Raw genomic sequence first — 55,374 nt, 5'->3', positions numbered from 1 at the left:
GACCCTGCTGTCTGCGTCCCTACGCTGCGCTTCGGGCAACCTGCGGTGCTCGGTTCAGGCGGGGTCTCGCTCGAACTCGCCTTCGGCTCAGACAATCGCGATCCCTGATCCGCCTGAACCTGCGCTCCTCGGCGCAGACAGAAGGGGCAATCGGGAGCGGGGACCGAAGACAAAGACAAATACCAACTCCAATACCAACAAGGGCACGCCAAGGCGTGTCCTTGTTTCTTCAGGTGTCCGGGTTCTGGTATTCGGTTGTTGGTTGTTCGGTATTCCTCTCCCACCCCCTTGTGTATGCGCCGAGGAGCGCAGGGCCAGACGGATCAGGGCAAAAACTTGTTTGAGCGAAGCGAGTTGTTTTTGACCCCGGCTGGACCGAGCACCGCAGGTTGCCCGAAGCGAAGCGGAGGGACGCAGGAACCAGGGTCGCCTTTTCTTTGCTTACTTTCTTTTGGCGAAGCAAAAGAAAGTGAGTTGCATGCCGGGCAACCCCCGGCCAGCTACCCTCAGCAGAGCGCGCCTAACCCTGAGCAAGAACGGCCAAGACAAGGCTCTGCCCCGATAGGCAAAGACCTATCCCTTAACCACCTTCACAGGCCTCTTCCAGTTAGGCAAACTGACCTGCTTGCCCCGCGCCACACTCAACGAATTCGGTGGCGTACTTTTCGTGATGGTTGAACCTCCGCCCACCGTGCCGCCCGCGCCTATGGTGACGGGTGCCACCAGCACGCAGTTGCTGCCGATGTGCACGTCGGCTTCAATGACCGTGCGGTGCTTGTTGGCGCCGTCGTAGTTGGCGGTGATGCTGCCAGCGCCGTAGTTCACGCGCTCGCCCACCGTCGCGTCACCCAGGTAAGCCAGGTGGTTGGCCTTGGCGCCCTTGGCCAGGGTGGCATTTTTGACTTCCACAAAATTGCCGATGTGCACCTCGGCGCCCAGCTGCGCGCCGGGCCGCAGGCGGGCAAAAGGCCCGATCAACGCGCCCTCGCCGATCTGCACACCCAGCTTCTCGCCGTCGATATGCGTAAAGGGATGGATCACGGCGCCGGCGGCAATGGTGCAGTTGGCAATCACGCAGTTGGCGCCTATGCGTACTCCGTCGCCCAGCGTGACCTGGCCTTCGAACACGCAGTTCACGTCGACTTCCACATCCTGGCCGCAGCGAAGCGTGCCGCGCACATCGAGCCGTGCGGGATCGGCCAGCCGCACGCCTTGCTCCATCAGCGCCGTGGCCAGGCGGCTTTGGTACACACGTTCCAGTTCGGCCAGTTGCACCGGGCTGTTCACGCCGGCCACCTGGGCTGCGTCGGTGATCTGCTGCGCCACCACGGCCACGCCATCAGCCACCGCAAACTTGACGATGTCGGTGAGGTAATACTCGCCTTGGGCATTTTGATTGTCCAGCCGGGAAAGCCAGGCACGCAGCAGGCGCGTGGGGACAGCCATGATGCCGCTGTAAATTTCACGTATCTCGCGCTGGGCAGGTGTCGCATCTTTATGCTCAACGATGGCGCGTACCTGGGCCGAGGCTTCGGTGCCGGCCCGCAAGGGCTCGGAGGCGTGCGCTTGCGCGCGCACGATACGGCCATAACCCGTGGGGTCGGCCATGCTGAGCGTGAGCAGCGCCAGGCGCTGGCCGTCGCATTGCGCCAGCAGGGCCTGCAGGGTCCCGGCCTGGGTCAGCGGCACATCACCCGACAGCACCAGGGTGACGCCATCGTCGGCCAGCAGGGGAATTGCCTGCTGCACCGCATGGCCCGTACCGAGTTGTGGCTCCTGACGCGCAAATTGCAGGCTGACCTTCGAATCCGCGCCTGATTCCTGCTGCGCAAAGCCCTGGCAGGCGGCCTCAACAGCCTCAGCGCCGTGGCCGGTAATGACGACCGCCTTGCGCGCTGACAAAGACGCAGCGCATTCGATGACATGCTGCAGCAAAGCCTTCCCGCCCAATCGGTGCAAAACCTTGGGTAAGCTGCTTTTCATCCGCGTGCCTTTGCCTGCGGCCATGATGACGACATCAACTGGGGTTGCCATGAAGTTTCCTCTGGATTTTCGAAGGACAGGATTTGAAAAGCGTGCCACCCCCGCCGGGGCAGGGCTGGTACGCAGCTTACGGATTATCGGTGTGCTTGCCGCCGTGCTGCTGGGTGCCGTGCTGCCCGGCTGCAACGTGATGATGAAACTGGCCTACAACCAGGCGCCTGAGCTGGTGTATTGGCATCTGGATGGTCATTTTGACTTCACCGATGCGCAAAGCGTGCAGGTCAGGGCTGACCTGGACAAGCTGCATGCCTGGCACCGGCAAACCCAGCTTCCGGGCTATATCGACACGCTGCAAAAACTGCAGCACCAGATGCCGCAGGACATGGATACGGCAAAGGCTTGTGCGGTCTATACCGACCTCCGCCGAAAGCTGCTGGTGGTGTCGAACGAGGCGGAACCCCTCATGACGAAGCTGGCGGGCACGCTCCACGTCAGCCAGATGAAGAAGCTGCAGCAGCGTTTTGAAAAAGGCAATGCCGACTACCGCGAGGACTTTCTGGAGTCATCCAAAACGAGCCGCAAAAAACGCTACAAAGAGGCGGTGAATCGGGCCGAAATGCTTTACGGGCGGCTGGAAGAAAAACAGCTGGACATCATTGGCCGTCGGATCGATGCGTCCCACTTTGACGCCGCCGTGTCCTACCGGGAAAGGCTGCGGCGCCAGCAGGATGCCCTGCAAACCCTGCGCCCGCTGGCTGACGGCCACAGCACACCCGAGAAAACGCAGGCCGCCGTGAACGGACTGTTTGAACGCACGCTGAACTCACCAGACATCGCTTATCGGGACTACCTCGAACGCCTGACCCAGGACATTTGCCAGGGCTTTGCAGAACTGCACAACAGCACGACGCCCGCCCAGCGCTTAAAAGCAGTGGAAAACCTTCACCGCTATGAGCGGGATTTCAAAGCCCTGCACAGCCAAAAGTCCTGACACCGGAACCTGCCCCGCGCAACCCGGCTTATTTGCCGGGCGCTTTGGAATGGGACAAACCTTCCTGTTCAGCTTTCTTCAGTTCTGCCGCCTGCTGGGGTGAATCGGGTTTCGCCGCCTTCGCATCGGCAGCGACATCTGCATCCTTGAGATAGGACTTGATGTTCTTCTGGTAGTCGCGGGTGGCTTCATAGCTCCCTTCGCCCATCTGACCGGCCGGGGCATCGCCCGGCCTGGACTGCCGCGGCTGGAACTCGCGTGATCCGCTGCTTTGCTGTTGCTGGCGGTCCGAAACACGGCGCGGTTGCTGCTGCAGGCGTGCGCCGGGTGCTTGTGCGTGGTTCATGAACGTCTCCTGGGTGGTTGTCGGTGCGCCGTCGTCACGGCCTTCCCTTCGCTGGAAAAAGGGGGGCAAATCGCGGGCAAGGGGAGTCACCTTAAAGCCGGATGCGGGCCGCATTTGTCATCCGCCCCACGGCCTTGTTGTCAGCGACCGCCTACACGCCTGAACCAAGCTGGAATCAGATGAAATCAGAGCAATGGAACCTGCGCAGGCGGCGTGTCGTAATAGTCGGCAATGCGCTCCAGCGCGCGGGTATTGAGCAACCGGAGCTGCCCATTTTCAATCTCATGCAGGCCCAGCTGGCGCAAACGCCTGAGCGTCTTGTTGGTGTGCACCAGCGACAGTCCCAGCGCGTCGGCAATATGCTGCTGGTTGATGGGAAACCCTATCCAGCCTTTTTCAGCCATGCCCACGCGTTCCAGCCTGCGGTACAGGTGCATCAACAGCATCGCCACGCGTTCGGTGGCATTGCGCCGGCCGGCCGTCAGCAGATGGTCATCGACCATACCTTCCTCTCGCGCGCCCATCCACGTGATGTCGTAGCCCAGGCTGGGGTGGTTGCGAAACAGTTCCCACAGACCGTCCCGCGGAAACACACAGAGGCTTACATCCGTCACTGCCTCGATGCCGTGCATGGCGCCGTCCGCGAACTTTTGCTGCAGGCCGATGAAGTCGCCGGGCAACAGGAAATTGAGGATTTGCCGGCGGCCGTCGCTCAGGGTTTTGTAGCGGAAGGCCCATCCCGAATACAGCGTGAAGAGCTTGCCGTTGGGCTTTTGTTCATACAGGATGGTGCCGCCCGCCCGCACTGCAGAGGTGCCGGTGCGAAAGGCTTCGATGAACGCCAGTTCCCCATCGCTGACAGGCATGAAGGCCCCGGTCCTGCGCAGCCCGCAGGCATTGCAGTGAGGTGGACAAATCGATGACGTTGGCGCTGGAATGTTCATAAAAGGAGCATCTTAGGCGCATTTGGCTGTGTCTTTTGACATTGTGAAAAGGCAGGCTGCCCGCTACATTCAGCCGCCATGACGCCAACAAGCCCCACGCCGTATGAAGTTCTTTATGTCAGTACCCTGGCGCCCGAAGCGCCGCTCAGTGTCGTGGCGAACATTGCCGTCAAGGCCCGTCAGGCCAACGCCGAGCGGGACATCACCGGGCTGCTGATTTTTGACGGCATGCGCTTTTGCCAGCAACTGGAGGGCGACCAGAAGCAGGTGCTGACGTTGCTGGAACGCATCCGCCAGGACACCCGCCACATCAACATGCAGGTTCTGCACCATGGCGAACTGGCCGCCCGGCGATTCCGGCGCTTCAGCCTGGGCTACTGCCTGGTCGAGGATGAGGACGTGCTGGAGCGCATGGAAACCCTGGACGACCAGGCCGCGCTCGATGCCTTTGTGGGATTGCTTTCCAGGCTGGACCTGGATTCCTGAACGCGCCGGGCTTCAGCCCTGCAGCGCCTGCCACATTTCCTGGTCGCGTTGGGCTGTCCAGATACGCGGGTTCTTGATGCCGCTGGCCTCGTCAAACGCCCGGCTCACGTCAAACGGCAGGCAGTGCTCGTAAATGAACACATGGCCGAAGATCGGGTCCATGCTTTTGCGGGTGTGGTTCATGGCGGCTTTGAGGTCCATGCCGGCGGCGGCGGCTTCTTTGCCCGCCTGGTACAGGGTTTCGACCCAGCGCTTCGTATAGTCCAACGCCTTGTTGACGTTGGCCGCGCCCTTCATGGCCTCGCCGCGGCCGGGCACGATGGCTTCGGCTTTCAGTGCGCGCAGGGCTTCCAGTGTGGCGGGCCATTCCTCCAGCTGGGCGTCGCCGGTGTAGACGCCGGCCTCGTACTCGACCAGGTCGCCTGAGAACAGCACTTTTTCTTCTTCGACCCATGCAATCGTGTCGCCGCGCGTGTGGCCGGGGCCCGGGTGCCACACCTGGACTTTCACCCCGCCCAGGTCCAGCACCAGCTTGCCGGGCACCTCGCCTTTCACCGGATTGCCGCCGTCGATGACCAAAGTCGGCCAGGTCAGGCCGGGCACGCTTTCGGCGTTGCGAAAGAGACGCGGAAAGCGTTCCATCTCGCTTTGCATGTCCTGCGCGCCGCGCTCGACGATGAGCTCGTACGTGCCCCGGCTGGCGATGACTTCCGTGGCGCCTTCCGCAAGGTAGGCGCTGGCGCCCAGCACCCGGACCGCGTGATAGTGAGTCAGCAGCACATATTTGATGGGCTTGTCGCTCACGGTGCGGATGCGGGCGATCAGGTCCTGTGCCATGGCCGGGGTGGCGGTGGCGTCGCTCACCATGATGAATTTGTCGCCAATGATCACGCCGGAATTGGGGTCACCCTCGGCGGTATAAGCCCAGCAATGTGCGCTGAGCTGCTCAAAGGTGATGACCTTGTCGGTGAGATCGGACTGCGAGGCGAAGGCTTTGGACATGCGGTTCCTGTGTTTGGGACGCTGTGCCGGCGGTTCAATGAACCCGCGGCAGTTTTGGGTCATTTTACTTAAACGTAATGCGTTACGGATAGTTGAACCAATACACCTGCCCGGTGAAAACGATTTCCAAGGCCGCTATTGATTTGATAGCTGCTTGCGCTCATCCTGATTGGGCTGCAAGGCAATTTGATGTCAAAAAACGGGCCCTGCAGGTGAGGCCGGCGGCAGGGCGCTACCCGCGGATTGCCAGCCAGGCAACCGCGCTGTCGGCCAGGGCTTCCAGGGAGGCATTCCCGGCCAGGGTCAACACGCCCGGCTCGGCCGAAGGATCCTGCAGCGCCTCGAACTGGCTGGCGACCAGGCTGGGTGGGTAAAAGTGGCCCGGGCGCGCGGAGACGCGCCGCAGGGATTCGGCCTGGCTGATGGCCAGGTGCACAAACTGCAGCCCGGGCACGGCAGCTCGCAGGCTGTCGCGGTAAGCGGCCTTGAGGGCCGAGCAGGTCAGCACGACACCGGCGGGGTGGCGTGCCAGTTCCACGCCCAGCTGGCGCAGCCAGTCAACGCGGTCTTCGTCCGTGAGGGGAATGCCTTGCTGCATCTTCTGGATGTTGCCGGGGGGATGGAAATCATCCCCTTCGATCAGCGGCAACACGAGCTGGTCGGCCATCAGACGCCCGACCGCCGACTTGCCGCAGCCGGCCACCCCCATGACCACCACATGGACCGGCGGACCGGCGTGGCGCACACCGGGCGCGGAAAAGGAGTGGGTCTGGGAAGCTGGAGCCATGCCCAAATTATCGCGGCCCGCCGCGTCTTTGCGCGTCGCGCCTGCGATATCTGCCAGGCACCGGTTTTTTGAACAAAGCGACAGCCACGGCGCGCTGCGCCCGCCGCAACACAATTGCGCCGGGTTTGGTATGGTTGCGCGATGGCCTCTTCCAGGAATGATTTTGCGACCTACTGCTGCGAGCTTTTGTCAGGCGTCGGGCCCTGCACGGCCAGGCGCATGTTTGGCGGGTTTGGCATCAGCACCTCGGGACTGACGCTGGCCCTGGTGGCCGACCTGGGCGGCGGCGAGAAGCTGTGGCTCAAGGCGGATGCGGAGACCCGCAGCCTGTATGAAGCCCATGGCTGTGAGCGGTTCACCTATGAAATGACACGCAATGGCGTCAGTGCGCCGCACAGTCTCAACTACTACGCGGCACCCGAAGAGGCGATGGAGTCGCCCGCCGTGATGCTGGAGTGGGCGCGTGTAGCGCTGGAGTGTGCGTTGAAGGCGCGTGCGGCCAAGGCGACCAAAGCGCCCAAGACAGCGAAGGCGAGGAAAACGCCAAAGGCGCCGGCAACCAGGACCGCCAAAACGGCCAAGCCCCGAACCAGGCGCCCATAAAAAAACCCGCAGCCTTGCGACTGCGGGTTAAACGGTTTTCCCGGAGTAAAACTGTTGGCTATCTGCGCTTAGACCAGGTTGGACATGGCCAGCACGTTGTAGTTGCGCGGCTGGAGCTGATTGTCCCTGTAGGCGTCAAAGTCGTGGCCGGTGACGTGAGGCCGGGCGCGGGCAGTGACGAACACCAGGGCAACGGGGGTCAGCACCGCTTCAACAGCGGCGACAGCACCCATCGCCAGCCCGCGGACCAGGCGGCCGAGGGCGCTAGTGGCCAGGCCGAAGGCGGCACGCAAGTCACCCAAAGGCTGCATCACGCCGGCGCGCCAGCCGGAAGTCTCTTTCATCTCGGGCACTTTGGCGCAGGCCGTTGCCGGCTCCCAGCTGAAATAAGCGGAAGCAGCGTGACCAGCGCTGAAGGACTCCATCACCAGCGACTCACCCGCCCGCAGCGAAAGGCTTTCGCCCCGGCTGAGGAAATGGTCGCCGGCGCGGACCTGGATGTCCTGGCTGGCGGAGTCGAAGGTGGCCCAGACCCGGCCATGCGCAATTCGCAACACCCCGGCCTGCGAGGCACGCAGCGTCAGCGCTCGGCCCGCGCCCAGTTTCCAGAAGCCCGCCAGGCCGGCCACATGGCCGTTGGTGGCATCGGAAGCCTGTTGCAAGAAACGATCTCCTGAGAGGTGAGCTGCGTGGTCCATGGTGTTCTCCTAAAAAGGCACAAAGTGAGTGATGAGGGTTGAATCATCTCGCCACGGGCTTGCACAGTCCAATGAAATCGCGGTAAGCTATTGATTCCATAATCGCATCAATCAATTAGGCCCGAATTGCCCTATTTGGCCTTTTTCACCCCCACACTGTCATGCTCCATTCACAAACACACTTGCGCTCCCGGCCGATTTCCGCCGGCCAGTTAAGGGCTTTTGAGGCCGTCGCCCGCCACCTCAACTTCCGCGCTGCCTCGGAAGAGCTGGCCCTCACCCAGTCGGCCGTGAGCCGCCAGATCCAGGGCCTGGAAGAAGACGTGGGCGTGAGCCTTTTTCACCGCCACACGCGCGCCGTGGAGCTCACCACCGCCGGCGGCATCTTGCTGCGGGCCGTCACGCCGTCGCTGGAGCGCATTGACAACGCCGTGCGGCAGATACGCCAGACCGCCGGGCGCAAGAGCGTGTCGCTCACCACCTTTGCCTCGTTTGCCTCGATGTGGCTGATCCCCCGGCTGGAGGGCTTTCAGCGCGACAACCCCGACATCGACATCCGGATTGATGCGTCGGACGTGGCTGTTGACCTGGACATTTCAGACCTGGACCTGGCCCTGCGTTACGCCCCGGCCAGCCACATGCCGCCAGGCGCCATACGCCTTTTCGGCGAGCAGATCACGCCGGTGATCAGCCCCTGGTTGCTTAAAAGCGGGCCGCGCCTGAAGAAACCCGACGACCTGGCGCAGTTCACCTTGATTGAGGCGGGCGACGCCCATCAGACGCACCTGGAATGGCTGACCTGGCGCCGCTGGCTGGAAGAGCACGCCAGCCCCAAGCTGGAAGCCAAGCGCTGGCTGTACTTCAACTACGCCTACCAGATGGTCCAGGCGACGCTGACGGGCCAGGGCGTGGTGCTGGCGCGGCTGCCACTGATTGCCGAAAGCCTGGCCTCGGGCGATCTGGTGGAGCCGCTGCCGCAAATGCGCATGGAGTCTCCGATGAGTTATTGGCTGATCATCGGCCCGCGCAATGTGGCCCGGCCCGAAGTGCTGGCGTTTTGCGACTGGCTCAAAAGCCAGGCCGCGCTGACGCGCGAGGCGATCGGCGATGTGCCCGACCCCGACACCGTGGATTCCCTGGACTAGAAACAGGGCCCCCACGCTCCCCCACTTCGTGTGGGTCGCTGCCCCCCGAGGGGGTCGCCCGCCTGTGGCCCGGCAAAGCCGGTTCCACGGCTCATGCTGGGCTTAAGAGTTCATTGAGTACAACGAGCGGGGACCCATGCAAGCAGGGGCCGCGGGTCCGGCTCGGCCGGCCCCAGGCGCCGCCCCCTTGAGGGGGGAACGGACTACACGAAGTGAGCCCGGACAGGGGTGAATTTACACATGCCGTTTTAACAAGCGCCCGGCGCGCGCCTGCACCCTGACGCTGGCCGCATCAGCAGCGCCGGCAACGTAGGCCAGTTCGCCGTTCACAAAGACTTTTTCAATGCCTTCCGACAGCGCGATGGGGTTTTCGTACGTTGCCACGTCGCGCACTCGGGCTGGGTCCAGCACCACGACATCGGCGTACCAGCCCGGCTGCAACTGGCCGCGCTGGTGCAGGCGGAAGTTGCGCGCCGACAGGCCGGTCATCTTGTAGATCGCGGTCTCCAGCGAAAGCAGCTGCTGCTCGCGCCAATAGCGCGCCAGCACCCGCGGGAAGGCACCCCACAGGCGCGGGTGCGGATGCTTGTCATGCGGCAGGCCGTCGGATCCGATCATGGAAAGCGGATGCGCAATGACGCGCCGCACATCATCCTCGTGCATCTGGAAATAGCAGGCCCCGCCCGGCTGCAGGCGGCGGCAAACTGTTTTCTGGTCGACGCCCCACTCAGCGGCAATCGACGCCAGGGTGCGACCCATCATTTCCGGGTGCGGGGCCGACCAGCTCACCAGCACGTCAATAATGCCGTCGACCAGGTCTTCGCGCAGCACGGTCGAGCCGGCCACATAGGGATAGACATCCATTGCGATGTCCTGGCGCTGCGCCAGCGTGTCGATCAGCGGCAGTGTCTCCTGCGTGCGGCCCCAGTTGGCCGGGCCGGCGCATTTGTGATGCGAGATCACCAGCGGCACACCTGCCTCGAAGGCGCAGCCGGCGGCCTCGTGCATGGCCTCCAGGATGTCGGCCATCTCCGAGCGCATGTGGGTGGCGTAAATGCCGCCGTACCGCGCGACGACGCGCGCCAGCGCTGTCACCTCGGCGGCCGGTGCCGGCATGGCTTCGGCGTAAAAGAGGCCCGACGACAGTCCGATCGCGCCCTGGGCCATGCATTGCTCCAGCAGGGTGCACATGGCGGCCACTTCGTCGGCGGTGGCTGGCCGGTTGAGGTCGTCCACGCAGGCATAGCGCAGCGTGGTGTGGCCGATCAGCGGCGCTACATTGACGGCCGGCTGCGCTTCGGCTACGGCCTGTGCGTAGGCCTCCACCGAAGGGTATTTAAACGAATTTCCGAGCAGGGTGAGGGCGCCCTGCGGCTCCTTCACCACGAAGGGCGCGACCGACAGGCCGCAGTTGCCGGTGACCACCGTGGTGATGCCCTGCGACAGCTTGGGAAACATGCCGGGCGCGTTCAGCACGATAGCGTCGTCGTGGGTGTGCACGTCGACGAAGCCGGGCGCAATCACCAGGCCGCTGCAGTCGTACACCTGGACATCGGACAGAGACAGGCCATCCGGCAGGCCGCGGCGCAAGTCCGGGCCCATGGCCACAATCCGGTCGCCCGCCAGCAGAAGGTCACCTGGTCGTCCAGCCGCGCTGGTGCCGTCCACCAGCAAGCCGTTTTCCAGCAAGGTGGCGCGCGTCATCGTACTTTTCCCATGGTGAGCTTGGCGCCTTCGTCCCAGTCCAGCCGGGGATGGTGGTGCATGTCCACGCCGCGGGTTTCCAGCGTGCGCTGGATGTTGGCCAGCCGGTTCACGGCCTTGTCGCCCAGGCGCTGTGCCACCAGCACGGTGAGGATCTCGATCACCGTCAGGTGCGCCAGGTAAGCCTCGGGGCCCACCGGCATCACCGGGTCGGGCGCCACTTCCACGCCCAGCACGATGTCGGCCAGCGCCGCCAGCTGCGAGCCGGGCTGCGTCAGCGCGATGATGGTGGCGCCCTGCGAGCGTGCCACGTCCACCGCCTCCAGCAGCGAGGGCATGCCGCCGACATGTGTGATGGCCATCACCACGCCGCGCGGGCCGATGGTGGCGGCCGAGATCAGCTGCAGGTGCGGGTCCAGGTAGCTGTTGGAGGCCACGCCCATGCGGTACAGCCGCGCCTGCAAGTCGGAAGCCATGAAGTTGGAGGTGACGCCGACGCCGTAGCAGTCCACCCGGGCGCCGTCGACGATGGCGTCGGCCGCCGCCTGCACTGCCTCGACATTGAGCTGAGCCTGCACGCTGTTGATCACCGTGGTGGCGCCGCGCGTCACCTTGGCGATGACCTGCCGGGTGTCGTCATCGATGCGCACGCGCCGGTTCAGTGGCGAGCCGCCCACCGCCAGCTCTTGCGCCAGCGCCAGCTTGAACTCGCGCAGTCCAGGGTAGCCCAGGTCGCGGCAGGTGCGCATGATGGTGGGGACCGAGCTGTTGGCGCGCTGGGCCAGGGTCTCGAAGGTTTCGTCCAGCACGCGCTGCGGGTCTTCCAGGATCAGGGCCAGCACGGTGCGCCGCGCGGCGGGCGCGCGGTCCATGATCTCGGCAATTTTTTCAAGAACGCGTGGGGTCATTTAAAAGCAGGTGACGATGGCGTCACACACGTTGTTTTGTTCGTCCACCACCGGCATCCAGCGCCATTTATCAAAGGTGGTACAGGGGTGGGAGATGCCCAGCGCGACCAGGTCGCCCACGCGCAGGGCCTGGTGTTCCGGGCCGCTGCCGGCCGGGGTCGCGTGGCGGAGGTAGGCGTGCTGGTCGTTCAGGCCGGCGATTTTCCAGTCGGCCGGCGCCGGCGTCATGGTGGCCTCGCCTGCCCGGCACACGCCCAAGGGCACGGGAAGCTCCAGGTCGTAGGAGATGTCGCGCTTGCCCACCGCGAGAATGGCCAGGCCCGGCTCGGGGCAGGATTGCACCGCCGCCCACACCTGCATCGCCGCGTGCAAGCCATGGCCGCAGCCCATGCGCGCGGCTACCGTATTCATGAAGCGGTGGTAGGTCCCATGGTCGTGCGTCACATAGCAGCCCGAACGCAGCAGGCCCTGCACGGGCCGCGACAGTTTCATCTTCAGGTGTTCGGCTACCAGATCGAAGATGGCGGAGCCGCCGGCCGTGAGGAGGATTTCATCCGTCTCGAACAACTGCTGTTCATCGCAGGCTTGCGCAATGTCGCGTACGCGCTGCATCAGCGCATTGGCGTAGGCCTTGTCGGCGTCCGACTGGCCGGTGGCACCCAGGCCCTCGTAGCATTCGATGCCGACCAGCCGGGTGGCCTTGCCGCTGCGCAGGCGCTTCGCCAACGCGAGCGCCTGCTCGTGGCTGCGGCAGCCAGTGCGGCCGCCGTCCACGCCGATCTCCAGCAGCACGTCGAAAGGCTCAGCGTGTGCATTCACCGCATGCCAGGCTTCAATGAGCTCTGCCTGAGCCAGGGAATCCACCAGAAAAGCCACGCTCAGCCCGGCATGGGCACGCTTGAGGTCGGCTATGCCCTGCAGATCCACCGCCTGGAACACCTGGTTGGCGATCAGGCATCGTTTCGCACCGGCCGTCACGCCTGCGCGCAGCTGCGTCACAGTGGCGAAGGTCAGGCCCCAGGCGCCGGCATCGAGCTGGCGCCGGAACAGCTGCGGCGACATGGTGGTCTTGCCGTGCGGCGCCAGGCCCACGCCGCGGCTGCCGGCGAAACCCTGCATCCATTGCAGGTTGCCGGCCAGGGCGTCCCGTCGGATCACGGCCAGCGGCAACGGCAGGTCGCCGCGCAGCACGTTCCAGCCCTGGGTGCCGACGGCCGAGCGGCGCAGCGGCGGGCTGTGGTGTGGAAAGCCCTTCCAGGAGGCGTCGAGCAGGGGGTCGAGAATGTCTTGCAGTGTCATGGTGTCGTCAATGATTCAATGTCGTCGCGGATGCAGGCTTTCAGGCGGCCTCCGCCCATGTCGCGCGGCTCCGGCCGCGTCTCGGCACAGGCGTCGATCGCATGCGGGCAGCGTGTGCGAAACACGCACCCCGAAGGCGGGTTGACCGGGCTGGGCATGTCGCCTTTCAAGGGCACGTGCACCATCTTCAGCGTCGGGTCAGGCTTGGGCGAAGCGGCCAGCAGGGCCTGGGTATAGGGATGCAGCGGCCGCGCGAACAGCGCCGCTGTCGGCGCTACCTCCATCACCCGGCCCAGGTACAGCACGACCACCCGGTCGCACAGGTATTCCACCACATCCAGGTCATGCGAGATGAAGAGCATGGTCAGCTTCAGGCTATCGCGCAAGTCACACAGCAGGTTGACCACCTGCGCCTGGATGGACACGTCCAGTGCAGAGAGCGGCTCGTCGGCCACGATGAATTCGGGCTGCACCGAGAGGGCCCGCGCCACGCCGATACGCTGGCGCTGGCCGCCGGAAAACTCGTGCGGGTAACGCGCCGCGTGCTCGGGCGGTAGCCCCACCAGCTGCAACAGCTCGGCGATACGCTGCGCAGTCGCCTCCTTGCCTTTGGCCAGGCCGTGCACCTGCAACGCCTCGCCCAGGATGTCGCGTACCCGCATCTTGGGGTTCAGGCTGGCGTACGGGTCCTGGAAGATCATCTGCAGCTTGCTGCGCAGCGCGCGCATGCGGCCGCTCGATGCTGCGCCCAGGTCCTCGCCGCGGTAGCTCACTGTGCCGCCGGTGCTGTCGACCAGGCGCAGCAGGGCGCGGCCAATGGTGCTCTTGCCCGAGCCCGATTCGCCCACCAGGCCCAGTGTCTCGCCGGGATGGATCACGAAGGACACATCGTCCACCGCGCGTACCGGCCGCACGGAGGAACCGAAGAATTTCTGCAGGTTGCGCACCTCGATCAGAGGTGTGACGGCGGGCATCTGTGTGCTCATGCGGCCTCCGGCACCAGGATGCAGCGGGCGCTGCCGCCGGCTTCGTCGTTGCGCAACGCCGGCATGGCGTCGCGGCAGGCCGCGATGGCCTTGTCACAGCGCGGCTCGAAGGCGCAGCCCGGTGGCGGCGCCAGCGGGCTGGAGACCTGGCCGCGGATGGCGTAGAGCCGGCGCTTGCCTCCCGCCGCATGCGGGCCCTCGCCGTCCCCTGCCGGCGCCCGCCCGCGCTGCTGCGCCGGCAGGCAGGCCAACAGGCCCTGCGTGTAAGGATGCTGTGGCCGTGCGAACAGGTCGTTGACGGGCGCGGCCTCCACGATGCGGCCCGCGTACATCACAGCCACGTCGTCGGCATGGTGGGCCACCACGCCCAGGTTGTGGGTGATGAACAGGATGCTCATGCCGGTCTCAGCCTGCAGCCTGCGCATCAGCGCCAGAATCTGAGCCTGGATGGTCACGTCCAACGCGGTGGTGGGCTCGTCGGCGATCAGCAGCGTCGGGTCGCAGGCCATGGCCAGCGCGATCATCACCCGCTGGCGCATGCCGCCGGAGAGTTGGTGCGGGTATTCATGCAGGCGCTGGGCAGCCGCCGGGATCTCCACCAGTTCCAGCATGCGCAGGGCCTGGGCCAGGGCGGCCGCATGGCCCAGGCCCTTGTGCAGGCGGAGCGTCTCGGCCACCTGCTCGCCCACGGTGAAAACCGGGTTCAGGCTGGTCATCGGCTCCTGGAAGATCATCGCCACCTCGTTGCCGCGGATGGCGCGCATGCGCGGCTCGGGCAGCGTCAACAAGTCCAGTGTCTCGCCGGCGCGGTTGACGAACAGGGCCTGGCCGCTGACCTGTGTCGAAGCGGTTCGCGGTAGCAGGCGCATCAGCGTCAGGCTGGTGACCGATTTGCCCGAGCCCGATTCGCCGACGAGGGCCGTGGTCTTGCCGGCACGGATGTTGAAGCTCACGTCGGCGACGGAGCGGATCAGGCCTTCGTCGGTGTCGAAGAAGGTGGAAAGGTGGCGTACTTCAAGACGGTTCACATCGATTTCCGCAGGCGCGGATCCAGCAGGTCGCGGATGCCGTCGCCCAGCAATTGGAGCGACAGCGCGGTAAGGATGATGGCCAGGCCCGGGAACAACACGATCCACAGCGCCTGGTGGGCGTATTGCTGGCTGCCGGCGACCATGGTGCCCCAGGTCGGGATTTCGGGCGGCACACCCACCCCCAGGAAAGACAGCGCGGCTTCCGCCAGGATGGCATAGGCGAAGATGAAGGAAGCCTGCACCAGGATCGGCGACATCAGGTTGGGCAGCACATGGCGCCAGAGGATGCGCACGGTGGAGACCCCGACGGCGCGCGCCGCTTCCACAAAGAGCAGCTCGCGCACCACCAGCGTCGAGGCGCGCACCACCCGCGCCACGCGAGGCGTGTAGACCAGCACCAGGGCCAGCACCACGTTCAGCATCGAGGGGCCGAGAATGCCGACCAGGGCGATTGCCAGCAGGATGTCGGGGAAGGACATCATGGCGTCGACCACCCGCATGACGGGCGCGTCGAGCCGGCGAAAGAAACCTGCAACCAGGCCAAACAAGGTGCCGGCCACCACCGAACCCAGCGCCGTCAGCAGCGCGATGGTCAGCGAATAGCGACCGCCGAAGGCGATGCGGGCAAACAGGTCGCGGCCCAGTTCGTCGGTGCCGAACAGGTGGCTGGAAGAGGGTTGCGCGAGGCGCTGGCTCACGGCGGTCTCGTTCGGGTCCAGCCCGCTCAGGGGGCCGGCGAAGAGTGACACCAGCACCACCACGACCAGCGCGATGGCCGCCGCCAGCACGATGCGGCGGCGAAACAGCTTGCGCAGAATAAGAGGAAACTGCATGTCAATACTTCACACGAGGGTCAACGACCGTGTAGAGCAGGTCGATGGCGAAATTGATCACCACGTAGATCACAGCCACCACCAGCAGCGCACCCTGGATCACCGGGTAGTCGCGCCGGATCACCGCGCTCACCACCAGGTTGCCCACGCCGGGTAAGCCGAACACCGTCTCGGTGACCACCGCGCCGCCTATCATCAGCGCCACTGTCAGGCCGAGCACGGTAACGATAGGCACCAGCGCATTGCGCAGCGCATGCTTGAGCACCACCACGTTTTCCGAAAGTCCTTTGGCCCGGGCAGTGCGCACGTAGTCCTCGCCCAGCACATCCAGCATGGAGGCGCGGGTGAAGCGGATGATCAGCGCCGAATTGAGCACGCCCAGCACCGTGGCCGGCAGCACCAGGCAGTGGATGCGGGCCGCCAGCGAGGCGCCCGGCTCGCCATAGCCCGAGACCGGAAACCAGCCCAGCGAGACTGCGAAGATCTGCATCAGCACCAGGCCGAACCAGAAGCTGGGGATGCTGGCGCCCAGCATGGCAAAACCGGTGAAGGCCTGGTCGACGGCCCTGCCGCGATACACGGCCGAGACGATGCCGCAGGGCACGCCGATCAGCGCGGCAATGGCAATCGCCATCAGCGAGAGCAGGGTCGTGGGCTCGGCCCGCTCCCACAGCGCCTGGGTTACCGGCCGTTGCAGGAAGATCGATTCACCCAGGTTGCCGCGCGCCAGCTCGCGGACCCACAGGCCGAACTGCACCGGCAGGGGCTTGTCCAGGCCATAGACCTTCTGCACGCGCGCGATGTCCTCGGCCGTGGCCTGGTCGCCCAGCAGCACGGCGATCGGGTCACCCGGGGCGGCGCGCGTGAGAATAAAAACCAGCACTGCCACGATGGCCATGACCACCAGCATGCCGCCCAGCCGGGACAGGAGGTACCGTGTCATGACATTGCTCTATTCATAAAGGGGGAAATCTCTTTATCCATCCAAGGGCGTCCTGTCAGCAGCACTAAACCCGATCCGAGACGAAACGAAACAAGCCAGTCAAGTCGCGGAACCGGCTTTGCCGGACCGCAGGCGGGCGGCCCCCATACGTGAGGAAAGGGGCAGCGGCCCACACGCAGTGGGGGAGCGTGGGGGCTCAACTCTTCAGGCTGGTATTCCAGAAGAACGGGTAGGTGTAGGGGGTGTAGCCCTGCAGCGCAGGGGCACGCGCCGACAGGCTGGCGAACTTGCCCACCTGGATGTAAGGCACCTCGTCATAGACCACCTGCTGCACCTTGCCCCACAGCGCGCCGCGCTTGGCAGGGTTCGACTCCTGGTTCAGCGCGGTCAACGCCTCGGCCTTGGCGGGCGAGCTCCACCAGCCCGGCGCGCCGTCGCCCAGTTGCGGCGGCGAAAGCATGGGTTCGGGAAACAGGCCCGAATGGGTGATGTAGATGTCCCACAGCTTGGGGTCGGCGCGGCGCTGCAGCAGCGTTGCCCACTCGACCACGTTGAGCTCGGCCTTGAAGCCGGCACGCTTGAGCTGCTCGGCCATGATCAATGCCATGTTGTAGTGAAAGTCATACTGCCGGCTGGTCAGGATGCGCACCGGCTCGCCCTTGTAGCCGGCCTGCTCGGCCTGGCTCTTGGCCTTCTTGGCATCGCGTTCGTTATAGGCTGCGGTGCCGGCGGTGGAATAAAAAGGCGTGCCTTTGGGGAAGTGGTTGCCTTCGGCGATGAAAAAGCGCGTGTCGCCAAAGCCCGCTGCCAGCATCTCGCCTTCCCCCAGCGCGGTCTGCACCGCCTTGCGTACAGGCTGCCGTGCCAGCGAGCCTTCCTTGGTATTGAACACCAGGTAAGGAAAGCCGAACGAGGGCGTCATGATGGGCACGACCTTGCCACCGGCTTTTTCCAGCCGCGGCAGCGCCTCAATCGGCAGCAGATCGGCGTAGTGGAACTGGCCGGCCAGCGCACCCTCCACCCGCGTGTTGGCATTGGGCACCGGTACGAAGCGCAGTTCCTCCACCACGGCCACCCGCTTGCCGCCGTAGCCGCTGGCAGCTTCATTGCGCGCGGTGTAGCCATCGAAGCGGGTGAGCAGCACATACTGGTCGGGCTTGCGCTCCTTGAACTTGTAGGGCCCCGTGCCCACGTATTCGCGCAGCGGTTGGGCCAGCGATTCCTTGGCCATGATGGCCGCCATGCCCGAGGCCATCGCCAGCTGCGAGAGCAGCGGCGCATAGGCGTTCTTCAGGCTGATCTCCACACCGTGCGGGCCCTTGGCCGACAGGTCGGCCACCTGCACCGCCACCGACTTGCCACGCGGCGAGACTTCCATCCAGCGTTTCAGGCTGGCCACCACATCGTCGGCATGAAGCTCGCGCCCGCTGTGCAGCATCACGCCCTTGCGCAGTGCGATGCTGTAGAGCTTGCCGTCCGCCGATATCTTGGGCATCGCCTCGGCCAGCATCGGCACCAGGGCCGCCTTGGCGTCGAAGGTGAACAACGGCTCGTAGACGTGCTGCATGATGATGCAGACCAGGTCGGCCGGGGTCGACTGGATGTCCAGCGTCGGCGGCTCAGCCACCATGGCCAGGTTCAGGGCTGACTTCCCCGTCTGCGCGGCGGCCGGACCGAAGCCGGCGCCGGCCGCACCCAGGGCCAACAGGGAAGACAAGGCAGTGCGGCGGTGCATGCGAATTCCACGGATCATGACAACTCCTGATTGAAGTTAAATTTCAAAAGTGAAGATTAATTGATCTGAAGATGATCATTTTCAGGATAAACCCGAGTATTTGCGCATAATCATGAAAATATATTTCAGAATTTGCCACAAAAGAGACTAGAAAAAGGAGTTCTTCATGCCTCTCGAACATTTCGGAAATCCTCCGCTGGCCTCCGACCGCCAGCCCCGCCCGTTCTCACCCGCTGTGCGCGCCGGTGACTTCATCTATGTCTCCGGCCAGGTGCCGGCCAATGAAAACGGCGAGATCGTGACCGGCGGGATAGAGGTGCAGACCCACCAGGTGATGAAGAACCTGCAGGCGGTGCTGGCCCTGGCCGGTTGCACGCTGGACGACGTCTGCAAGAGCACTGTTTGGCTGCAGGACGCGCGCGACTTCGGCAGTTTCAACCGCATCTACATGGGCTATTTCGGTGATAAGAAGCCAGCCCGTTCGACGACCGAGGCGCGGTTGATGGTGGATGCGCGGGTGGAGATTGATGTTGTGGCTTACAAGCCCAAGGGCTAGGCCCGGTTTGCTCCGGCGGGGCGCCCTCCTCTGAATCATGCTGGCCGGGGGTTGCCCGGCATGCAACTCACTTTCTTTTGCTTCGCCAAAAGAAAGTAAGCAAAGAAAAGGCGACCCTGGTTCCTGCGTCCCTTCGCTGCGCTTCGGGCAACCTGCGGTGCTCGGTCCAGCCGGGGTCAAAAACAACTCGCTTCGCTCAAACAAGTTTTTGCCCTGATCCGTCTGGCCCTCCGCTCCTCGGCGCATCCACAAGGGGGTGGGAGAGGAATACCGAACAGCCAACAACCGAATACCAGAACCCGAATACCTGAAGAAACAAGGACACGCCATGGCGTGTCCTTGTTGGTATTGGAGTTGGCATTTGTCTTCAGTCCCCGCTCCCGATTGCCCCTTCTGTCTGCGCCGAGGAGCGCAGGTTCAGGCGGATCAGGGATCGCGATTGTCTGAGCGAAGCGAGTTCGAGCGAGACCCCGCCTGGACCGAGCACCGCAGGTTGCCCCGCAGCGAAGCGCAGGGGTCGCAGACAGCAGGGTCGCCTTTTGGTATTCGCATAACTTCGCTTTGCGAAGTGAGCGAATCCCCACTACGTGACCTTTGGTGACTTTCTTTTGGCGACGCAAAAGAAAGTTACTTGCCGCCGGGCAACCCCCGGCCAGCAACTCTTAGACGAGCGCGCAAAGGCCGGAGCAAGAACCGGCCGATAAAAGCCTACCCCGCCAGCTGCTTCCGCATCACCTCATGCCGGTGCCGGTAAGTCCCCAGCACCTCTTTGAACTGCTCCCGCTGCGCACTGATGCCGGGCAGTTTTACCTTGGTTGTCTTGGCACCCAACAGGCCTTTTTCAGTCAAGGTAACCGTGAGGACATCGCCGCCAAAACCGTTTTCATAGCCAAGGTTCTGGATGTCATCCCACGAGAGTTCATCGGGCTTGCCGGGCAGCTGCAGTCCGCTGTATGTCACACCGACAGAGAGAGTGCCCTTGAGCTGAAACAGCACAGGAGGAAAGTAGCGCAGCACCAGCGCCTGCTCCATGTCATTGTCCGGCCCATAGCGGTAAGCGAGGGTACGTTCATGGTCAGCGGCAAAACCCTGCTCGTAGGCCGACCACAGTCGTTGCTCAATCTGCGGCGCGGTCTGTATGTCGTCAGCCCAGTTGCGCGATGGTGGATCAGTCACGATGGCGCCGAAGGCGTCGGGCTTGACCAGGTGACGCACGTTTTTCATGCGATCCAGCATGGCCGGATGCGAATCAAACGGATGAGGCACGCTGGCTGTTCCCATGGCCTTCACGAATTTGGTAGAGGCGGCGTAGGGTGCCAGGCCCGAGGCCACAAACTGCGCAATGCCGAGTTGCTGGCCGTGCTGCCGGTCGTGCTCGAACAGTTCACGCTCGATTTCCGACCGGTAGCTCGCGTAGGCGGTAATCTTGATCAGCGATTCCACAATGGCCTGCGGCGAAACCAGCTTCGCGGCGGCGCGGTCGGCCTTGAATTCGCGCTCGCGGCTGTCACGCATCAGCGCGAACTCAAAGATCACCCGGTACAGGTACATCAGGTGATAGACCGCCACCGTCAGGCCGCCGCCACGCATCAGGCCGAGGTAGTGGTCGTACTGCACAAGCTTGGGCCCAAGCCGGGCGCTGCTGGCGGCATCGCCACCGCGAAAATGCGCGAGCTCATGGCCCAGCACGGCATCGGCCTGGGCGCGATCCAGCAGCCGCAGCAGCGGAAGGCTGACAAACAGCGTGCGGCCGGTGAGCGCCTGGCCGGCCACGGTGAGCGGCGCTTCGGTGACAAAAAAATTGGTGTCGATGCCCGCCACGATCTGTTTGGGCGGTGCGGTCTTCAGGCGTGCGGCCAGGGCGCGGGTGTTGGCCCACAGGCCCGGCGCGTCGCCATCGCTGACCAGTTCCCCGTCAATGGTGTTTGCCATGGCGGGGCGCCGCAGCAGTCCGGCAATGGCAAAGAACACCGCGACAGCCACCACAAAGCCGATCAGCGCGATCAGCTTGATGTAATACACGTGAAAGAAGAATGCCGTCACCCAAAAGGACAGCCAGACAAGCATGGTGCCCTGCACCAGCATTTGCGCCGCGCTGGCCAGGCTCAGCAGGCGCCAGCCGGTCACAAAACTCAGGTATTGGGCCTTCCGGTTCCAGAAAGCCACGGCGCCCAGCAGTAGTTCCACCAGCAAGATGGCCACACCGCCGGCAATCGTCCATTTGGCGATGACATGCGCTGCGTAAAACTGCCAGACTTCGGAGAACGGCTCGCAGAACATGTCCCTGTCCTGCACGAGGTCGGCGTTGGCGTCGGCGCATATACGGGAGACCGGGTTGTCACGGTAAAACTTCTTGGTTTGCGCCTTGCTTTCGGCGGACATGCTCGAGTCCTGGTCGACCTGCCGCTCTATCGACTGGATGATGGTGCGGTCGAGTTGCTGCTGTGCATGCCTGGCAAACAACAGGGTTGAACCCGGAACCAGAAACAGCGTCACCAGCGCGAGGGCCAGAACTTTCAGCAGGTCCTTCCTGATCCTGCTGCTGACCGTATTGCTGTCTTCTCCACTGCCTGCCATGCTCCGCTCCCTGTTTTTTTAGTCATTAACCGCTTTGCTCGAGTGGCTAATATACCGGCCCTTCTCACCCGCGAAGCCGGGAGGCTGTCGGGCGCCTGACGGTCACACCGGCCAGACCACGCCCTTGTCGTTCAGGATGGCATCGAGCGGAATGTCGTGCGGCTCGGGCTCCATGTCGGGCAGCCAGCCCTGGGTATAGCCCAGGCCCACTGTGAAGGGCCGTGGCTGCAGCGTGGCCAGCGTGCGGTCGTAAAAGCCCCCGCCATAGCCCAGCCGATAGCCCCCGGGCCCGTAACCTACGCAGGGCACGAACAGCAGGGTGGGAATAATCACCTCTGTATCTTTTGGTTTCGGAATGCCGTAGGCGTCTTCTTCCATGGGGCAGCCCGGGTACCAGGCATGGAAAGTCAATGTCTTGTGCAGCTTGTTGACCACCGGCAGACCGATCTTGCGCGGCGATCGCGCTGCTATGCTTTCAGTAGCTAGTTGCGCACGTTCCACTTGGTCCAGCGCCGGATTTGATGACGAATCCTGGCTCAAAATGGCATCTTCCTGCCAGCGGTACAGCGCAGGCAGCGGATCGAACTCGCCCTTGATGGGCCAATACGCACCAATCACCTCGTGCGTGGAACCTACCAGCCAGATGCGCATCACACGCTGCAGCAGGTCAGCCCGCACCAGGCGGTCAGGCATGTTCAGTCGCGCTTCCACCAGCGCCTTGCGTGTGCTTAATTTGTCCATAATGTCCCGATGCTATACAAATTTCTTAACGGCCCGGTACGTGCGGCCGCCCTGCCTGCCATTTTTTCCGCAATTGCCTCCCTGACGCTGCTCGTCCCTGCAACCGCCCAAACCACCCTTCCCGCAAGCGCCAGTGCAGCTGACAACGTGATTGTGGAGATGAACAAGGCTTTCAAACGCGGCGACAAGGGCCGGCTGGCACAACTGCTGCCCCAGGCCCGGGGCCATGCGCTCGAACCCTGGGCCGCCTACTGGGAGCTCAAAGCCCGCCTGGGCGAAGCCAGCGCACAAGAGATGCAGGACTTTTTCGGACGCTACGCCGGCACCTACCAGGAAGACCGCCTGCGCAATGACTGGCTGCTGCTGCTGGGCCAGCGCCGCGACTGGGCCGGCTTTGCCGCTGAATACCCTAACTACCGTATGAACGACGACAAGGAGGTGCGTTGCTACGCGCTGCTGGTCGAACACCTCAAAAATCCGGCGGCTGATGCGCGCCTGGCCGACGAGGTGAAGAAGAACTGGTACGCGCAACGCGAGGCAGACGACGGTTGCAACTCGGCCGCCGAGCGGCTGGTCGGTACCAAAAACCTCACACCGCAGGACGCGTGGATCAAGGCCCGCCTGGCCACTGAAGCCAACCGGCCCCGGGCAGCGACAGGCGCCGTGCAGATCGTTGCCCCCGATGCCGTTGGCATGGTCAATGAACTGAACGCCAGCCCCATCAGGTTCCTGGCGGGCAAACACCTCGCGCTCAGCAAGGCGCGGCGCGAAATCGTCACGCTGGCGCTGATCAAGATGGCGATCAGCGACACGGACGGAGCGGCATCCCAGATGGAAAACAAATGGGGCATGCAGCTGAACACGGAAGAGCGCAACTGGGTCTGGGGCGTGATCGGCAGGCAGGCCGCCACACGCCTGGGCGCCACACCGGCCGGTGACGCACTGCAATACTTTGCCAAGGTCACCAAGGACACCGACCTCACCGACGACATGCTGGGCTGGAAAGTCCGGGCCGCATTGCGCGCGGGCACACAGCCCAACTGGACGCTGGTGCTGGCAGCGGTCAACGCCATGAGCGACGACGCGCGCAAGGACCCCACCTGGAGCTACTGGAAAGCGCGTGCGCTGCTGGCCACCGCGCCGCCCGACGTGGCGCCCAAAGGCCCGATCGTCGTCGCGACCACACCCGGCGTGACGCAAACCATCAGCACCGGCATCACCATTGCGCCGCAGCGGGCCGAGGCCCTGGCCTTGCTGCAGTCCTTTGCATCGGCCCGTGGTTTTTACGAGCAGCTCGCGCTGGAAGAGCTGGACCAGAAGATCACGGTGCCGGCCAGGCCAGCGCCGCTGACGGCCGAGGAAAAAGAAACTGCACGGCTGAACCCGGGCTTGAACCGCGCCGCTTATGCCATCGCCATCGGCCTGCGCCCCGAAGGCACGCGCGAATGGAACTACAGCACCAACCTGCACAAGCGCGGCGGCATGGCTGACCGCGACCTGCTGGCAGCCGCCCAGTTCGCCTGCGACCGGCAGATCTGGGACCGCTGCATCAACACCAGTGAGCGCACCAAAGGCGAGATCGATTTCGAGCAACGCTTCCCGATGCCGTTTCGCGAAACGGTGACCAAACGCAGCCAGTCCATCAACCTGGACCCGGCCTATGTGTATGGCCTGATCCGCCAGGAAAGCCGCTTCATCATGGACGCCCGCTCCGGCGTGGGCGCTTCCGGCCTGATGCAGGTCATGCCGGCGACGGCACGCTGGACCGCCAAAAAAATCGGCCTGGAAGGTTTCACGCAAGAGCAGCTCAATGACCGCGACACCAACATCGCGATCGGCACGGCCTACCTCAAGTTCGCACTGGACGACTTCAACGGCTCCATGCCCATGGCCGCAGCCGCCTACAACGCCGGCCCCGGCCGTCCGCGCACCTGGCGCAACGGCCCGGTGCTGGACGCGGCGATCTGGGCCGAAAGCATTCCTTTCAGCGAGACGCGCGACTACGTGAAAAAAGTGCTGTCCAACACCACCAACTACGCGGCCATCCTGACGGGGCGGCCGCAGTCGCTGAAAGCCCGGCTTAGCACCGTGGGGCCGAGGGATGCGGCGCAGCCGGAACCTTATAAAGATTTGCCTTGAAGTCCTTTAGGGATGGGCGCGAACAGCTATTGAATTGATAGCGGTTTTTAGGATCGTCATTGATTTGACGGCGCGCTCTTTGCTGAGGGTAGTTGGCCGGGGGTAGCCCGGCAGCTACTCACTTTTCTTTTGCTTCGCCAAAAGAAAAGTAAGCAAAAGAAAAGGCGACCCTGCTGTCTGCGACCCTCCGCTTCGCTACGGGCAACCTGCGGTGCTCGGTCCAGGCGGGGTCTCGCTCGAACTCGCCTTCGGCTCAGACAATCGCGATCCCTGATCCGCCTGAACCTGCGCTCCTCGGCGCAGACAGAAGGGCCAATCGGGAGCGGGGACCGAATACCGAAATACCAGGAAACCAATACCAACAAGGACACGCCATGGCGTGTCCTTGTTTCTTCTGGTATTCGGGGTTCTGCCTTTGGCTGTTGGGAGTTCGGCTGTTCGGTATTCCTCTCCCACCCCCTTGTGGATGCGCCGAGGAGCGCAGGGCCAGACGGATCAGGGCAAAAACTTGTTTGAGCGAAGCGAGTTGTTTTTGACCCCGGCTGGACCGAGCACCGCAGGTTGCCCGCAGCGAAGCGTAGGGACGCAGGAACCAGGGTCGCCTTTTCTTTGCTTACTTTCTTTTGGCGAAGCAAAAGAAAGTGAGTTGCATGCCGGGCAACCCCCGGCCAGCTACCCTCAGCAAAAAGCGCAACGGCAGAACAAGACCGACCACTATCCTGCCCAACCTAAGCAGGATAGACCGCCCCCAGCACCCGCAACCCCTTTGCCCCCGTCACGCTCGGCAAGTTACCAGGCCTGCGCAACACCGCCTGCTGTGCCAGCCATGCAAAGGCCGCCGCCTCCACCTGCAAAGGCGGCAAGCCATGCTGGCCGGAAGTCTCAACCTTGAGCTGCGGCAACCCGGCCTGCAGGCGCCCAAGAAGATGGGTATTGAACGCGCCGCCGCCGCAGACGATCAGCAGGCTGCTGGATTTTCCATGGCTGTTGACGTCCGCCGCGCAGGCGCTGGCCGTGAATTCAGCGAGGGTGTTCTGGACATCTTGCGGCCGCGCCGCAGAAAAGGGCGCGAGTTTGCCGGCCAGCCAGGTCATGCTGAAAAGATCGCGGCCGGTGCTTTTGGGAATCGGTTGCGCAAAGTATGGTTCGTCCAGCAGGCTGGCCAGCAGGTCCGGCAACAGCTTGCCCGTGGCCGCCCAGGCGCCGCCGGCGTCATAAGACTGACCGGTGTGTTGCAGGCACCATGCATCCATCAGGGCGTTGCCCGGTCCGCAGTCAAAACCCAGCACGGGTGACGACGCGCCAGGCGGCAGCACGCTGAGGTTGGAAATGCCACCCAAATTCAGCACCGACACCGTGGCGTCGGCATGGCCGAAAACGCCCTGATGAAATGCCGGCACCAGAGGTGCGCCCTGGCCACCGGCCGCCACATCGCGGCTGCGAAGATCAGCCACCACATCGATGCCCGTGAGCTCTGCCAGCAAAGCCGGATTGTTGAGCTGGAGCGTGTAGCCTGCGCCCGCCGGGTCGGGGGATGTTCTGTGCGGCTGGTGCCGCACGGTTTGGCCATGCGCGCCAATGGCGCGAACCTGCGAGGCGACGATCCCCTGTGCAGCAGCCTGGACAAGCAGCGCAGCGACGACTTTGGCATACGCCGCCGCGATGTGATTGGCAGCAACGGCGGCCCGGTGCAGTTCGTTGTCCGTGGGCGAATTCAGCGCCAGCAGCTCCGCGCGAAACACACCATCAAAGGATTCCGTCGCCGCGGCAAGGACGCGCAGCTTTCCACCGGAAAGATCGACCAGCACACCATCGGCACCGTCGAGCGAAGTGCCTGACATCAGGCCAATGTAGTAATCGGACATTTGCCTATTCTGCCGCAAGGCTCCCATCTAGCGGAGCTGCAGACACGGCAACCTTCAAGAGGCAGGAGCTACACGCAGTGGGCAAAGGATTCCGGTTTTTGCCAGCCGGGGCCGCGGGACTGGCTTTGCCAGACCGCAGGCGCAGCGCCCCTCGGGGGGCAGAGAGCTACACGCAGTGAGCGAACGTGGGGGCTCTAGCTACTCAGCGCGGGTCTGGGTGATGGTCGAGGCTGCCAGAAGCTGAGTCTTCACGCCCGCTGAGAGCTCCCTGAATGCCGGCATGGCAGCCGTAGACACGGGAATGGTCTCGCTCTGCTTGGCGATCGTCATCGGGTCCTGCTGGGTACCGTTGACGCGGAACTCGAAATGCAGGTGTGGGCCGGTGGCCCAGCCGGTGGAGCCGACGAGACCGATGGTCTGGCCCTGGCTGACGTTCTGGCCGCGCTGCACCATGATTTTGCTCAGGTGGGCATAAACAGTTTCATGGCCGTTGCGGTGGCGAACGAACACCACGTTGCCATACCCGTTTTGGACACCCGAGAACTCCACCACGCCATCGCCGACGGTACGTGCAGGTGTTCCCGTAGCCGCTGCGAAGTCGGTGCCCAGGTGGGCGCGCCATTTTTGCAGGATGGGGTGAAAGCGCATTGAAAAGCCGCTGCTGATGCGCGAGAACTCGACGGGCGAGCTCAGGTAGGCGCGGCGCAGGCTCCGGCCGTCGAGCGTGTAATAGCCGCCCCTGTTGGCAGCGCCCGTGGCGTCCACGCCCGGAGGCTGGAACCACATGGCCTGGTAGGCCTTGCCGGCGTTGACAAACTCGGCCGACAGCACGCGACCGGTGCGCAGCGGCTCGCCGTCGGCTTCCAGGCTTTCATAGACCACGTTGAAGCGGTCGCCCTTGCGCAGTGCGCGGCGAAAATCAATGTCACTGGAGAAAATTTCGGCGATCTGCACCGCCACGCCGTCGGGGATGCGGGCGTCGTCGGTGGCGGCGAACAGCGAGGTCTGGATGCTGCCGCTGGACAGGCGCGCAGTAGCCACGTACGGGGCGGTTTCAATGCGCGAGCTGAAACCGGCGGCGCCGCGCTCGACCACCAGGCGCTTGAACATCGTTTCGTCGTCAGTGGGCCAACGCATGCTGAGCTTGAGCAGTTGCTGGCTGTCGCTGGCTTCGGCGGTTACGTTCTTTCCGGCACGGCCCGACAGCAGCAGGCGCGCATTGGCGTCGCTGCGCAAAAAGGCGGCTGCGGCGCTGTCGTCGATGTTCAGGCGCTTGAGCAGGGTGTCGGCGGTATCGCTGCTGCGGGTGCTTTCCGTGCGGAACAGCTTGAAACGGAAATCGGTGAGGGAATCGGTCTGTATCTGCGTGGGCAAAGGCTCGACCGCTTCGAGTATCTGGCGGACCGGCAGGTTGGCCGCATCGGGTGCCAGGGGCGCAACGCCGAATGCGGTGACACCTGTGCCCAGCAGCAGCGCTGCAAGGCTGGCGGTGACCCGTTTGGGATGGCGACGGAGGCTGTCGGCGATCGGCAGCAGTATCTGGGAGGGAGATGGCAGTGGCAAAGCAGTATTCCCAACAAAAGTGCATCGGGCGCTGCGCGAGCACCGGACTGCTGTATAAAAGGTGGAGAGCTTTGGCGGCCAGCCCTGGATGCAGGGGTGGGGCCGGAGCCATCCGGTTATGAGTTTCCTGATCAGCAAATTGCAGGCCAACTAAAATGGCTCCGCCGCTGCAGGAGAGCCGCCAGTATATCTGTCGGACAATTCCCCGACATGTGAAAAACCCTTATGAATCAAGAGCTTGTTACAAAATTCCCCGTCACCGACCGCGTCAGGGAGGCCCTGGCTGTGTCCCTGCGCGGCTGCGATGAGCTGATCCCGGAAAACGATTGGATACAAAAACTGGCCAAATCGGAGGCCACGGGCGTCCCGCTGCGCATCAAACTGGGGCTGGACCCGACGGCGCCTGACATTCATGTCGGACATACCGTGGTGCTGAACAAAATGCGTCAGCTCCAGGATCTGGGCCATACAGTCATTTTTCTTATAGGCGACTTCACCAGCCTGATCGGCGACCCGTCCGGGCGCAACACCACACGACCCCCGCTCACGCCCGAGCAGATCAAGGTCAACGCCGAAACCTACCGCGCCCAGGCCGACAAGATCCTGGACCCCGCCAAAACCGAGCTGCGCTACAACAGCGAATGGAGCGAACCGCTGGGCGCCACCGGCATGATCAAGCTGGCTTCGCATTACACCGTGGCCCGCATGATGGAGCGCAACGACTTCAACGACCGCTTCAAGGCCGGCACCCCTATTAGCGTGCACGAGTTTTTGTACCCGCTGATGCAGGGCTACGACTCGGTCGCGCTCAGGAGCGACCTGGAACTCGGCGGCACCGACCAGAAGTTCAACCTGCTGATGGGCCGGCACCTGCAGCAGGAATACGGCCAGGAGCCGCAGTGCATTTTGACCATGCCGCTGCTCGAAGGCCTGGACGGCATCGAGAAGATGTCCAAGAGCAAGAACAACTACATCGGCATCAGCGAAGACGCCAACACCATGTTCGCCAAGGTGCTGTCGATCTCCGATGTGCTGATGTGGAAGTGGTACACGCTGCTGTCGTTCAAAAGTGAAGCCGACATCGCCGCACTGAAGGCCGAAGTGGACGGCGGACGCAACCCCAAGGACGCCAAGGTCGCGCTGGCCAAGGAAATCACGGCACGCTTTCACTCGGCTGCAGCAGCCGACACCGCCGAGCAGGACTTCATCAACCGCAGCAAGGGCGGCGTGCCGGACGAGATTCCCGAGGTGTCGCTGTCCGGTTCGCCGATGGGGATAGGCGCGCTTCTCAAGGCGGCTGGCCTCGCGCCCTCGGGCAGCGAAGCCACGCGCCTGATTGAAGGCGGCGGCGTGCGGATTGACTCCAGCGTGGTGAGCGACAAGGCGCTCAAGCTGAACAGCGGAACGTATGTGGTGCAGGTGGGCAAACGCAAGTTTGCCCGGGTCACGCTGGCCTGAACTGCGGCACGGGGCGCTTTCCGCAGACTCGGGGCGGCGACCGAGCGCTACAGTTTTAATAGCTGCTTGCGCTTACCCCTATTGGTCTACAGGCATTTAGCCTGAACACCAGTCATCTTGTTACCGAACCTCGATGGCCACGCGCCGGTTGCGCGGTTCTTCCACCTCATCGGCGGTAAGCACGGCCAGGTCGCGTTCACCCCGGCCCGCCGCTTCGATGCGCTCCGCCGGAAACTGGCGGTCGATCAATATCTGGCGCACCTGCTGCGCCCGCTGGGCCGACAGCACGTCGTTGCTGGCTCCGGCGCCCACAGTGTCGGTATGGCCGGTGATCACGATGTCGCCGCCACTTCGGGCCAGCGCATCGACGAGCACGTCTTCCATGATTTTCTGCGACTCGGCCGTCAGCACCGTGCCGCCCGCATCAAAGTACACGGTGTAACGCTTGCCCCTGGGCGGCGCCATGTCATACAGCGCAGCGTTATCGGCGCGAACCTTGGCCGGATCAGCCTGGTCCACCCTGGGGGCACCCGTTGAACCCCGCGCTGCCGTGGCACGCTGGAAAGGCACGGACAGCACAGCTTCGCCGCCAGCGCCTTCCCTGGCGCGCACCACCACGGCAGACGGCGTTCCGTCTTCCTGCGGCAGCAGCACAACACGGGTGCCGGTGGAACAAGCCGCCAGCAGCGTGCTCAGGAGAATGGCGGAGAGAAGGGGGAAATGGATTCTCATGGCTGTGGGTCCGCCTGCACGATGAAGTCGGTGCCGCGAATGCCGATGAAAGCGGTCTTGGTCTCGATGCGCACAGTCTCGGGGTGGGCCTTGCCCACCAGGCCACTCATCATGCGCAGCGAACCCTGCAGCAGGGAGAGCAGCAGGCCGCCCTCTTGTGTGGTGGCATCAAAGCTGAAACCCTTGATGTCCAGCTGCGAAGCCGGACCCACCACCACCGTGGTGCCGTCGCGCAGGACCAGGCTGGCGGCGGAGTCAGCGCCTGTGACGATGCGGCCGGCGGGCAATACAGGGTCTCCGGCCTTTGCCGGCCGCGCTGCGCCGCCGGCCTCCAGCAGCTTGACGTCACCGCGCAGGGTTTTCAGAAAGCCGGCCTGCCCGGGGGCGAGTGGAGGTGGGGGCAAGGGTACAGAAGCGGTTGGGGCCGATGCCTCGGCTGGCGCGGCTGCCGGCGTGGCCGGAACGGCCGCGGCAGGCTCCGGCTGGGTTTGTGCGGCGGCTTGCACGGCTGCAAGCATCAGTCCGGCCAAGGCTGTCAGGTAGCGATGTTTCATGAAGACCTCTTTGGGCGGATTATCCATTACCTTTGGTTACGATTCGCCAGGCAAGTCTTGCCACCCCGCCGCCCTTCTCCGGTTTGTTACCCGGCATGCCCCCATACCTCACAATGCACAGATGAATTTTCCCGCCTGGCAGTCCCTGACGCCGCAGCGGCTGCTGCGCGCTTCCATCGCAGTGGCCGCAGTCACCATCGTCCTCAAGACAGCGGCCTGGTACATCACGGATTCGGTGGGCCTGTTGTCTGACGCCATGGAGTCTTTCGTCAACCTGGCCAGCGCCCTCTTTGGCCTGGCCATGGTCACGATTGCGCAGCGCCCTGCCGACGACGACCACCCTTATGGCCACCACAAGGCCGAGTATTTTTCGTCCGGCTTCGAGGGCGCACTGATCGTCGGTGCGGCTGTGGCCATCATCTGGGCTGCCGCGCACCGCGTGCTGGACCCGCGGCCGCTGCAGCAGCTTGGCTGGGGCCTGGCGTTGTCGGTGGGCAGCTCGGCGCTCAACGGCTTGCTGGCTTGGGCGATGTTCCGTGCGGCCCGGCTGCACCGGTCCATCGCGCTTGAGGCCGACGCCAGACACCTGGTGACCGACGTCTGGACCTCTGTCGGTGTGGTTGTCGGCATAGGCGCTGTCATGTTGACCGGCTGGCTTTGGCTGGACGCCGTGGTGGCGATCGGCGTGGCCCTGAATATCCTGTGGGAGGGCGGCCGGCTGGTCTGGCGCTCGTCACAGGGCCTGATGGACGAGGCGGTGGAGCCCGAAGTGCTGGCCGAGATCCAGAAAACGCTCGCAGGCTTCAGCCACCCCACCATCCGCTTTGACCACCTGAGCACGCGCCGCGCCGGCCAGCGGCGCTTTGTCGACCTGCACATGCACATGCCGGCCAGCTGGTCACTGGGCCGCGCGGCGGCCGTGCGCACCAGCGTTGAGCAGGCCCTGATGAGCGCCGTGCCCGGCCTGCGCGCCAGCATCCAGCTGCTGCCCAGCGATGTGGAAGCCCATTTCGACGACGAGGCCGACCTGATCTGACGGCCTGCCGCCCTCTTCCGGCCACCGATAATTTCCCCGACCTTCCGACCTTCTATCCATGAGTCCAGGAGCCTTGATGAAACGAACCCCTCTTACGTTTGCCGCCCGCGTCCTTGCCTGCGCACTGCTCAGCGCCGCCGCGCAGGCGGCGGAGCTCCAGGTGCTGAGCGCCGGTGCCATCGAGCCCGGCCTCAAGGCGGCCGCGGCCGCTTTTGAAAAGCAGACCGGCCACACCGCCAAAATCACCTTCAACACCGCACCCGAGCTGAAAAAGCGCATGGACAGCAATCCGGCGTTTGACGTGGTGATCGCGCCGCCCGCCGTCATTGGCGAATTTGCCGCGGCTAGCAAGCTGGCGGAAACGCGCGCCAACGTCGGCCGTGTCGGCATGGGTGTGGCGGTGCGCGAAGGCGCGCCTGTGCCCGACATCGCCAATGCCGAGGCACTCAAACGCTCGGTGCTGGCCGCCGACTCGCTGGTGTTCAACCGCGCATCCACCGGCTTGTACCTGGAAGGCCTGCTCAAGAAGATGGATGTGTATGCGCAGGTGGAAAGCAAAACCACGCGTTACCCCGACGGCGCCTCGGTGATGGAGCACGTGCTCAAGGGCAAGGGGCGCGAGATCGGCTTCGGTGCGATGACCGAGATTCTTCTGTACAAGGACAAGGGCCTGAAGTTCGTCGGGCCGGTGCCGGCCGAAGTGCAGAACTACACGTCGTACACCGCCGCGCCGCTGGCTTCCGGCAAACAGCAGGATGTGGCCCAGCAGTTCGTCAGTTTCCTTTCCGGCCCCGTCGGCAAGCCGCTGTTTGTGGCTGCTGGTGTGACTGACTGATGAAGGCCGTGCTGCAGCGCGTGGCCGAGGCCAGCGTGGTGATTGCCGGCGAGACCGTCGGCCAGATTGGCGGCGGGCTGCTGGTGCTGGTGTGCGCTGAGCGCGGTGACGCTGAAGCGCAGGCCGACAAGCTGCTGGCCAAGATTCTCAAGCTGCGGATTTTTTCGGACAGCGCGGGGAAGATGAATTTGAGCGTGCAGGACGTCAAAGGCGGGCTGCTCATCGTCAGCCAGTTCACCCTGGCCGCCGATGCCTCAGGCGGCAACCGGCCCAGCTTCACCGGTGCGGCCCCGCCTGACGAAGGGCGCCGGCTCTACGACTACTTTGCGGCCCAGGCCCGCAGCCTGCATCCGCAGGTCGAAACCGGGCAATTCGCAGCCGACATGCAGGTGCATCTGGTCAATGACGGGCCGGTGACGATTCCCCTGCAGGTCGTACCGGGCACATGAATTTGCTATCAATTCAATAGCTGCTTGCGCTCGTCCCTATTGGGTTACAGCCAAATAATCCTTGAACCTCAGCGGTAAGGATTTTGGATACCCAGGCCGGCCAGGATCTCGATTTCACGCGCTTCCATGGCTTCGGCATCGGCTTCGCCGGTCTCGTGGTCCCAACCCTGCGCGTGCAGCGTGCCGTGCACCAGCAGATGGGCGTAGTGGGCCTGCAGCGTTTTTTTGTTCTCTTTCGCCTCTTTGGCCACCACCGGTGCGCACAGCACCAGGTCGGCGGTCACCACGGGCTCTTGCGTGTAATCAAAGGTCAGCACGTTGGTGGCGTAGTCGCGCTGGCGGTAGTCGCGGTTCAACGCCCGGCCTTCTTCGGCGTCGACGATGCGCACGGTGATCTCACCGTCGTGCGTCAGCGCGTGGCGAATCCATCGGGCCACGCTGTGGCGCGGAAGGGCGGCGCGGTGGCGGGCGGCGTCCTTCAGGTCGCCAAACTGCAGCGACAGGCTGAGCTGCTTAAGAGCCATTGCGGCTCCGGGCGCTGGCGCGGCGGGCTGGGGCGGCAACGGGTTCCGCGTCGGCTTCGCCGGCGGGCCCGGCGGCGCCCGGCGATTTGTCATACGCATCCACAATGCGCGCAACCAACGGGTGGCGCACCACGTCGGCACTCGTCAGGCGGGTGATCGCAATGCCTTTGACGCGCTTGAGCACGCGCTCCGCGTCTACCAGGCCGCTGAGCTGCGTGCGCGGCAAGTCCACCTGGCTGATATCGCCCGTCACCACAGCCTTGCTGCCAAAGCCGATGCGGGTCAAAAACATCTTCATCTGCTCGGGCGTGGTGTTTTGCGCTTCGTCGAGGATGACGAAGGCGTGGTTCAGCGTGCGGCCGCGCATGAAGGCCAGCGGCGCGATCTCGATCTGCTGGCGCTCAAAGGCCTTTTGCACGCGCTCAAAGCCCATCAGCTCATGCAGCGCGTCATACAGCGGGCGCAGGTAAGGGTCCACCTTCTGGCTCAAGTCACCCGGCAGGAAACCCAGGCGCTCGCCGGCCTCGACCGCCGGGCGGGTCAGCACGATGCGCTGCACCGTGCTGCGCTCCAGCGCATCCACGGCGCAGGCCACGGCCAGATAGGTTTTGCCGGTGCCGGCCGGGCCGATACCGAAAGTGATGTCGTGGGTGGCGATGTTTTCCAGGTAGGTGCCCTGGTTGGTGGTGCGGGCGCGCAGGTCGGCGCGGCGGGTCGACAGCGCCATGGCGCCGTCGGGTGCGATGCTGAGCGCGGTGTCGCCGGCCAGCATCAGCTGCACGGTTTCGGGCTCTATGGGGCGCTGGGCGATTTCGTACAGGGCCTGGAGCACTTCCAGCGCCTGGTTGGCCTTCACCTTGGTGCCGTCGATCTTGAACTGCTCGAAGCGGTGGGCAATCGTGACATCCAGCGCCACTTCGATGGTGCGGATGTGGCTGTCCATGGGTCCGCACAGGTGGCCCATGCGGGTGTTGTTCGGCGGCGTAAAGGTGTGGCGAAGAATCAAGGCGATGGTTTTCCTGAAAAGGAGGCTGATAACGGCCTAAAACACAATTGTCCGCCCAAACAGCCGCCTGCGTCTGACTGATAAGATTTGCCCATGATTGGAAGACTCTCTGGCCAGCTGGCCGAAAAAAATCCCCCGGAAATCCTGGTGGACTGCAACGGCGTCGGCTATGAAGTGCTGGTACCCATGAGCACCTTCTACAACCTGCCCGGCCTGGGCGAAAAAGTCAGCCTGCTGACGCACTTTGTGGTGCGCGAAGACGCACAAATCCTCTACGGTTTCGGCAGCGCCACCGAACGCGCGGCCTTTCGCCAGCTCATCAAGATCTCCGGCGTGGGCCCGCGCACCGCGCTCAGCGTGCTCAGCGGCATGAGTGTTGAAGAGCTTGCCCAAGCCGTCACCCAGCAGGAAGCCGGCCGCATCATCAAGGTGCCCGGCATCGGCAAAAAGACCGCCGAACGCCTGTTACTGGAACTCAAGGGCAAACTGGGCGCCGACATCGGTATCCAGGTCAGCGTCGCCAACGATGCCCAGTCAGACATCCTGCAGGCCTTGGTGGCGCTGGGCTACAGCGACCGCGATGCGGCGCTGGCACTGAAGGCACTGCCCAAGGACATTGGCGTGAGCGACGGCATCAAGCTGGCATTGAAGGCCTTGGCTAAATAGCCGAAGTAGTCCAGCATGACCATTCAGACTGACGACTTCTCTCCGGGTGATTTTCCGCCCACCAAGCGCGTGATGTCGGCCGCGCCGGCCTCACCCGGTGAGGAGGCGATCGAGCGCGCCTTGCGCCCCAAGCTGTTTGACGAGTACGTCGGCCAGACCAAGGTGCGCGACCAGCTGGAAATTTTCATTGGCGCGGCCAAAAAGCGCAGCGAGGCGCTGGACCACGTGCTGCTGTTCGGCCCGCCCGGCCTGGGCAAGACCACGCTGTCCCACATCATTGCGCACGAACTCGGCGTGAACCTGCGGCAAACATCGGGCCCGGTGCTGGAAAAGCCCAAGGACCTGGCCGCACTGCTGACCAACCTTGAAAAGAACGACGTTCTCTTCATCGACGAAATCCACCGCCTGAGCCCGGTGGTCGAAGAAATCCTCTACCCCGCGCTGGAGGACTACCAGATCGACATCATGATCGGCGAAGGCCCGGCGGCACGCAGCATCAAGCTCGATCTGCAGCCCTTCACGCTGGTGGGCGCCACCACGCGCGCCGGCATGCTGACCAACCCGCTGCGCGACCGCTTCGGCATCGTCGCGAGGCTGGAGTTTTATACGCCCGACGAACTCGCGCGCATCGTGCGGCGCAGCGCCAAGCTGCTCAATGCGCCCATGGATGAAGAAGGCGGTTTTGAAATTGCCCGCCGGTCACGCGGCACACCGCGCATCGCCAACCGCCTGCTGCGCCGTGTGCGCGACTATGCCGACGTGAAGGGCACCGGCCACATCTCGCTGGACATCGCCAACAAGGCGCTTGCCATGCTCGACGTGGACCCGCAGGGCTTTGACGTGATGGACAGAAAGCTGCTGGAGGCTGTCATCCACCGCTTCGACGGCGGCCCGGTGGGGCTGGACAACATCGCCGCCAGCATCGGCGAGGAGCGCGACACGATCGAAGACGTGATCGAACCCTATTTGATCCAGCAGGGCTATCTGCAGCGCACGCCGCGCGGGCGCATCGCCACGCTGGCCGCCTACCGCCACCTGGGCGTGGCGCCGCCGCAGCAGGGACAGGACTTTTTCGGCGCGTAACACCTTTGAAAAACAGGCCCGCTCACCGGGGTGGCAAGGGCAGGAGGGGGAATAATGGAATTTCCGGATACCGTTCCGTCGGCAGAGCTGAATGGCGATGTAGCTGCCGGCGCCACTCTCGATGCTTATGTGCGTGAGTTTTCCCCATCGTGGCGCAGCACGACGGGTACCTTGACGATCCTCTTTTTGTTCCTCGCGGCCATTCCGGCCTTGATGCTCGTGTTTGTCCCGTTCACCGGCTTTCCGGGGTGGCGGGTGTTCTCCCTGGGTGGCCTGCTGTGGCTTGCCTGGCTTCTCGGGCGGCAGCTTGTCAGCAAGCGTCCCGCGCTTCGCGTGGGTCCGGAAGGCATCAGCGCCGCCGTATTGAAAAACAGGTGCATCGCGTGGTCCGAGGTTTCCGACATTGAGTCGCAGACTGTGCAAGGCAACACGTCGATCATCGTGTCGCTCGCGCCGCACGTGAACGAAAAATGGTGGTGGGGCAGCCGTAAAAAGCGCCTCGGTGTTCCATTGAGCAGCATCAAGACCAAAGACCACACCCAGGCGATAGCGGCTGTGACGCAGGCCTTTGCCGCTTACGGCGGGCGCGGCTTCATGCAGGCCATGGCACAACGAACGGCAGAACTCAAGGCGGCCGAGGACTTTGAGGCCCGGCTCAAACAGCTCACGCCCGTGACGTGGGCGCTTTACCTGGTCGTGTGCCTGAATGTTGCCGTTTGGCTGGCCAATCTGGGTTCCGGATTGAACGCATTGAAGCCCTTGCCGTCGGAGCTTCTGGCCTGGGGCGCCAATTCGGCGGCCTCGGTAGTGGAAGACCGGCAATACTGGCGCCTGCTGACGGCCGCTTTCCTGCATGGCGGTTTTTTGCATCTCGCGCTGAACATGCTGGGCCTGTGGGAGGCCGGCAGGCAACTCAACCGGCTTCACGGCAATTTCCAGTTCCTGCTGATTTATCTGGCCAGCGCACTCACCGGTAGTGCGCTCAGCCTGCACTTTTCCGCACAGCAATCGGTTTCAGTGGGCGCTTCCGGCGCGGTGTTCGGTGTCCTGGGGGCCTTGCTGGTCGCGATGCACCAGCACCGCGGGCAGATACCCGGTCTCACCACCAAGAAGGTGATGACCAGCCAGGGGGTTTTTCTGGCCTATGCCCTTGTCCAGGGTTTCAGCCAGCAGGGCATCGACAACGCCGCTCACGTGGGTGGCCTCGTTGCGGGATGTGTACTGGCCTGGCTGCTGACAGAGAAGATCGCTGATGCGGTCACGCCGGCGCGGCGGCTTTCAACGGCAACCATCGGTGCGCTGGTGTCGGCCATGGCGGTGGCCGCACTGGTAGTCACAACACCCACCCCTTCCGTGCACCATCGGCAGCTGTTTGAATTCCAGGCCGGGTTGACCCGCATTTTGCCCGCGATGCAAGCCGCGGAGAAAGCCTTTCAGGCCGACGTCAAAGCTTTTCGGGAAGGCAAGATGCCGGAGCCTGAATTTGTCCAGGCGATAGAAGCACGGCACCTGCCGGGTTACCAGGCCGTCCAGCGCGCCCTGGCCCCGCTGGACATTCCCGCCAATGACAAAATCGGCGCCGGCATGCGCGACGTCAAGCGCGCCAACAATCTGATGGTGGAACTGATGCAAATCCAGCTGGCCACTGCACGTGCCGTGCAGGGCGATGTCACCGCCGCAGCCGGCCAGGCCCGCGTACGGGTGATCAGCGCGGAGCTCAAGGCCATTGATGCGCGGATTTCCGAGCGTGTGAGTGCCGCCAAGCCCAAATCCAAATCCAAATCCAACCCCTGAGAAAAATAGCCATGTCTCGCCGTTCCCTGATTTCGCCGGGCCTGATGTTTTGTTGGGCAATGGCGGTCGGGGGCTGCGCGGTCCCGGCACCGGGACCGCGCACGCCCAATCCAGCCGTGCCTCTCGCTTCCACGTCCAGCCTGCCGGAATTCCCCGAGCTGTTCCGGCAGATGGGAAAACTCTACGCTGATCATCCGCAGGCGCCACAGATGCAGGACGGCGACGGTATGGGGCAAAAAATTTCCATCGCGCGCGTGCGCAAGCCCGGCGCGCTCGACGCCTTGCAGGCTTACCGTGCGCAGGGCATCCATGGCCGCGTCGTCGTGATCACACTGCTGGACGCCGAGGGCAAGCTGCTCGATGCGCGGGTGCTGTCGTCCACACATGCCGAGCTCAATGGGGTCGTGCTGCAGTCGGCACGCGAAGCGGAGTACCGGGGCGGGCGCATCAATGGCGCGCCCTCGCCGATGTATGCAGTCTACGGCGTGAACTTCTAGGCGCGCTGTTTTACGCGCAGGGGAGTCAGGTCAGCGCGCCGCGGGCGTCGACCTGGTAAATGCGCTGCACCGTACCGTGGCGCAGGCCACCGGCCACGCCGATCATGGCGTCGTGCAAATTCACGGTAGGGTCGCAGTGGCCGGGAATCAGCCACAGCATGCTACCCAGGCCCGGCAGGCGCTTGCTGTCGCCCGCGGGCCGCAAGATACCGTGCTCGTCGCCGCCATTGAAATAGGCCAGCTCGCTTTCGCTGTCAAAGGCATGCACCAGCGGCAGGCCGGAATCAATGGCGTGGCTTTTGTGGCCGGCGTCGCACACCGCATGGCTGCCGTGCGTGCTGATCACCTGGGTTTTGACGAACAGTGCGTGTTCGAACTGCGGCTGCGACGGGTCCCGTTCGTTTTGGGCGTAGTCGGCGTCCATGAACATGAAAGAGCCGGCCTGCAGTTCGCCGTAGACGCCGCTGGCGGCCTCCAGCATCAGGCTACCGGTGCCCGCACCCGTAACCAGGTCTACCGTGATGCCCTGGGCTTCTACCAGTTTGCGCGTCAGGAGCACGGCCTCCACCGCCCTGGCAATGGCGTCGCGCCTTTCCTGGGCGCTGCGCATGTGCTGGGCCTTGCCGTGGTAGGCCTGCAAGCCGGCAAAACGCAGCGCAGGGTGTTTGCGGATTTCCAGCACCAGCGTGACGGCGGCGGCGCCGGGCTCGACACCGCAGCGCCCCTGGCCGACGTCGATTTCCACAAACACGTCGATCACGGTGGCACCCGCATTCTTGTTGTTGATGCGGGCCTCCGTCATGGCCTGCGCCAGACGGATCACACCCTCGGTGCTGTCCACCGCAATAGCAAGGTGGCCGCCTTGGGCCGCGACTTTTTGGGTGAGCGCCGCCACACGGGCCAGCTTGGCCGGGGCGATGACCTCATTGCTGATGTAGACGTTGTACACACCGCCAGCCACCATAATTTCGGCTTCGGACGTTTTTTGCACGCACACGCCAATGGCGCCGGCCCGCATCTGCGCCTTGGCCAGCGCGACGCTTTTGTGCAGCTTGGCATGGGGACGCCAGCGGACATTGTGCTTCTTGGCAAATTCAGCCATGCGCGCAAGGTTGCGCTTCATTGCGTCCAGGTCGATGACCAGGGCGGGCGTGTCGATGTCGTTGACCGGTTTCCCGATCAGTTCGGCCAGGCGGGGCGGCTGTGTGCTCATGAGTGCGTTGATGTTTATTCTGCGCTTATTGTGCGCTGAGACGGGCGCCGGCATCGCCGCCGGAAAATCCGTTGTCGTCCAGTGCGTCGTTTTCCAGGTGCTGCGTGTCGGCCCAGCCCACCAGGGAAAAGCCCTGGGGCGTCCAGAGCAGGCGGTTGATGGCCGTGTTGCCCAGCGCCCAGGTGCGCGGGGCCTGGATGTCCAGCCGCGTGGCGGCGCGGTAAAGCACATCCATCACCCCTCCGTGGCCGACCATGGCGATCAGCTCGCCCGGGTGCGCGGCCGCCAGACGCTCGGCGGTGGCCACCACCCGGCTGCGCAAATCCAGCAGCGACTCGCCGCCGGCAGGCGCAAACTCCGGATCCCGCTTGCGCCATCGCATCGACTGCTCGGGCAGCAGGGCCTCGATCTCCGAAAAGGTTTTCCCTTCAAAGTCGCCGAAGCCGCGCTCCCGCAGGCCTTCCTCACGCGTCACCTCGATGCCCAGCACACGGCCCAGGTACTCCGCGGTTTCCCAGGCGCGTGTCAGGTCGCTGGCGTAGATGGCAGTGATCGGTTCGTCGGCCAGCGCGAGCGCCATGCGTTCGGCCTGCCGGCGGCCGGTGTCGTTGAGGGGGATGTCCAGGTGGCCCTGAATGCGGGTATCCACATTCCAGGTGGTTTCACCGTGACGTATGGCAATGACGCGCGTTGATTCCATTGTTATCGGGGAATCTCGACATTGATGCGGCGCGTACCCGGCGGCGGCTGCGGGAAGCCGCGCAGAGCCGAGTCCAGCATGGCGGGCAGCACAGCCGGGGTATCCGACCAGACGCCGTCGTGCAGCGCCCGTGTTTCATAGGCGACCTGGTTGGTGCGAAGGTCGCGCATCACGATGCTCAGCTCGCGCTTGAAATAGGTCGGCTCCGAGATTCCGCCGCCGATTGGGAACGACAGGCCGACCCCGACGCCGCGGCTGCCGCCGCCCATGAACACACCGCTGCCAAATCCAAAACCGCCGTAGGGGCTGTAGCCATAGGGGCCGCGGTCGATGATCTGGGTGGTGGCCACAATCTGCACGCTGTAGCGTGCGACGGGCGGGTTGAGCTCCATTCCCACCTTGGCCAGGGCGCTGCGTGCCATGCCTTCAACGGCATCCTGCGGCGAGCCGGCGGCCTGCTGGGAAGGCAGGCGCTCAAAGCGATACGGTGTGCCAGGCGCAGGCGGCGGGCCGTTCCAGTTGTAGAAGGCAGTGACATCACTGTCGACCAGGCGCACGGTGGAACAACCCGCCATGACAAGGGCCATGGCTGCCATGAAGAAAATCGCCAGTGCACGTCTCATGGGGCCTCCAGGGTAATGCGTTGAAAACGAAGAACGTTGAAAAAGTCAATCAGCCCGAATGCACGCCGATCACGGACAATCCCGGAGGCACCGGCTCCCGGAACTCTTCTGCGTCAAAAGCCTTGTCGCCTTCCGGGTCGGCAATGCCGGTTGTCTTGATGCCCCTGAAATCGTGGCGCTTGTTGTCCATCAGGTGCGACGGCACGATGTTTTGCAGCGAGGCGAACATGTTCTCCAGCCGTCCGGGGAATTTTTTCTCCCATTCGCGCAGCATGTTGCCGACCTGCTTGCGCTGCAGGTTTTCCTGGCTGCCGCACAGCGTGCACGGGATGATGGGAAATTCGCGCACCTGCGCCCAGCGCGTCAGGTCTTTCTCGGTCACGTAGGCCATGGGGCGGATAACGATGTTCTTGCCGTCGTCGCTCACCAGCTTGGGCGGCATGCCCTTGAGCTTGGCCGCAAAAAACATGTTGAGGAAAAACGTCTGCAGCATGTCGTCGCGGTGATGGCCCAGCGCAACCTTGGTACAGCCCAATTCGCCCGCCACGCGGTACAAAATGCCGCGGCGCAGGCGCGAGCACAGCGAGCACAGTGTTTTGCCTTCAGGGATCACGCGCTTGACGATGCTGTAGGTGTCCTGGTTTTCGATGTGAAAGGGTACGCCCAGCTTGCCGAGATAGTCCGGCAGGATGTGCTCCGGGAAACCGGGCTGTTTCTGGTCGAGATTGACGGCCACCAGTTCGAAGTTGATGGGCGCTCGCTTTTGCAGCTTCAGCAAAATGTCGAGCATGGCGTAGCTGTCTTTGCCGCCCGAGACGCACACCATGACCTTGTCGCCTTCTTCAATCATGTTGAAGTCGACAATGGCGCGGCCGACTTCGCGGCACAGGCGTTTTTCAAGCTTGTGGTCTTCGCGCTCGATCTTCATGCTGTTTTGCACGCGCGCGGAGCTTTCCTGCTGCTCGTGTTCCGCGACAGCATCTTCCCAAACAGCACTCATATCATTCACTCCCATATCGTTCACCACTGTCCCGTCTCGATGCGAATGGCTACTTCGCAGTCGTCAAAAATTTCAAGTTTGGCGATCTTCACCCGCACGCCCAGCACGCCGGGCAACTTCATCAGCCGGTGCGCCAGCTTGCCGATCAGGCTTTCCAGCAAGTTGACGTGTTCCGAGGTGCATTCGGTGATGATGATCTGCCGCACCTTGCGGTAATCCAGCACATGGTGGATGTCGTCGTCATGGGGCAGCAGCGGCTGTGTGCCCAGGTTCAGTTCGGCATCGACCTGGATCGGTTGCGGCGCGGTTTTTTCGTGATCCAGAATGCCCAGGTTGGCGTCAAAGCGCAAACCGGTGAGGTTCAGGATCTGGGTGCCCCGGGAATTGAACATGGTGCCAGTCTGTAGTGGGTCAGTTGTGGTGATGTGTAAGCCGTTGCCGATGGCTTACATCAGCGAAAAATCGCGCTCGAACTTCATCAGGTGCTGGCCGCCATCCACCAGCAGCGTGGTGCCGGTGATGGAGCTGTTCTCCAGTGCAAACTTCACCGCGGCCGCCACGTCGGCGGGGGTGGACGACCGGCCCAGCGGCGACAGTTTGTGACGGGCCTCGAATTGTTCGTCGGTGAGCAGGTGGCTGGTCAGCGTCAGCCCCGGCGCAACGCCGACCACACGAACCTGCGGCGCCAGCGCCAGCGCCAGCATGGTGCCGGCCGCTTCCAGCGCGGCCTTGGAAAGCGTGTAGCTGAAAAAGTCGGGGTTCTGGTTCCAGAGCTTCTGGTCCAGCAGGTTGACGACGGCCCCCCTGGCACCGCGCGAGGCCACATGCGCATGCAGGGCCTGGGCCAGCACGATGGCGGCGCCGGTGTTGCTGTGCAGATGCCGGTCCATGGCGGCGAAACCGAAGCTGGCGGCACTGTCTTGCTCAAAGGTCGAGGCGTTGTTCACCACGGCATCGACCTGGCCCATGCGCTCCACCACGGCCGGCAACAGGCCGCGCACCGCCGTTTCGTCGTTTAAATCTGCATGAAAAGCGGCTGCAGCGCCCGACAGTTGTGCGCAAGCAGCTACTGTTTTAATAGCATCTTCTTCGGAGCTGCGGTAATGCACCGCCACCTGCCAGCCGCCGGCCGCGAGCGCCAGCGCGATGTCGCGGCCCAGCCGCCTGGCGGCGCCGGTCACGAGGACAACGGGTCGGGATGATGGCGGGGTTGGGGTCATGGGTGGTGAGGGTTGGCAAAAAGGTCAGGGACGTATCGCCGACAATTGCAGGCGGTGACAAACATGACCCAGACGACCAATCCCCCCATTTTACCGACCAGCCTTGCCGACCACATCGCCAAGGCCATTGACGCTGCCGGCGGCTGGATCGGGTTTGACCGTTTCATGGACATGGCGCTTTACACGCCCGGCTGGGGTTATTACGCCAATACCTCGCGCAAATTCGGCCTGATGCCGCAGTCGGGCAGCGATTTTGCGACGGCCCCAGAGATGTCCGCCCACTTTGGCCGCGCGCTGTCCCGGCAGGTGAAAGAAGCCCTGGCGGCAACCGGCACCACGGAAATCTGGGAATTCGGCGCCGGCTCGGGCGCCCTGGCGCACCAGTTGCTGGATGCGCTGGGCGACTCGGTCACGCAGTACCGCATCGTCGATTTGTCGGGCAGCCTGCGCGAGCGCCAGCAGGAACGGTTGCAGGCTTTTGCCGGCAAGGTGGACTGGGTAGCGGAGCTCCCGGCGCAGATGCGGGGCGTGGTGGTGGGCAACGAAGTGCTGGACGCCATGCCGGTGAAGCTGCTCGCGCGGCTCAACAACATCTGGCACGAGCGCGGCGTGGCCCGCCTTGAGGGAGGATTTGTCCATGCCGACAGCCCGACCGATCTCCGGCCTCCCATTGAAGTGGAAGGCGAACACGATTACGTCACAGAAATCCATCCGCAGGCGGAAGGCTTCATGCGGACACTGGCCGACCGGCTGGACGCCGGCGCCGTGTTCCTGCTCGACTACGGCTTCCCCGAACACGAGTACTACCATCCGCAACGCAGCATGGGCACGCTGATGTGCCACCGCGGCCACCTGGCCGATGCCGATACGCTGGCGGATGTGGGCAACAAGGACATCACGGCGCATGTCAACTTCACCGGCGTTGCCCTGGCAGGGCAGGAAGCCGGCCTGCAGGTGCTGGGCTATACCAGCCAGGGGCGGTTTTTGCTCAATTGCGGCTTGCTGGACGGCATGGAAAACGCCAGCCTGCAGGACCGGGCGATGCTGCAAAAGCTGGTGAACGAACATGAAATGGGTGAGCTGTTCAAGGTGATCGGGTTTGCGGTGGATTCTCCGGACGCTCCTTATTCAGGATGGGAAGCATCGGGGTTTTCTCAGGGCGACAGAAGCCACACCCTGTAGAGCCCCACGCCACAATGCCCCACATGAAAGCACCTCCATGATTCGCTGGATGATCGTGATTTTCCTGGTCCTGGTAGTCATCAGCGGCCTCACGCCCTGGCTGCACAAGCTGGGCTTCGGCAGGCTGCCTGGCGATTTCCGCTTCAGGCTGTTTGGCCGGGAATGGTTTATTCCATTGGCGACCACGGTGTTGCTGAGCCTGATCGCCACGCTGGTTGCCAAACTCATATGAAACAAATCACGCCAAAAGACTACGCGCACCCCCTCTGATGACAGATAGCATCTATCCTCAATGCGCATTGACTGATCCATCCATCGGCCCACCTCTGGAGACCCGGCCTTGAACGCAAACTCCCCCTTCCCGACACCCGTTCAGATTCCCGTGCTGCCCAAAGGCTCCGCACCCTTGCTGTGCGTTGACGTAGGCGGAACCAAGGTGGCCGTCAGCGTGGCCGATGAGCACGGCGTGCGGGGCCGGGTGACCGAAGCCACCGTCAAACAGGGCAGCCGCGACGCACTGGGCCAGCAGGTTCTGGTGTTGATGGCACGCAGCTGCGCCGAGGCGGGCATCGATCCCTCAGCCGTTTCGGCAGTGGGCGTCGCATCGTGCGGACCGTTTGCGCTGCACGACGGTCTGATCGAGCTGACAACCCCAAACATCTGCGGCGGCATGGCCGGCAAGGCGCGTGGCCTGCCCAACGACTGGCTCAGCGTGCCGCTGGAAGCACCGCTGCGCCAGGCCTTTCCCAACGTACGCGTAGAAAACGACGGCATCGCCGCACTCGAGGCCGAGCGCCGCTGGGGCGCCCTGCAGGGTCTGGAGCACTGCGCCTATGTGACCTGGAGCACCGGCGTCGGCGTTGGCCTGTGTGTTGATGGCCGGGTGCTGCACGGCAAGCACGGCAATGCGGGCCACGCCGGCCACATGTTTGTGAGCGACAGCCATGACGCGCTGTGCGGCTGCGGCAATATCGGCGACCTGGAAGCCTTGGTGGCCGGCAATGCGATAGAGCGGCGGTTTGCCGGCGCGGGCCACGCCGGCGCGATCAACCTCTTTGCCGCCGCGCGCGCGGGCGATGCCAGCGCAACGGTGATGGTCGACGAGCTTTGCCGGGTGATGGGTCGCGCCCTTTACAACCTTGTGGTCACGCTGGATCTCCAGCGCATCAGCCTCGGAGGGAGCGTGTTCCTGAATCACCACGACTATCTTTTGCCGCGCCTTCGGGCCCAGATACAGGGCAAGCTGCCCGCCCTGACGGATGGCGTTGAACTGGTGACGGCCGGGCTGGGCGAACGGGTCGGGGACTTTGCAGCCTTGGCACTGGTGAGTTGACGCGGCTGCCGGCAGATAAAACTAGCCCTGCCCCGAAGCCTCGGTCGCTTCAGCCTTCTTCACCACCCTCACCTGCGGCGACAGCTGCCAGAAAATCCCCGCCGACGCCAGCGTGATCAGCCCCATCGCGGCGAACGTTGCCTGGAAGGAATGCAGCGTCTGCACGGCCTCGCCCGCGCCGAAGAAGCCGGTGAAAGCGGCCAGCACCGCGCCCGCGGCGGCCACGCCCATGCTCATCGCCAGCATCTGCACCATCGACAGCAAACTGTTGCCGCTGCTGGCCATGCTGCTGTCCAGGTCACGCAGGGTCACGGTGTTCATCGCCGTGAATTGCATCGAGTTGACCGCGCCAAAACACGCCAGCTGGAGGATGTGCAGCCACAGCGGCTGCGCCGGCGTCACGAAAGCAAAACTCGCCATCGTCAGGCCCACCAGCGCGGTGTTGCTCACCAACACCCTGCGATAGCCGTAGCGCGTGATCAGCGGTGTGGTGACGCGCTTGACCAGCATGCTCGCCACGGCAACCGGCACCATCATCATTCCCGCCTGCAACGGCGAATAGTCCAGGCTGACCTGCAGCAGGAGTGGCACCAGGAAAGGCATGCACGAGCTGCCCAGGCGTGAGAACAAATTGCCCAGCAGTCCGATGCTGAGTGTGGGAATCGAGAACAGCCGCGGCGAAAACAACGGGTCAGGCCGTTTGGCGGCATGCAGCCAGTACGCGGTAAGGCTGGCCATGCCAAACACCAGCAGCACCAGCACGCTGGCCTGTTTCAGGCCCAGGCCCGACAGCCCATCCACCGCCAGCGACACGGCCACCATGCCGAAGGCCAGCAAAAGGTAGCCCGGCAAGTCGAAACGCGGCATTTGAAGTCGTGGGTTGTCCTCCATGTAGAAAAGCGTCGCCACGCAGCCCAGTACCCCCACCGGAATGTTGATGAGGAACACCCAGTGCCAGGAAGCCACCTGGACCAGCCAGCCGCCCAGCGTGGGCCCGATCAGCGGGCCAACCAGGCCCGGAATGGCAATGAAGCTCATGGCCTGTAAAAAGCGCTCACGCGGAAAGGCGCGCAGCACCGCCAGCCGGCCCACCGGCAGCAGCAGCGCCCCGCCCATCCCCTGCACCACCCGCGCCGCCACCAGCTGCATCAGGTTGCCGGACAGCGCGCAGGCGATGGAGCCAATGACGAACAGCGAGATCGCCCCCACATACACCCGCCGCGTGCCAAAGCGGTCGGCGATCCAGCCGGACGCGGGAATCAGCATGGCCATGGTGAGGGAATAGGCCACCACCACCGACTGCATGCGCAAAGGGCTTTCGCCAAAGCTGCGGGCCATGGCCGGCAAGGTGGTGTTGACGATGGTGGCGTCCAGCGTCTGCATGAAAAAGCCGATGGCCACCAGCCAGAGCAGCATGCGCAATGATTTTTCTTCTGCCTGCATGGATGAGAGATGCGAAAAGGCGAACTTGGTTCACCGCATGGGGAATCAAGAAGACAAGAGGATGGCCGGACAGCAAAAAGCCGCCTCGAAGGCGGCTTTTAAAGCGAAGGCGTTGAGTTCCGCCTCAGGCCGAGAAGCTGGATCCGCAACCGCAGGTGCTGGTGGCGTTGGGGTTCTTGATGACGAATTGCGCGCCTTCAAGGTCGTCCTTGTAGTCGATTTCGGCGCCCACCAGATACTGGTAGCTCATGGCGTCGATCAGCAGGGACACGCCATTTTTGGTCATGGTGGTGTCGTCTTCGTTGGTGATTTCATCGAAGGTGAAACCGTACTGGAAACCGGAGCAGCCCCCGCCCTGCACAAAGACGCGCAGCTTCAGATCCGGGTTGCCTTCTTCAGCAATCAGCTCAGCCACTTTGGACGCGGCGCTGTCGGTGAAGACAAAGGGCGCGGGCATTTCGGTCTGGATATTTTCGGCAACGGCACTCATGGGGACTCCAATACATAAAGCGAATCAGGGTTCGCGATTCGAGGCGTTCAGGCCTCTGGCGACACTTATGGGCAAATAGTACAGCAATTCAATCAACCATAACGCCCATGCGTGTTAGGCCGTTCGGTCTATTTGTGAGCGCTTACTCGCTCAATTAACCCCAATCAATCAGATGTTGTTGGCGGCCAGTTTGAGCGTGGGTTTTTCTTCCAGCTCCGCGTGGCTTGTAGCGCGCAACTGTCCAAAGATGACGGCACCCTGGTGCATTTCAAGCGCCTTGTAAGACACATCGCCCTCGATTTTGGCTTTGGGCTGCAATTCAAGCAGCTCGGATGCGTGGACAGGGCCCATCACCCGGCCATTGATGATCACATGGTCGGCATGAATATGGCCAGTCACGATGGCGGACTCGCTGATCACCAGAATGCTGGAGCTGCCTTCGGCGGCGCGGATGTCGCCGATCACTTCACCGTCGATCCGCAGGCCGTCGGTGAATTTCAGGTTGCCCTCAATGCAGCTGCCTTGGGCGATCAGGCTTTTGATGGGCGGCTGCTTCTTTTTTCCAAACATACAAAGGTTCCTGTGCTGGGGGTGGCGGTGGAAGGGAAATCGGGGGAATTCTCAAAGCTTGAAGGTCTGGGCAGATCTGACCGCTGTCCCCTCAATGACTTTAGCTGTAACTGTTTGTACCATGGCTTGGGGGGGCAAGTCGAGGACACCTTCCACACGAAGGTACTGTTTGAACTGTAAAGTTTGCGGTCCGCCGGGCAAAGTCATCGTCCAGGGTTTTCCGTCCTGCGTGCCATGAACCGTCAGATCAAGTTTCCCGTTGAAATTAGGTGCACCCTTGACGGGCTGGATCACCAGGACCTGCCATTTGAGCTGGGTTCCCGACAATACCTCGGCCTGCAGGCTGCGGATGGCGACAACCTCGGCGCTACCAGCCGGCAAAAGCTTCTGAAAGAATCCCAGGTCGTCACGCAGGCTGCGGTTGTCGCTCTCCAGCTGCCGGATCTGGCTCATCATCTTTTCCTGCACCGCTTTTTCGGCCGTGAGCAGGCTGCCTGAAGTATTGGCAATCGATTGCGCCCTGTCGCGGTCTGCACGCAAAGTGACCACTTCCTGACGCAACACGCTGATCTCTTCCCTGGCATCGGTATCCACGCCCGCAATCCCCTTGCCGAACTCGAAGGCCCAGAGGGCGACCGCTGCGGAAAAACCCAGCATCAGGGCACCGGCGATCCACCGCAAGGGCCAGGGGAGCGAGCTGCGCACCGACATGCGCGGAGAGCTGATCGTCAGCCGGCGGCGAAACAGGCGAAATTTCAAATCGGGGGCCCTGCAGTTTTCGGTTCGAGGAGCTGCATTGTGCACGCAGACATCCGCTGAACCGCCCGATTCAGCCGTAAAGCCGGGTAAGGCTTTGCATCAGGAAAACTAAACGCTTACAAAGCATTGACAGGGCGTTGCGGGCGCCACACAAATGCTTCGGCCATGAAAAAAGCCGCCAGGTGAACCAGGCGGCTTTTGGGGAACAGCGAGAGCGGATTAGCGCTTGCTGAACTGCTTGCGGCGGCGAGCTGAGCGGAAACCGACTTTTTTACGTTCGACTTCACGTGCATCGCGGGTCACAAAGCCAGCCTGGCTCAGGGCCGGCTTGAGCGTTGCGTCGTAATCGATCAGGGCACGGGTGATACCGTGGCGCACTGCGCCGGCCTGGCCGGACTCGCCGCCGCCGTGGACGTTGACCATGATGTCAAACGTCTCGACGTGGTTCGTCAGAAACAGGGGCTGGCGGCAGATCATGATCGAGGTTTCACGACCGAAGAACACCTGGATGTCACGGTCATTGATCGTGATCTTGCCGGTGCCTTTTTTGATAAACACACGGGCGACGCTGGATTTGCGACGGCCGGTGCCATTGTTCCATTCACCAATCATCAATGGCTCCTTAGATGTCCAGCACTTTAGGCTGTTGGGCGGTATGCGGGTGCTCTGCACCACCGTACACCTTGAGTTTCTTGATCATGGCGTAGCCGAGCGGGCCCTTGGGCAGCATGCCCTTGACGGCTTTTTCCAAAGCGCGGCCGGGGTGCTTGGCTTGCATGTCGCGGAAATTGGTGGCAGTGATGCCGCCTGGATAACCGGAATGGCGATAGTAGATCTTGTCAGTCGACTTGGCGCCGGTGACGCGCAGCTGGGCTGCATTGATGATGACGATGAAGTCACCGGTATCGACGTGAGGCGTATAAATGGCCTTGTGTTTGCCGCGCAAACGGAGAGCAACTTCGCTGGCTACTCGTCCGAGGACCTTGTCGGTCGCGTCAATCACAAACCACTCGTGCGTCACGTCAGCGGGTTTTGCGCTGAACGTTTTCATGAGTTTTCTTTCGAAAAAATGGTTTGTCGGGTTCTTTTCTGCGGTCGGTGTTCTTCTGATGAGAACCTCTTAGGCAGTATTTCAAGCTCTGCCGCGGAACCACTAGGCGCTGCAGAGCCCACGATTATATGAAAAATCAAGGACTTGCGTCAATATTCAGCCGGGTATTAGGCATTTCCCCCATGCAAGAAGGTAGGATAGACCCATGTTTTCCTATCGCCACGCCTTCCACGCAGGCAACCACGCCGACGTGCTCAAGCACACCACGCTGATCGCGTTGATGAAGTATTTGACCCAGAAAGACACGGCGCTGACCGTGATCGACACACATGCAGGCGCGGGCCTGTACCGGCTTGACGGAGATTACACCGAAACCAGCGGGGAAGCTCAAGAGGGCATTTTCAGACTGCTTTCCCAACCTGTTTCCCAGACAAAGCCGGCTCCAGCCCAAGTACAGCGTGCGCAAGCAGCTCCTAAAACCATAGCAAAACCCGCCACCACCAAACCAGCCGCAGGCGGCTGGGCGCCTGCCCTGCAGGACTACATCGACCTGCTGCGCGGCCTGAACCCGCAATTCGCCGAAAGCGGCGACATCGCGCACCTGAAGATCTATCCGGGCTCCCCTTTCATCGAGCAGCAATTCCTGAGCGGGCGCGACAAGCTCAAGTTGTTTGAATTGCATCCCACCGATTTCAAGTCGCTTTCCGGCAACATTGAACAGTTGGGTGTCGGCCGCCAGGTGGCGGTTTCGCGCGAAGACGGCTTTGAAGCGCTGAAAACCTTTTTGCCGCCACCCGCCCGCCGGGCGATGGTGCTGTGTGACCCCAGCTATGAAATGAAAAGCGACTATGCGCGTGTGTCGGCCTGCATGGCAGACGCCGTCAAGCGCTTCGCCACTGGCACCTATGTCGTCTGGTACCCCATCATTCCGCGGCCGGAAGCCCATGACTTGCCCCGCAAGCTCAAGACGCTGGCCGTGAAAGCCAGCCGAAGCTGGCTGAATGCCGCTTTAACGGTGAAATCGAGCAAATTAACAACAGATACCGCCGGTGACGTGGTGCGGCCAGGCCTTCCTGCCAGCGGCATGTTTGTCATCAACCCGCCCCACACCCTCAAGGCAGAGCTGCAAGCGGCCTTGCCGCAAATGGTGGCCCTGCTGGGGCAAGACCGCAATGCCGGCTTCACGCTGGAGCATGGCGGCTAGGGCTTTCAGGACGACGCCCTGCAAGGGGAGCATGGCAGCCGGCACCGCCAGCCGGTTATGCCAGGTTGGCTGTGTTGTGCGCCCAGACTTTCCTGTCTTTACCGCCGCAGTGAGTTGTGGCAAGGTTGCCCCGTAAACTTTCCCAAAGTCTGCGCCTCCATTGTCCCGCCGTGTTTCCCCTGCTTCCTGTGTCCTGATTTCCGCTTTCTTTTCTTCCTTTCCTCTTGGCTCTCCCCGCTCCCTCGGTGCTCCACCACTAACATGCCCGTCCAGGCTCAAGCTCTCCCATCCGCCGCCCCGGATACGCCGGGCCGTGGACCGCGCGTGCGTGGGAAAACGGCCAGACCGGCGGAAAAGGGAGTCAACGCCGACTCAGCAAGCGGGATGGCGATGGGCACGCCAGAGGACATGGAAAGTGAAATCGAGCGCCGGGTTGCGCTTCGCACCCAGGAGCTTCGTGCATCGCTGGCGCGCTACCAGACGATGGTGGACCTCGCAACCGAAAACATCTGCGTCGGGCAGGAAGGCCTGCTGCGCTTTGCCAATCCGCCGTGCCTGGCCTTGCTGGGTACAGAGGTCGGCACCATGGCCGACCGGCCCATGATCGAGTTCATCCATCCGGAAGACCGCAACTTTGTTTCCGGCAAGCACAAGCTGCGCGCCGCCGGCAACGTCGTCCCGGCTTTTGAGGCGAGATTCCAGCGCGACGACGGCACGATTTCCTGGGTGGAAATCAATGGCGTGCTGGTGGACTGGGAAGGTGCGCCGGCGGACCTTTTTTTCCTGAAAGATGTCACCGAGCGCAAAAGACTCGAGGCCCTGACCCGATCAGCCGCCGAGCGCTACCGGGCGGTCGTGGAAAACGTCAACGACGTGATCCTGGTGGTGCAAAAAGGCATCGTGCGCTTTTCCAATACCAGCGCCCAGTCCATGTTCGGCCTGACGCTCACCGGGCTGCCGTCCATGCACCTGATCCATCCCGACGACCGCGGCATGGTGCAACGCCAGCGCGAGCTCATGCAGTCAGGCACCATGGTCAGCGCCTACGAGGCCCGCTTCATCACGCCACCGCGCGAGACCATGGCGCCGGACCTGCGCACCGGATGGGCCAGCATCTACGGCACGCGCATTGAATGGGACGGCGAACCTGCCCTGCTCGTGCTCATGTCCGACATCAGCGAGCGCCGCCGGCTGGACGAAGAACTCAAGACCGCGCTGACGCAGCGCGAAGCCATCCTCGAAACCACCGCCGTCGGCGTCACCTTCCTCAAAAGCCGGCGCCACCAGTGGCTGAACCGCACGCTGGCCGCCATGCTCGGCTACAGCCCGGCCGAGCTGCTGGGCAAGGAGACGCGCGTTCACTATCCCAGTGACGAGGATTTCGAACGTACCGGCGAACTCGCCTACGCGCAGATCGCGCAAACCGGATCGTTCTCGCTGGAAACGCGCATGCGCCGCAAAAGCGGTGAGCTGATCTGGGTTCAGCTTGACGGCTCGGCGCTCGACCGCAACCGCCCGCAGGAAGGCTCGGTGTGGACTTACGTGGACATCACCCGGCGCAAGGTAGCCGACGAAGAAGCCCGGCGGGCCCTGGCGCGCGAACGCGAGCTGGGTGAGCTCAAGACGCGCTTTGTGTCGATGGCCTCGCATGAATTCCGCACGCCGCTTGCCACGATCCTGTCGTCCGCAGAGTTGATCGAACACTACGGCGAAAAAATCACGCACCGCGAGCGCCAGGACATCATGGCCGACCTGGTGATCGCGGTCAAACGCATGCAGGGCATGCTTGAAGACATGCTCACCGTCGGGCAGGCCGACGCCGGCAAACTCAAGCTCAACCTGAAACCGCTGGATATCGCGGCGCTGTGCCGCAAGCTCGTGACCGAAATGCACACCAGCGACGCCGGCCAGCATGCGATTGAATTTGAAGCCCCTATCGGCCACGACGCTTTTTCACAGCTGGTCATGCTCGACGAACGGCTGGTCCGGCACATTGCCAGCAACCTGCTGGCCAACGCCTGCAAATATTCGCCCGCCGGCAGTGTGGTGGTGCTCACGCTGGACCGCCGGCAGGACGAGTCCGGGGACCACCTGATCCTGCGCGTCAGTGACGAAGGCATCGGCATTCCGCCCTCGGACCTGCCGCGCCTGTTCGAGAGCTTTCACCGCGGCTCCAATGTAGGCAACCGCCAGGGTTCCGGACTGGGCCTGGCCATTGTCAAACACGCCGTTGACCTGCATCACGGCAAAATCGAGGTGGCAAGCATGCCGGGAACGGGCACACAGTTCACGATCAGCCTGCCCATTTCTCAAGGAACCCCATGACCCTGATCCTGATCGTTGAGGACGACGACGCCATCCGCAGCAACATCGTGCGGCTGCTCAAACTTGAAGGTTTTGAAACGGCCGCGGCCGCAGATGGCCGGCAAGGCCTGGAGCAGGCCCGCGCAAGCCGCCCCGACCTGATCGTCTCCGACGTCGGCATGCCCGGCATGAACGGCTTTGAACTGCTGGCAGCCGTGCGCGCCGACCCGCTGCTGGTCAACACCCCCTTCATGTTGCTGACCGCGCTGGACGACCGCGAGAGCATGCGCCGCGGCATGACGGCCGGCGCCGACGATTATTTGTCAAAACCCTTCAGCCGCGCAGAACTGCTCGACGCCGTCAATGCACAGCTGAAGAAAAAAGCACGGGTGCGTGAAGCCATCGACTCGGGTGTTGCCGCCGGCGAAGAACGCCTGCGTGCAGCTTTTGCCAGCCGCATCAGCGGCAGCCGTCCCGACAGCGTACCGGTTGATATTCCGGCCAGCGCGCAAACCGAAGAACTGGCCAATGCCACTGTGCTGGTGGCCAGCATCCGCAATTTCACCTCGCTGGCTGAAAAACTCAATGCTGCGGAAGTGTCGCAACTGCTCACCGAATATTTTGAACGTATCTCCGAACCGGTACTGAAAAACAGTGGTCGGCACATCAAGTTTGTCGGCGATGGGCTGATGGCGGTGTTTGTCGACACCCTCACCGGTTCGCCGCTGCCGGCCCCGCGCCGCGCTATTTCTGCGGCCCTTGCCATGGCACTGGCCACGCACGAATTCCGCGACTGGCTGGAGCAGCGCTTCGGCGGCCGCGCGCTGCCGCCGTTTGCCATGGGCATCGGCATCCACAGCGGCGCCGTCACGCTGTGCCAGCTCGGCACGCAGCAGACCAAGGAACTCACGCCCGTGGGCGAAACCGTAACCCTGGCCTCGCGGCTGGAAGACGCCACCGAAGAAAAGGGCTGGACAGTGATGGCCAGCGAGCAGACGCTCGGCGAAGCCGGCACCGGCATCCAGACCGGCATCCACACCTCGCTCTCGCTGCCCGGGCGCAACCTCGCCATCGATGTGGCCGAGGTCACAGGCCTCATCACCACCATGGACGACAAGATCCATGGCATGGCCAGCCTGACCGAGCGCGCCAGCGAGATCAGCGACGCCGTGCGCGCCAATTCGGACATCACCGCACGCGCGGTCAAGGGCGCGCTGGACGCCAAGCTCTCGGCCCTGAAAGACCTGCGCTTTGACGCCAGCAGCGAGGCGGTACGCCTCAAGGGCTACCGCATCACGCGCAAGATCGGCGCCGGCGGCATGACCGAGGTCTACCTGAGCGAACGTGAATCCGACGGCCTGCCGATCGTGCTCAAAGTGCTGGACTCTCGGGGCAAGGAAGCCTCGGAACACCTGGTGCGCTTCATCCAGGAATACGCCCTGCTCTGCAAGATCGACCATCCGCACGTGATCAAGATCTACGACCAGGGATTCACCGACGAGCACGCCTACATCGCGATGGAGTACTTCGAACGCGGTGACCTGCGCAGCCTGTTCGGGCCCGACCTGGCCCGCTCGCAGGCGCTGACGGTGGCGCGCGAGGTCGCCCAGGCGCTGTCGGCCATCCACGCGCACGGCATTGTTCACCGCGACATCAAGCCTGAAAACGTCATGCTGCGCGCCGATGGCAGCGTGGCGCTGGCCGACTTCGGCATCGCCAAATCCATGCTGCAGGCCCCCAGCATGGGCCTGACCCAAACCCACCACGGCGACGTCGTGGGAAC

At 63.4% G+C, this 55,374-nt stretch carries 54 protein-coding genes (1 of these 54 cut by a window edge); 20 read left to right on the top strand and 34 right to left on the bottom strand.

Translation table 11 applies throughout. The annotated features are described in order from the left end of the window. Positions 1 to 573 precede the first annotated feature (573 nt). Positions 574 to 2,034: a bifunctional UDP-N-acetylglucosamine diphosphorylase/glucosamine-1-phosphate N-acetyltransferase GlmU gene (gene glmU / locus AC1DVV_RS18145; protein ID WP_477701621.1), complete on the bottom strand. Its 1,461-nt coding sequence runs from the start codon at positions 2,032 to 2,034 to the stop codon at positions 574 to 576. On the opposite strand from glmU, the gene AC1DVV_RS18140 reads away from it, so the two are divergent. Beyond that, complete coding sequence (locus tag AC1DVV_RS18140; protein WP_477701620.1) at positions 2,033 to 2,974, top strand: DUF6279 family lipoprotein; 942 nt, start codon at positions 2,033 to 2,035, stop codon at positions 2,972 to 2,974. The two genes, glmU and AC1DVV_RS18140, sit on opposite strands and share 2 nt — an antisense overlap. A gap of 28 nt (positions 2,975 to 3,002) precedes the next feature. On the opposite strand, the gene AC1DVV_RS18135 is transcribed toward AC1DVV_RS18140, so the two are convergent. Continuing rightward, a complete protein-coding gene (locus AC1DVV_RS18135; protein ID WP_477667432.1) occupies positions 3,003 to 3,320 on the bottom strand; it encodes a hypothetical protein in 318 nt (105 codons plus the stop codon). A gap of 185 nt (positions 3,321 to 3,505) precedes the next feature. Then, positions 3,506 to 4,264, bottom strand: coding sequence for a Crp/Fnr family transcriptional regulator (locus tag AC1DVV_RS18130; RefSeq protein ID WP_477667433.1), 759 nt, complete (start codon positions 4,262 to 4,264; stop codon positions 3,506 to 3,508). A gap of 78 nt (positions 4,265 to 4,342) precedes the next feature. Between AC1DVV_RS18130 and AC1DVV_RS18125 the strand changes: the two genes are divergently transcribed. Beyond that, positions 4,343 to 4,750, top strand: coding sequence for a BLUF domain-containing protein (locus AC1DVV_RS18125; protein WP_477667434.1), 408 nt, complete (start codon positions 4,343 to 4,345; stop codon positions 4,748 to 4,750). A gap of 12 nt (positions 4,751 to 4,762) precedes the next feature. Here the strand turns inward: AC1DVV_RS18125 and AC1DVV_RS18120 are convergent, their stop codons facing one another. Together AC1DVV_RS18120 and AC1DVV_RS18115 are read right to left on the bottom strand one after the other, a co-directional pair. Next, a complete protein-coding gene (locus AC1DVV_RS18120) occupies positions 4,763 to 5,752 on the bottom strand; it encodes an MBL fold metallo-hydrolase (protein ID WP_477667435.1) in 990 nt (329 codons plus the stop codon). A gap of 232 nt (positions 5,753 to 5,984) precedes the next feature. Further along, positions 5,985 to 6,539, bottom strand: a complete 555-nt coding sequence (locus AC1DVV_RS18115) for a gluconokinase (protein WP_477701619.1) — start codon at positions 6,537 to 6,539, stop codon at positions 5,985 to 5,987. Positions 6,540 to 6,680: 141 nt separating this feature from the next. Here AC1DVV_RS18115 and AC1DVV_RS18110 point away from each other — a divergent pair, with 141 nt between their 5' ends. Further along, positions 6,681 to 7,142 carry a TfoX/Sxy family protein gene (locus tag AC1DVV_RS18110; RefSeq protein ID WP_457282476.1) on the top strand — a complete coding sequence of 154 codons (462 nt, stop codon included), beginning with the start codon at positions 6,681 to 6,683 and terminating at the stop codon, positions 7,140 to 7,142. A gap of 68 nt (positions 7,143 to 7,210) precedes the next feature. On the opposite strand, the gene AC1DVV_RS18105 is transcribed toward AC1DVV_RS18110, so the two are convergent. After that, complete coding sequence (locus AC1DVV_RS18105; protein ID WP_457282475.1) at positions 7,211 to 7,840, bottom strand: DUF2917 domain-containing protein; 630 nt, start codon at positions 7,838 to 7,840, stop codon at positions 7,211 to 7,213. Between the two features lie 161 nt (positions 7,841 to 8,001). Between AC1DVV_RS18105 and AC1DVV_RS18100 the strand changes: the two genes are divergently transcribed. Beyond that, on the top strand, positions 8,002 to 8,985 hold the full coding sequence (locus tag AC1DVV_RS18100) for a LysR substrate-binding domain-containing protein (protein ID WP_457282474.1): 984 nt from the start codon (positions 8,002 to 8,004) through the stop codon (positions 8,983 to 8,985). A gap of 234 nt (positions 8,986 to 9,219) precedes the next feature. Here the strand turns inward: AC1DVV_RS18100 and AC1DVV_RS18095 are convergent, their stop codons facing one another. The 8 genes from AC1DVV_RS18095 to AC1DVV_RS18060 all read right to left on the bottom strand — a co-directional run bounded on the left by AC1DVV_RS18095 (position 9,220) and on the right by AC1DVV_RS18060 (position 18,442). Continuing rightward, entirely contained in the window at positions 9,220 to 10,689 is a 1,470-nt protein-coding gene (locus tag AC1DVV_RS18095) for an N-acyl-D-amino-acid deacylase family protein (RefSeq protein WP_477707228.1), read from the bottom strand. Beyond that, positions 10,686 to 11,597 carry a MurR/RpiR family transcriptional regulator gene (locus tag AC1DVV_RS18090; RefSeq protein ID WP_457282472.1) on the bottom strand — a complete coding sequence of 304 codons (912 nt, stop codon included), beginning with the start codon at positions 11,595 to 11,597 and terminating at the stop codon, positions 10,686 to 10,688. The genes AC1DVV_RS18095 and AC1DVV_RS18090 overlap by 4 nt, the downstream gene beginning before the upstream one ends. Next, a complete protein-coding gene (locus AC1DVV_RS18085; RefSeq protein ID WP_477701617.1) occupies positions 11,598 to 12,896 on the bottom strand; it encodes an amino acid deaminase in 1,299 nt (432 codons plus the stop codon). It abuts the gene before it with no gap. Then, positions 12,893 to 13,870, bottom strand: coding sequence for an ABC transporter ATP-binding protein (locus tag AC1DVV_RS18080; RefSeq protein ID WP_477701647.1), 978 nt, complete (start codon positions 13,868 to 13,870; stop codon positions 12,893 to 12,895). The genes AC1DVV_RS18085 and AC1DVV_RS18080 overlap by 4 nt, the downstream gene beginning before the upstream one ends. 8 nt (positions 13,871 to 13,878) lie before the next feature. Further along, positions 13,879 to 14,910: an ABC transporter ATP-binding protein gene (locus AC1DVV_RS18075; RefSeq protein WP_457282470.1), complete on the bottom strand. Its 1,032-nt coding sequence runs from the start codon at positions 14,908 to 14,910 to the stop codon at positions 13,879 to 13,881. After that, positions 14,907 to 15,746, bottom strand: coding sequence for an ABC transporter permease (locus tag AC1DVV_RS18070; RefSeq protein ID WP_457282469.1), 840 nt, complete (start codon positions 15,744 to 15,746; stop codon positions 14,907 to 14,909). Before AC1DVV_RS18070 ends, AC1DVV_RS18075 begins: the two co-directional genes overlap by 4 nt. Position 15,747: 1 nt before the next feature. Further along, a complete protein-coding gene (locus AC1DVV_RS18065; RefSeq protein ID WP_457282468.1) occupies positions 15,748 to 16,689 on the bottom strand; it encodes an ABC transporter permease in 942 nt (313 codons plus the stop codon). 196 nt (positions 16,690 to 16,885) lie between these two features. Next, on the bottom strand, positions 16,886 to 18,442 hold the full coding sequence (locus AC1DVV_RS18060; protein ID WP_457282467.1) for an ABC transporter substrate-binding protein: 1,557 nt from the start codon (positions 18,440 to 18,442) through the stop codon (positions 16,886 to 16,888). A 148-nt stretch (positions 18,443 to 18,590) separates the two neighbouring features. Here AC1DVV_RS18060 and AC1DVV_RS18055 point away from each other — a divergent pair, with 148 nt between their 5' ends. Beyond that, positions 18,591 to 18,980 (top strand): RidA family protein, encoded by a 390-nt coding sequence (locus AC1DVV_RS18055; RefSeq protein ID WP_457282466.1) that lies wholly within the window; start codon positions 18,591 to 18,593, stop codon positions 18,978 to 18,980. Between the two features lie 708 nt (positions 18,981 to 19,688). Here the strand turns inward: AC1DVV_RS18055 and AC1DVV_RS18050 are convergent. After that, positions 19,689 to 21,557 carry a M48 family metallopeptidase gene (locus AC1DVV_RS18050; RefSeq protein WP_457282465.1) on the bottom strand — a complete coding sequence of 623 codons (1,869 nt, stop codon included), beginning with the start codon at positions 21,555 to 21,557 and terminating at the stop codon, positions 19,689 to 19,691. A 102-nt stretch (positions 21,558 to 21,659) separates the two neighbouring features. Beyond that, positions 21,660 to 22,298: a 5-formyltetrahydrofolate cyclo-ligase gene (locus AC1DVV_RS18045; RefSeq protein ID WP_457282464.1), complete on the bottom strand. Its 639-nt coding sequence runs from the start codon at positions 22,296 to 22,298 to the stop codon at positions 21,660 to 21,662. 9 nt (positions 22,299 to 22,307) lie between these two features. Here AC1DVV_RS18045 and AC1DVV_RS18040 point away from each other — a divergent pair, with 9 nt between their 5' ends. Continuing rightward, positions 22,308 to 24,437, top strand: a complete 2,130-nt coding sequence (locus AC1DVV_RS18040) for a lytic transglycosylase domain-containing protein (protein WP_457282463.1) — start codon at positions 22,308 to 22,310, stop codon at positions 24,435 to 24,437. A gap of 728 nt (positions 24,438 to 25,165) precedes the next feature. On the opposite strand, the gene AC1DVV_RS18035 is transcribed toward AC1DVV_RS18040, so the two are convergent. Both AC1DVV_RS18035 and AC1DVV_RS18030 read right to left on the bottom strand, forming a co-directional pair. Beyond that, a complete protein-coding gene (locus AC1DVV_RS18035) occupies positions 25,166 to 26,302 on the bottom strand; it encodes an anhydro-N-acetylmuramic acid kinase (protein ID WP_477689876.1) in 1,137 nt (378 codons plus the stop codon). 198 nt (positions 26,303 to 26,500) lie between these two features. Beyond that, positions 26,501 to 27,865, bottom strand: coding sequence for a M23 family metallopeptidase (locus AC1DVV_RS18030; protein ID WP_457282919.1), 1,365 nt, complete (start codon positions 27,863 to 27,865; stop codon positions 26,501 to 26,503). A gap of 225 nt (positions 27,866 to 28,090) precedes the next feature. Here AC1DVV_RS18030 and tyrS point away from each other — a divergent pair, with 225 nt between their 5' ends. Continuing rightward, a complete protein-coding gene (gene tyrS / locus AC1DVV_RS18025) occupies positions 28,091 to 29,323 on the top strand; it encodes a tyrosine--tRNA ligase (RefSeq protein WP_457282918.1) in 1,233 nt (410 codons plus the stop codon). A gap of 120 nt (positions 29,324 to 29,443) precedes the next feature. Here the strand turns inward: tyrS and AC1DVV_RS18020 are convergent, their stop codons facing one another. Next, a complete protein-coding gene (locus AC1DVV_RS18020; RefSeq protein ID WP_477702228.1) occupies positions 29,444 to 30,055 on the bottom strand; it encodes an OmpA family protein in 612 nt (203 codons plus the stop codon). Then, positions 30,052 to 30,609, bottom strand: coding sequence for a FecR family protein (locus tag AC1DVV_RS18015; RefSeq protein ID WP_457282916.1), 558 nt, complete (start codon positions 30,607 to 30,609; stop codon positions 30,052 to 30,054). The genes AC1DVV_RS18020 and AC1DVV_RS18015 overlap by 4 nt, the downstream gene beginning before the upstream one ends. 121 nt (positions 30,610 to 30,730) lie before the next feature. On the opposite strand from AC1DVV_RS18015, the gene AC1DVV_RS18010 reads away from it, so the two are divergent. From AC1DVV_RS18010 to dtd, 3 genes are all read left to right on the top strand, one after another. After that, complete coding sequence (locus AC1DVV_RS18010; RefSeq protein WP_457282915.1) at positions 30,731 to 31,645, top strand: cation diffusion facilitator family transporter; 915 nt, start codon at positions 30,731 to 30,733, stop codon at positions 31,643 to 31,645. 76 nt (positions 31,646 to 31,721) lie between these two features. Then, entirely contained in the window at positions 31,722 to 32,480 is a 759-nt protein-coding gene (locus AC1DVV_RS18005) for a substrate-binding domain-containing protein (RefSeq protein WP_457282914.1), read from the top strand. After that, complete coding sequence (dtd, locus tag AC1DVV_RS18000; RefSeq protein WP_457282913.1) at positions 32,480 to 32,929, top strand: D-aminoacyl-tRNA deacylase; 450 nt, start codon at positions 32,480 to 32,482, stop codon at positions 32,927 to 32,929. Before AC1DVV_RS18005 ends, dtd begins: the two co-directional genes overlap by 1 nt. A 68-nt stretch (positions 32,930 to 32,997) precedes the next feature. Here the strand turns inward: dtd and ybeY are convergent, their stop codons facing one another. Both ybeY and AC1DVV_RS17990 read right to left on the bottom strand, forming a co-directional pair. Beyond that, complete coding sequence (gene ybeY, locus AC1DVV_RS17995; protein WP_477702227.1) at positions 32,998 to 33,453, bottom strand: rRNA maturation RNase YbeY; 456 nt, start codon at positions 33,451 to 33,453, stop codon at positions 32,998 to 33,000. Continuing rightward, a complete protein-coding gene (locus AC1DVV_RS17990; RefSeq protein WP_457282911.1) occupies positions 33,443 to 34,459 on the bottom strand; it encodes a PhoH family protein in 1,017 nt (338 codons plus the stop codon). Before AC1DVV_RS17990 ends, ybeY begins: the two co-directional genes overlap by 11 nt. A gap of 93 nt (positions 34,460 to 34,552) precedes the next feature. On the opposite strand from AC1DVV_RS17990, the gene ruvA reads away from it, so the two are divergent. The 4 genes from ruvA to AC1DVV_RS17970 all read left to right on the top strand — a co-directional run bounded on the left by ruvA (position 34,553) and on the right by AC1DVV_RS17970 (position 38,499). Then, positions 34,553 to 35,125: a Holliday junction branch migration protein RuvA gene (gene ruvA, locus AC1DVV_RS17985; RefSeq protein ID WP_457282910.1), complete on the top strand. Its 573-nt coding sequence runs from the start codon at positions 34,553 to 34,555 to the stop codon at positions 35,123 to 35,125. 15 nt (positions 35,126 to 35,140) lie between these two features. Further along, positions 35,141 to 36,208 (top strand): Holliday junction branch migration DNA helicase RuvB, encoded by a 1,068-nt coding sequence (gene ruvB, locus AC1DVV_RS17980; protein ID WP_457282909.1) that lies wholly within the window; start codon positions 35,141 to 35,143, stop codon positions 36,206 to 36,208. A 54-nt stretch (positions 36,209 to 36,262) separates the two neighbouring features. Next, the gene (locus tag AC1DVV_RS17975) at positions 36,263 to 38,002 is read left to right on the top strand and encodes a rhomboid family intramembrane serine protease (RefSeq protein WP_477702226.1); all 1,740 of its coding nucleotides are present in this window, start codon (positions 36,263 to 36,265) and stop codon (positions 38,000 to 38,002) included. Between the two features lie 116 nt (positions 38,003 to 38,118). Then, positions 38,119 to 38,499 carry an energy transducer TonB family protein gene (locus AC1DVV_RS17970; protein WP_457306587.1) on the top strand — a complete coding sequence of 127 codons (381 nt, stop codon included), beginning with the start codon at positions 38,119 to 38,121 and terminating at the stop codon, positions 38,497 to 38,499. A gap of 25 nt (positions 38,500 to 38,524) precedes the next feature. Here AC1DVV_RS17970 and AC1DVV_RS17965 read toward each other — a convergent pair whose 3' ends face one another. From AC1DVV_RS17965 to AC1DVV_RS17940, 6 genes are read right to left on the bottom strand one after another with little or no spacing between them, the layout of a single operon-like run. Continuing rightward, on the bottom strand, positions 38,525 to 39,712 hold the full coding sequence (locus AC1DVV_RS17965; RefSeq protein WP_457282906.1) for a DSD1 family PLP-dependent enzyme: 1,188 nt from the start codon (positions 39,710 to 39,712) through the stop codon (positions 38,525 to 38,527). 25 nt (positions 39,713 to 39,737) lie between these two features. Beyond that, positions 39,738 to 40,412 carry a histidine phosphatase family protein gene (locus tag AC1DVV_RS17960; RefSeq protein ID WP_457282905.1) on the bottom strand — a complete coding sequence of 225 codons (675 nt, stop codon included), beginning with the start codon at positions 40,410 to 40,412 and terminating at the stop codon, positions 39,738 to 39,740. Between the two features lie 2 nt (positions 40,413 to 40,414). Beyond that, positions 40,415 to 41,035: a DUF4136 domain-containing protein gene (locus AC1DVV_RS17955; RefSeq protein ID WP_457282904.1), complete on the bottom strand. Its 621-nt coding sequence runs from the start codon at positions 41,033 to 41,035 to the stop codon at positions 40,415 to 40,417. Between the two features lie 49 nt (positions 41,036 to 41,084). Continuing rightward, the gene (gene ttcA, locus AC1DVV_RS17950; RefSeq protein WP_457282903.1) at positions 41,085 to 42,035 is read right to left on the bottom strand and encodes a tRNA 2-thiocytidine(32) synthetase TtcA; all 951 of its coding nucleotides are present in this window, start codon (positions 42,033 to 42,035) and stop codon (positions 41,085 to 41,087) included. A gap of 20 nt (positions 42,036 to 42,055) precedes the next feature. Beyond that, positions 42,056 to 42,427 (bottom strand): dihydroneopterin aldolase, encoded by a 372-nt coding sequence (locus AC1DVV_RS17945; protein ID WP_431094939.1) that lies wholly within the window; start codon positions 42,425 to 42,427, stop codon positions 42,056 to 42,058. A 54-nt stretch (positions 42,428 to 42,481) separates the two neighbouring features. Continuing rightward, positions 42,482 to 43,255, bottom strand: coding sequence for an SDR family oxidoreductase (locus tag AC1DVV_RS17940; protein WP_457282902.1), 774 nt, complete (start codon positions 43,253 to 43,255; stop codon positions 42,482 to 42,484). A gap of 63 nt (positions 43,256 to 43,318) precedes the next feature. On the opposite strand from AC1DVV_RS17940, the gene AC1DVV_RS17935 reads away from it, so the two are divergent. The 3 genes from AC1DVV_RS17935 to AC1DVV_RS17925 all read left to right on the top strand — a co-directional run bounded on the left by AC1DVV_RS17935 (position 43,319) and on the right by AC1DVV_RS17925 (position 45,770). Next, on the top strand, positions 43,319 to 44,437 hold the full coding sequence (locus tag AC1DVV_RS17935; RefSeq protein ID WP_477666784.1) for a class I SAM-dependent methyltransferase: 1,119 nt from the start codon (positions 43,319 to 43,321) through the stop codon (positions 44,435 to 44,437). Between the two features lie 37 nt (positions 44,438 to 44,474). After that, a complete protein-coding gene (locus AC1DVV_RS17930) occupies positions 44,475 to 44,669 on the top strand; it encodes a DUF2905 domain-containing protein (protein ID WP_457282900.1) in 195 nt (64 codons plus the stop codon). Between the two features lie 144 nt (positions 44,670 to 44,813). Continuing rightward, positions 44,814 to 45,770 (top strand): ROK family protein, encoded by a 957-nt coding sequence (locus AC1DVV_RS17925; protein WP_457282921.1) that lies wholly within the window; start codon positions 44,814 to 44,816, stop codon positions 45,768 to 45,770. A gap of 21 nt (positions 45,771 to 45,791) precedes the next feature. On the opposite strand, the gene mdtD is transcribed toward AC1DVV_RS17925, so the two are convergent. The 6 genes from mdtD to rplM form a co-directional block, all read right to left on the bottom strand. Beyond that, positions 45,792 to 47,213 carry a multidrug transporter subunit MdtD gene (gene mdtD / locus AC1DVV_RS17920; RefSeq protein WP_457282899.1) on the bottom strand — a complete coding sequence of 474 codons (1,422 nt, stop codon included), beginning with the start codon at positions 47,211 to 47,213 and terminating at the stop codon, positions 45,792 to 45,794. 124 nt (positions 47,214 to 47,337) lie between these two features. Beyond that, complete coding sequence (gene erpA / locus AC1DVV_RS17915) at positions 47,338 to 47,703, bottom strand: iron-sulfur cluster insertion protein ErpA (protein ID WP_122955163.1); 366 nt, start codon at positions 47,701 to 47,703, stop codon at positions 47,338 to 47,340. 168 nt (positions 47,704 to 47,871) lie between these two features. Further along, positions 47,872 to 48,273 (bottom strand): bactofilin family protein, encoded by a 402-nt coding sequence (locus AC1DVV_RS17910; RefSeq protein ID WP_477666785.1) that lies wholly within the window; start codon positions 48,271 to 48,273, stop codon positions 47,872 to 47,874. Between the two features lie 51 nt (positions 48,274 to 48,324). After that, entirely contained in the window at positions 48,325 to 49,032 is a 708-nt protein-coding gene (locus AC1DVV_RS17905) for a DUF6776 family protein (protein WP_477666786.1), read from the bottom strand. 219 nt (positions 49,033 to 49,251) lie between these two features. Further along, the gene (gene rpsI / locus AC1DVV_RS17900) at positions 49,252 to 49,644 is read right to left on the bottom strand and encodes a 30S ribosomal protein S9 (protein WP_007867568.1); all 393 of its coding nucleotides are present in this window, start codon (positions 49,642 to 49,644) and stop codon (positions 49,252 to 49,254) included. A 10-nt stretch (positions 49,645 to 49,654) separates the two neighbouring features. Then, positions 49,655 to 50,083 carry a 50S ribosomal protein L13 gene (gene rplM / locus AC1DVV_RS17895; protein ID WP_007867557.1) on the bottom strand — a complete coding sequence of 143 codons (429 nt, stop codon included), beginning with the start codon at positions 50,081 to 50,083 and terminating at the stop codon, positions 49,655 to 49,657. A gap of 205 nt (positions 50,084 to 50,288) precedes the next feature. Between rplM and AC1DVV_RS17890 the strand changes: the two genes are divergently transcribed. The 3 genes from AC1DVV_RS17890 to AC1DVV_RS17880 all read left to right on the top strand — a co-directional run. After that, positions 50,289 to 51,287 carry a 23S rRNA (adenine(2030)-N(6))-methyltransferase RlmJ gene (locus AC1DVV_RS17890; RefSeq protein ID WP_477666787.1) on the top strand — a complete coding sequence of 333 codons (999 nt, stop codon included), beginning with the start codon at positions 50,289 to 50,291 and terminating at the stop codon, positions 51,285 to 51,287. Between the two features lie 408 nt (positions 51,288 to 51,695). Continuing rightward, positions 51,696 to 53,612 carry a sensor histidine kinase gene (locus AC1DVV_RS17885; RefSeq protein ID WP_457282895.1) on the top strand — a complete coding sequence of 639 codons (1,917 nt, stop codon included), beginning with the start codon at positions 51,696 to 51,698 and terminating at the stop codon, positions 53,610 to 53,612. Then, positions 53,609 to 55,374: the 5' portion of a protein kinase domain-containing protein gene (locus tag AC1DVV_RS17880; protein WP_457282894.1), read on the top strand. 307 nt of this gene lie beyond the right edge of the window; 1,766 of the gene's 2,073 nt are visible here — the first part of the coding sequence; the start codon lies at positions 53,609 to 53,611; the stop codon falls past the right edge of the window. Before AC1DVV_RS17885 ends, AC1DVV_RS17880 begins: the two co-directional genes overlap by 4 nt.

The organism is Polaromonas sp. P3_B4, assembly GCF_056402835.1.
Note: the sequence above shows the minus strand (reverse complement) of the source record. Positions and strands in the feature narration are given on the sequence as shown.

Coding starts and splice junctions, on each gene's coding strand:
- AC1DVV_RS18040 (WP_457282463.1), top strand. CDS start 22,308: ATGCTATACAAATTTCTTAACGGCCCGGTACGTGCGGCCGCCCTGCCT.
- AC1DVV_RS17910 (WP_477666785.1), bottom strand. CDS start 48,273: ATGTTTGGAAAAAAGAAGCAGCCGCCCATCAAAAGCCTGATCGCCCAA.
- AC1DVV_RS18055 (WP_457282466.1), top strand. CDS start 18,591: ATGCCTCTCGAACATTTCGGAAATCCTCCGCTGGCCTCCGACCGCCAG.
- AC1DVV_RS17965 (WP_457282906.1), bottom strand. CDS start 39,712: ATGAGCACACAGCCGCCCCGCCTGGCCGAACTGATCGGGAAACCGGTC.
- AC1DVV_RS17935 (WP_477666784.1), top strand. CDS start 43,319: ATGACCCAGACGACCAATCCCCCCATTTTACCGACCAGCCTTGCCGAC.
- AC1DVV_RS17945 (WP_431094939.1), bottom strand. CDS start 42,427: ATGTTCAATTCCCGGGGCACCCAGATCCTGAACCTCACCGGTTTGCGC.
- dtd (WP_457282913.1), top strand. CDS start 32,480: ATGAAGGCCGTGCTGCAGCGCGTGGCCGAGGCCAGCGTGGTGATTGCC.
- AC1DVV_RS18085 (WP_477701617.1), bottom strand. CDS start 12,896: ATGACACTGCAAGACATTCTCGACCCCCTGCTCGACGCCTCCTGGAAG.
- AC1DVV_RS17960 (WP_457282905.1), bottom strand. CDS start 40,412: ATGGAATCAACGCGCGTCATTGCCATACGTCACGGTGAAACCACCTGG.
- ruvA (WP_457282910.1), top strand. CDS start 34,553: ATGATTGGAAGACTCTCTGGCCAGCTGGCCGAAAAAAATCCCCCGGAA.
- AC1DVV_RS18060 (WP_457282467.1), bottom strand. CDS start 18,442: ATGATCCGTGGAATTCGCATGCACCGCCGCACTGCCTTGTCTTCCCTG.
- AC1DVV_RS17975 (WP_477702226.1), top strand. CDS start 36,263: ATGGAATTTCCGGATACCGTTCCGTCGGCAGAGCTGAATGGCGATGTA.
- AC1DVV_RS18005 (WP_457282914.1), top strand. CDS start 31,722: ATGAAACGAACCCCTCTTACGTTTGCCGCCCGCGTCCTTGCCTGCGCA.
- AC1DVV_RS17890 (WP_477666787.1), top strand. CDS start 50,289: ATGTTTTCCTATCGCCACGCCTTCCACGCAGGCAACCACGCCGACGTG.
- AC1DVV_RS18045 (WP_457282464.1), bottom strand. CDS start 22,298: ATGGACAAATTAAGCACACGCAAGGCGCTGGTGGAAGCGCGACTGAAC.
- tyrS (WP_457282918.1), top strand. CDS start 28,091: ATGAATCAAGAGCTTGTTACAAAATTCCCCGTCACCGACCGCGTCAGG.
- rpsI (WP_007867568.1), bottom strand. CDS start 49,644: ATGATTGGTGAATGGAACAATGGCACCGGCCGTCGCAAATCCAGCGTC.
- mdtD (WP_457282899.1), bottom strand. CDS start 47,213: ATGCAGGCAGAAGAAAAATCATTGCGCATGCTGCTCTGGCTGGTGGCC.
- AC1DVV_RS18015 (WP_457282916.1), bottom strand. CDS start 30,609: ATGAAACATCGCTACCTGACAGCCTTGGCCGGACTGATGCTTGCAGCC.
- AC1DVV_RS18090 (WP_457282472.1), bottom strand. CDS start 11,597: ATGACCCCACGCGTTCTTGAAAAAATTGCCGAGATCATGGACCGCGCG.
- ybeY (WP_477702227.1), bottom strand. CDS start 33,453: ATGGCTCTTAAGCAGCTCAGCCTGTCGCTGCAGTTTGGCGACCTGAAG.
- AC1DVV_RS18050 (WP_457282465.1), bottom strand. CDS start 21,557: ATGGCAGGCAGTGGAGAAGACAGCAATACGGTCAGCAGCAGGATCAGG.
- AC1DVV_RS18080 (WP_477701647.1), bottom strand. CDS start 13,870: ATGCCCGCCGTCACACCTCTGATCGAGGTGCGCAACCTGCAGAAATTC.
- AC1DVV_RS17930 (WP_457282900.1), top strand. CDS start 44,475: ATGATTCGCTGGATGATCGTGATTTTCCTGGTCCTGGTAGTCATCAGC.
- rplM (WP_007867557.1), bottom strand. CDS start 50,083: ATGAAAACGTTCAGCGCAAAACCCGCTGACGTGACGCACGAGTGGTTT.
- AC1DVV_RS18125 (WP_477667434.1), top strand. CDS start 4,343: ATGACGCCAACAAGCCCCACGCCGTATGAAGTTCTTTATGTCAGTACC.
- AC1DVV_RS18140 (WP_477701620.1), top strand. CDS start 2,033: ATGAAGTTTCCTCTGGATTTTCGAAGGACAGGATTTGAAAAGCGTGCC.
- AC1DVV_RS18115 (WP_477701619.1), bottom strand. CDS start 6,539: ATGGCTCCAGCTTCCCAGACCCACTCCTTTTCCGCGCCCGGTGTGCGC.
- glmU (WP_477701621.1), bottom strand. CDS start 2,034: ATGGCAACCCCAGTTGATGTCGTCATCATGGCCGCAGGCAAAGGCACG.
- AC1DVV_RS18070 (WP_457282469.1), bottom strand. CDS start 15,746: ATGCAGTTTCCTCTTATTCTGCGCAAGCTGTTTCGCCGCCGCATCGTG.
- AC1DVV_RS17955 (WP_457282904.1), bottom strand. CDS start 41,035: ATGAGACGTGCACTGGCGATTTTCTTCATGGCAGCCATGGCCCTTGTC.
- AC1DVV_RS18120 (WP_477667435.1), bottom strand. CDS start 5,752: ATGTCCAAAGCCTTCGCCTCGCAGTCCGATCTCACCGACAAGGTCATC.
- AC1DVV_RS18100 (WP_457282474.1), top strand. CDS start 8,002: ATGCTCCATTCACAAACACACTTGCGCTCCCGGCCGATTTCCGCCGGC.
- AC1DVV_RS18130 (WP_477667433.1), bottom strand. CDS start 4,264: ATGAACATTCCAGCGCCAACGTCATCGATTTGTCCACCTCACTGCAAT.
- AC1DVV_RS18095 (WP_477707228.1), bottom strand. CDS start 10,689: ATGACGCGCGCCACCTTGCTGGAAAACGGCTTGCTGGTGGACGGCACC.
- AC1DVV_RS18020 (WP_477702228.1), bottom strand. CDS start 30,055: ATGAGAATCCATTTCCCCCTTCTCTCCGCCATTCTCCTGAGCACGCTG.
- AC1DVV_RS18105 (WP_457282475.1), bottom strand. CDS start 7,840: ATGGACCACGCAGCTCACCTCTCAGGAGATCGTTTCTTGCAACAGGCT.
- AC1DVV_RS18110 (WP_457282476.1), top strand. CDS start 6,681: ATGGCCTCTTCCAGGAATGATTTTGCGACCTACTGCTGCGAGCTTTTG.
- AC1DVV_RS17885 (WP_457282895.1), top strand. CDS start 51,696: ATGGAAAGTGAAATCGAGCGCCGGGTTGCGCTTCGCACCCAGGAGCTT.
- AC1DVV_RS18035 (WP_477689876.1), bottom strand. CDS start 26,302: ATGTCCGATTACTACATTGGCCTGATGTCAGGCACTTCGCTCGACGGT.
- AC1DVV_RS18065 (WP_457282468.1), bottom strand. CDS start 16,689: ATGACACGGTACCTCCTGTCCCGGCTGGGCGGCATGCTGGTGGTCATG.
- AC1DVV_RS18010 (WP_457282915.1), top strand. CDS start 30,731: ATGAATTTTCCCGCCTGGCAGTCCCTGACGCCGCAGCGGCTGCTGCGC.
- ttcA (WP_457282903.1), bottom strand. CDS start 42,035: ATGAGTGCTGTTTGGGAAGATGCTGTCGCGGAACACGAGCAGCAGGAA.
- AC1DVV_RS18135 (WP_477667432.1), bottom strand. CDS start 3,320: ATGAACCACGCACAAGCACCCGGCGCACGCCTGCAGCAGCAACCGCGC.
- AC1DVV_RS17940 (WP_457282902.1), bottom strand. CDS start 43,255: ATGACCCCAACCCCGCCATCATCCCGACCCGTTGTCCTCGTGACCGGC.
- erpA (WP_122955163.1), bottom strand. CDS start 47,703: ATGAGTGCCGTTGCCGAAAATATCCAGACCGAAATGCCCGCGCCCTTT.
- ruvB (WP_457282909.1), top strand. CDS start 35,141: ATGACCATTCAGACTGACGACTTCTCTCCGGGTGATTTTCCGCCCACC.